Source organism: Mesorhizobium sp. WSM1386 (assembly GCF_055901595.1).
This window is the reverse complement of sequence record NZ_CM148373.1, coordinates 6,548,244-6,605,914: the sequence shown is the minus strand read 5'-3', so window position 1 is coordinate 6,605,914 and position 57,671 is coordinate 6,548,244. Positions and strand designations below refer to the sequence as shown.

Annotated in this window: 44 protein-coding genes and 5 pseudogenes (2 of these 49 cut by a window edge); 23 read left to right on the top strand and 26 right to left on the bottom strand. The window is 58.8% G+C overall.

What is annotated here, in order from left to right; genetic code table 11:
• Positions 1-860 carry the 3' portion of a nodulation protein NodZ gene (locus tag AC0NIH_RS32115; RefSeq protein ID WP_473469180.1) on the top strand. It extends 124 nt beyond the left edge of the window, so 860 of the gene's 984 nt are visible here — the last part of the coding sequence; its start codon lies beyond the left edge, outside the window; it ends in the stop codon at positions 858-860.
• 31 nt (positions 861-891) lie between these two features.
• On the opposite strand, the gene AC0NIH_RS32110 is transcribed toward AC0NIH_RS32115, so the two are convergent.
• Positions 892-1,071, bottom strand: coding sequence for a hypothetical protein (locus tag AC0NIH_RS32110; RefSeq protein ID WP_473469182.1), 180 nt, complete (start codon positions 1,069-1,071; stop codon positions 892-894).
• A 556-nt stretch (positions 1,072-1,627) separates the two neighbouring features.
• Between AC0NIH_RS32110 and AC0NIH_RS32105 the strand changes: the two genes are divergently transcribed.
• The 3 genes from AC0NIH_RS32105 (at position 1,628) to AC0NIH_RS32095 (ending at position 5,206) form a co-directional block, all read left to right on the top strand.
• Positions 1,628-2,779, top strand: a complete 1,152-nt coding sequence (locus AC0NIH_RS32105; RefSeq protein WP_473469184.1) for a polysaccharide biosynthesis protein — start codon at positions 1,628-1,630, stop codon at positions 2,777-2,779.
• Positions 2,776-4,002, top strand: a complete 1,227-nt coding sequence (locus tag AC0NIH_RS32100; protein ID WP_473469186.1) for an NAD-dependent epimerase/dehydratase family protein — start codon at positions 2,776-2,778, stop codon at positions 4,000-4,002. The genes AC0NIH_RS32105 and AC0NIH_RS32100 overlap by 4 nt, the downstream gene beginning before the upstream one ends.
• A 451-nt stretch (positions 4,003-4,453) precedes the next feature.
• Positions 4,454-5,206 carry a carbonic anhydrase gene (locus tag AC0NIH_RS32095; RefSeq protein ID WP_473469188.1) on the top strand — a complete coding sequence of 251 codons (753 nt, stop codon included), beginning with the start codon at positions 4,454-4,456 and terminating at the stop codon, positions 5,204-5,206.
• 333 nt (positions 5,207-5,539) lie between these two features.
• Here AC0NIH_RS32095 and AC0NIH_RS32090 read toward each other — a convergent pair whose 3' ends face one another.
• From AC0NIH_RS32090 to nolL, 4 genes are all read right to left on the bottom strand, one after another.
• The gene (locus AC0NIH_RS32090) at positions 5,540-6,004 is read right to left on the bottom strand and encodes a Ros/MucR family transcriptional regulator (RefSeq protein WP_473469190.1); all 465 of its coding nucleotides are present in this window, start codon (positions 6,002-6,004) and stop codon (positions 5,540-5,542) included.
• A gap of 184 nt (positions 6,005-6,188) precedes the next feature.
• Complete coding sequence (locus AC0NIH_RS32085; protein ID WP_474025119.1) at positions 6,189-7,376, bottom strand: IS481 family transposase; 1,188 nt, start codon at positions 7,374-7,376, stop codon at positions 6,189-6,191.
• 781 nt (positions 7,377-8,157) lie between these two features.
• Positions 8,158-9,897, bottom strand: coding sequence for a nif-specific transcriptional activator NifA (gene nifA, locus AC0NIH_RS32080; protein WP_473467551.1), 1,740 nt, complete (start codon positions 9,895-9,897; stop codon positions 8,158-8,160).
• A gap of 797 nt (positions 9,898-10,694) precedes the next feature.
• On the bottom strand, positions 10,695-11,819 hold the full coding sequence (gene nolL, locus AC0NIH_RS32075; RefSeq protein ID WP_473467659.1) for a nodulation factor fucose acetyltransferase NolL: 1,125 nt from the start codon (positions 11,817-11,819) through the stop codon (positions 10,695-10,697).
• A gap of 307 nt (positions 11,820-12,126) precedes the next feature.
• On the opposite strand from nolL, the gene AC0NIH_RS32070 reads away from it, so the two are divergent.
• Entirely contained in the window at positions 12,127-13,068 is a 942-nt protein-coding gene (locus AC0NIH_RS32070; RefSeq protein WP_473467553.1) for a LysR family transcriptional regulator, read from the top strand.
• 270 nt (positions 13,069-13,338) lie between these two features.
• Positions 13,339-13,928, top strand: a pseudogene (locus AC0NIH_RS32065) (transposase family protein); the annotation flags it as partial.
• Positions 13,929-14,154: 226 nt separating this feature from the next.
• Here AC0NIH_RS32065 and AC0NIH_RS32060 read toward each other — a convergent pair.
• Positions 14,155-15,442: pseudogene (locus AC0NIH_RS32060) on the bottom strand (IS110 family RNA-guided transposase).
• 235 nt (positions 15,443-15,677) lie between these two features.
• On the opposite strand from AC0NIH_RS32060, the pseudogene AC0NIH_RS32055 reads away from it, so the two are divergent.
• The 3 genes and pseudogenes from AC0NIH_RS32055 to AC0NIH_RS32045 form a co-directional block, all read left to right on the top strand.
• A pseudogene (locus AC0NIH_RS32055) lies at positions 15,678-16,013 on the top strand (integrase core domain-containing protein); the annotation flags it as partial.
• 1,076 nt (positions 16,014-17,089) lie between these two features.
• Positions 17,090-18,955, top strand: a complete 1,866-nt coding sequence (locus AC0NIH_RS32050; RefSeq protein WP_473467555.1) for an ATP-binding protein — start codon at positions 17,090-17,092, stop codon at positions 18,953-18,955.
• Positions 18,952-20,346: a sigma-54-dependent transcriptional regulator gene (locus AC0NIH_RS32045; protein ID WP_473467558.1), complete on the top strand. Its 1,395-nt coding sequence runs from the start codon at positions 18,952-18,954 to the stop codon at positions 20,344-20,346. The genes AC0NIH_RS32050 and AC0NIH_RS32045 overlap by 4 nt, the downstream gene beginning before the upstream one ends.
• 877 nt (positions 20,347-21,223) lie before the next feature.
• On the opposite strand, the gene AC0NIH_RS32040 is transcribed toward AC0NIH_RS32045, so the two are convergent.
• Positions 21,224-22,162, bottom strand: a complete 939-nt coding sequence (locus AC0NIH_RS32040) for a LysR family transcriptional regulator (protein ID WP_473467560.1) — start codon at positions 22,160-22,162, stop codon at positions 21,224-21,226.
• Positions 22,163-22,307: 145 nt separating this feature from the next.
• Here AC0NIH_RS32040 and AC0NIH_RS32035 point away from each other — a divergent pair, with 145 nt between their 5' ends.
• The 4 genes from AC0NIH_RS32035 (at position 22,308) to AC0NIH_RS32020 (ending at position 26,324) form a co-directional block, all read left to right on the top strand.
• Entirely contained in the window at positions 22,308-22,895 is a 588-nt protein-coding gene (locus AC0NIH_RS32035) for a NodA family N-acyltransferase (protein WP_473467661.1), read from the top strand.
• Positions 22,896-23,142: 247 nt separating this feature from the next.
• Entirely contained in the window at positions 23,143-23,418 is a 276-nt protein-coding gene (locus AC0NIH_RS32030) for an acyl carrier protein (RefSeq protein WP_473467561.1), read from the top strand.
• On the top strand, positions 23,419-24,627 hold the full coding sequence (locus AC0NIH_RS32025) for a beta-ketoacyl-[acyl-carrier-protein] synthase family protein (RefSeq protein ID WP_473467563.1): 1,209 nt from the start codon (positions 23,419-23,421) through the stop codon (positions 24,625-24,627).
• 890 nt (positions 24,628-25,517) lie between these two features.
• Positions 25,518-26,324: a TIM barrel protein gene (locus AC0NIH_RS32020; protein WP_473467565.1), complete on the top strand. Its 807-nt coding sequence runs from the start codon at positions 25,518-25,520 to the stop codon at positions 26,322-26,324.
• Between the two features lie 256 nt (positions 26,325-26,580).
• Here the strand turns inward: AC0NIH_RS32020 and AC0NIH_RS32015 are convergent.
• Positions 26,581-26,837, bottom strand: a pseudogene (locus AC0NIH_RS32015) (transposase); the annotation flags it as partial.
• A gap of 481 nt (positions 26,838-27,318) precedes the next feature.
• Here AC0NIH_RS32015 and AC0NIH_RS32010 point away from each other — a divergent pair.
• The 3 genes from AC0NIH_RS32010 (at position 27,319) to AC0NIH_RS32000 (ending at position 30,244) form a co-directional block, all read left to right on the top strand.
• Entirely contained in the window at positions 27,319-28,350 is a 1,032-nt protein-coding gene (locus AC0NIH_RS32010) for a LacI family DNA-binding transcriptional regulator (protein ID WP_473467567.1), read from the top strand.
• Positions 28,351-29,311: 961 nt separating this feature from the next.
• Positions 29,312-29,806 carry a ChuX/HutX family heme-like substrate-binding protein gene (locus AC0NIH_RS32005; protein WP_473467569.1) on the top strand — a complete coding sequence of 165 codons (495 nt, stop codon included), beginning with the start codon at positions 29,312-29,314 and terminating at the stop codon, positions 29,804-29,806.
• Between the two features lie 138 nt (positions 29,807-29,944).
• Positions 29,945-30,244 (top strand): hypothetical protein, encoded by a 300-nt coding sequence (locus AC0NIH_RS32000; protein WP_473467571.1) that lies wholly within the window; start codon positions 29,945-29,947, stop codon positions 30,242-30,244.
• 457 nt (positions 30,245-30,701) lie between these two features.
• On the opposite strand, the gene AC0NIH_RS31995 is transcribed toward AC0NIH_RS32000, so the two are convergent.
• The 14 genes from AC0NIH_RS31995 to nifW all read right to left on the bottom strand — a co-directional run bounded on the left by AC0NIH_RS31995 (position 30,702) and on the right by nifW (position 45,441).
• Positions 30,702-31,001: a hypothetical protein gene (locus AC0NIH_RS31995; RefSeq protein WP_473467572.1), complete on the bottom strand. Its 300-nt coding sequence runs from the start codon at positions 30,999-31,001 to the stop codon at positions 30,702-30,704.
• 778 nt (positions 31,002-31,779) lie between these two features.
• Positions 31,780-33,684 carry an ABC transporter ATP-binding protein gene (locus AC0NIH_RS31990; protein WP_473467574.1) on the bottom strand — a complete coding sequence of 635 codons (1,905 nt, stop codon included), beginning with the start codon at positions 33,682-33,684 and terminating at the stop codon, positions 31,780-31,782.
• Entirely contained in the window at positions 33,684-35,531 is a 1,848-nt protein-coding gene (locus AC0NIH_RS31985) for an ABC transporter ATP-binding protein (protein WP_473467576.1), read from the bottom strand. The genes AC0NIH_RS31990 and AC0NIH_RS31985 overlap by 1 nt, the downstream gene beginning before the upstream one ends.
• A gap of 92 nt (positions 35,532-35,623) precedes the next feature.
• Positions 35,624-36,508 (bottom strand): SIR2 family NAD-dependent protein deacylase, encoded by an 885-nt coding sequence (locus AC0NIH_RS31980; protein WP_473467578.1) that lies wholly within the window; start codon positions 36,506-36,508, stop codon positions 35,624-35,626.
• Positions 36,509-36,545: 37 nt separating this feature from the next.
• Positions 36,546-36,758: a putative nitrogen fixation protein NifT gene (gene nifT, locus AC0NIH_RS31975; RefSeq protein ID WP_473467580.1), complete on the bottom strand. Its 213-nt coding sequence runs from the start codon at positions 36,756-36,758 to the stop codon at positions 36,546-36,548.
• Positions 36,755-37,075 carry a nitrogen fixation protein NifZ gene (locus AC0NIH_RS31970; protein ID WP_473467582.1) on the bottom strand — a complete coding sequence of 107 codons (321 nt, stop codon included), beginning with the start codon at positions 37,073-37,075 and terminating at the stop codon, positions 36,755-36,757. Before AC0NIH_RS31970 ends, nifT begins: the two co-directional genes overlap by 4 nt.
• Positions 37,076-37,165: 90 nt before the next feature.
• Complete coding sequence (locus AC0NIH_RS31965; protein ID WP_008878193.1) at positions 37,166-37,360, bottom strand: 4Fe-4S dicluster domain-containing protein; 195 nt, start codon at positions 37,358-37,360, stop codon at positions 37,166-37,168.
• Between the two features lie 31 nt (positions 37,361-37,391).
• Complete coding sequence (nifB, locus tag AC0NIH_RS31960; protein ID WP_473467584.1) at positions 37,392-38,873, bottom strand: nitrogenase cofactor biosynthesis protein NifB; 1,482 nt, start codon at positions 38,871-38,873, stop codon at positions 37,392-37,394.
• 496 nt (positions 38,874-39,369) lie between these two features.
• A complete protein-coding gene (gene nifA, locus AC0NIH_RS31955) occupies positions 39,370-41,118 on the bottom strand; it encodes a nif-specific transcriptional activator NifA (RefSeq protein ID WP_473467586.1) in 1,749 nt (582 codons plus the stop codon).
• A gap of 161 nt (positions 41,119-41,279) precedes the next feature.
• Positions 41,280-41,579 (bottom strand): ferredoxin family protein, encoded by a 300-nt coding sequence (locus AC0NIH_RS31950; protein ID WP_473467589.1) that lies wholly within the window; start codon positions 41,577-41,579, stop codon positions 41,280-41,282.
• A 12-nt stretch (positions 41,580-41,591) separates the two neighbouring features.
• Positions 41,592-42,899, bottom strand: coding sequence for an FAD-binding protein (locus tag AC0NIH_RS31945; protein WP_473467592.1), 1,308 nt, complete (start codon positions 42,897-42,899; stop codon positions 41,592-41,594).
• A 10-nt stretch (positions 42,900-42,909) separates the two neighbouring features.
• Positions 42,910-44,019, bottom strand: a complete 1,110-nt coding sequence (locus AC0NIH_RS31940) for an electron transfer flavoprotein subunit alpha/FixB family protein (RefSeq protein ID WP_473467594.1) — start codon at positions 44,017-44,019, stop codon at positions 42,910-42,912.
• 18 nt (positions 44,020-44,037) lie between these two features.
• Positions 44,038-44,886, bottom strand: a complete 849-nt coding sequence (locus tag AC0NIH_RS31935; RefSeq protein WP_473467596.1) for an electron transfer flavoprotein subunit beta/FixA family protein — start codon at positions 44,884-44,886, stop codon at positions 44,038-44,040.
• A 177-nt stretch (positions 44,887-45,063) separates the two neighbouring features.
• A complete protein-coding gene (gene nifW / locus AC0NIH_RS31930) occupies positions 45,064-45,441 on the bottom strand; it encodes a nitrogenase stabilizing/protective protein NifW (protein WP_473467598.1) in 378 nt (125 codons plus the stop codon).
• Between the two features lie 11 nt (positions 45,442-45,452).
• On the opposite strand from nifW, the gene AC0NIH_RS31925 reads away from it, so the two are divergent.
• The gene (locus AC0NIH_RS31925; protein WP_473467601.1) at positions 45,453-45,623 is read left to right on the top strand and encodes a hypothetical protein; all 171 of its coding nucleotides are present in this window, start codon (positions 45,453-45,455) and stop codon (positions 45,621-45,623) included.
• 445 nt (positions 45,624-46,068) lie between these two features.
• Here AC0NIH_RS31925 and nifS read toward each other — a convergent pair whose 3' ends face one another.
• Complete coding sequence (gene nifS, locus AC0NIH_RS31920; RefSeq protein WP_473467603.1) at positions 46,069-47,232, bottom strand: cysteine desulfurase NifS; 1,164 nt, start codon at positions 47,230-47,232, stop codon at positions 46,069-46,071.
• Positions 47,233-47,402: 170 nt separating this feature from the next.
• Complete coding sequence (locus AC0NIH_RS31915) at positions 47,403-47,723, bottom strand: HesB/IscA family protein (RefSeq protein ID WP_473467606.1); 321 nt, start codon at positions 47,721-47,723, stop codon at positions 47,403-47,405.
• Between the two features lie 300 nt (positions 47,724-48,023).
• On the opposite strand from AC0NIH_RS31915, the gene AC0NIH_RS31910 reads away from it, so the two are divergent.
• The 5 genes and pseudogenes from AC0NIH_RS31910 to AC0NIH_RS31890 all read left to right on the top strand — a co-directional run bounded on the left by AC0NIH_RS31910 (position 48,024) and on the right by AC0NIH_RS31890 (position 53,282).
• The gene (locus AC0NIH_RS31910; protein ID WP_473467608.1) at positions 48,024-49,085 is read left to right on the top strand and encodes a hemin-degrading factor; all 1,062 of its coding nucleotides are present in this window, start codon (positions 48,024-48,026) and stop codon (positions 49,083-49,085) included.
• Between the two features lie 1,005 nt (positions 49,086-50,090).
• Positions 50,091-51,308, top strand: a complete 1,218-nt coding sequence (locus AC0NIH_RS31905) for a cytochrome P450 (RefSeq protein WP_473467610.1) — start codon at positions 50,091-50,093, stop codon at positions 51,306-51,308.
• 31 nt (positions 51,309-51,339) lie between these two features.
• Positions 51,340-51,474, top strand: a pseudogene (locus AC0NIH_RS31900) (ferredoxin); the annotation flags it as partial.
• 174 nt (positions 51,475-51,648) lie between these two features.
• A complete protein-coding gene (locus AC0NIH_RS31895; RefSeq protein ID WP_473467663.1) occupies positions 51,649-52,218 on the top strand; it encodes a nuclear transport factor 2 family protein in 570 nt (189 codons plus the stop codon).
• Between the two features lie 422 nt (positions 52,219-52,640).
• Positions 52,641-53,282, top strand: a complete 642-nt coding sequence (locus AC0NIH_RS31890) for a nitrogen fixation protein NifQ (RefSeq protein ID WP_473467611.1) — start codon at positions 52,641-52,643, stop codon at positions 53,280-53,282.
• On the opposite strand, the gene rpoN is transcribed toward AC0NIH_RS31890, so the two are convergent.
• Both rpoN and AC0NIH_RS31880 read right to left on the bottom strand, forming a co-directional pair.
• Entirely contained in the window at positions 53,261-54,670 is a 1,410-nt protein-coding gene (rpoN, locus tag AC0NIH_RS31885) for an RNA polymerase factor sigma-54 (RefSeq protein WP_473467612.1), read from the bottom strand. The two genes, AC0NIH_RS31890 and rpoN, sit on opposite strands and share 22 nt — an antisense overlap.
• A 169-nt stretch (positions 54,671-54,839) precedes the next feature.
• Entirely contained in the window at positions 54,840-55,373 is a 534-nt protein-coding gene (locus AC0NIH_RS31880) for a redoxin family protein (protein WP_473467666.1), read from the bottom strand.
• Positions 55,374-57,028: 1,655 nt separating this feature from the next.
• On the opposite strand from AC0NIH_RS31880, the gene AC0NIH_RS31875 reads away from it, so the two are divergent.
• Positions 57,029-57,671 carry the 5' portion of a DUF418 domain-containing protein gene (locus tag AC0NIH_RS31875; RefSeq protein WP_473467614.1) on the top strand. The gene runs 470 nt beyond the window's last position, so 643 of the gene's 1,113 nt are visible here — the first part of the coding sequence; it begins with the start codon at positions 57,029-57,031; its stop codon lies beyond the right edge, outside the window.

Sequence of the window (57,671 nt, the reverse complement as noted above, 5' to 3'; positions counted from 1 at the left end):
TGATAGATTGGCGCGGCTCCTGCTACCTTGATGAACCTCTAAAGAATGCTTTTCCGGTTTTCTTCGAGCCAATTCAGGAGATCGCTGGCGTACGAGTCATCTGCGACGATCAGCTAAACGAGCTCTCATTTCCTTCGCCTTTCTTCCCCCAGTGGTGGAATAGGCCAGCGATGGACTGCGTTTACCGCCCAGATGAACAGATTTTACGGGAGCGGGAGGAGCTCCAGGAACTCTTCGAAGGGCAAAATGACAGTGACGCTAACACCGTAGTGTGCGATGCGTGCATGATGTGGCGCTGCGGGGAGGATGCCGAACGGAAGGTCTTTCAGACTATCAAGCCGAGGCCTGAGGTTCAGGCCCAGATTGAAGCTTTGTACCAGGAGTACTTCAAGGAGCACAGCATAATCGGGGTACACGTCCGGCACGGCAACGGTGAAGATATTATGGAGCACACGCCCTACTGGGCGGACACGGAACTGGCGTTGGGACAGGTATGTGCAGCGATTGAGAAGGCCAAAGTACTATCGTATTCGAAACCAGTGCGGGTGTTGCTGTGTACCGACAATGCGCAAGTAGTTGAATATCTGTCGGGCCGGTTTCCCGACCTGTTCACGATTCCAAAGCGCCTACTGCCGGATCGGGGCGGCGCCTTACATAGTGCAGCACTTGGGATTGAGGGTGGTTTTTCTGCTTTGGTCGAAATGTATCTGCTTGGACGATGTGACACCGTGGTCCGTTTCCCGCCCACTAGCGCCTTCTCGCGCTATGCCCGGCTCTTCGTGCCACGCGTAATTGAGTTCAAATTGAACGATCCGGCGCGTTTGATCTTGATTGATAAAACGCGCCAGACCATGTGCTAGTGTATGTGGGCGCGAGCGGTTGCTGTCGGGTCTAAGGGCTCGGCCAGAGGAGTTCGCTCTCGACCTGGGTCGCGGATGCCGTCTTTCGCTCCACATTTGAGACAGCTTTGAGGAATTCTGCGCCACGACCAGAATTGCGGTCGCAAGTGGGCTTGCCATCACGATTGCCGCCTTTCGATAGAATTTGCAGGAAAGGGCTGATTTTGGACATCCATAGGCCTCCTGTGGGAGCAAGACCAAGCAGGGCTCCGCTCAACTAGCCGGCAATCAGTCGCGCAGCTGCGATATAGATGGTTGTGAGTGGCGCCTCGGCCGGGACTGGAGGCCGGCTCCTGAACTCGCGCAAAGCTCGTCCGCTTGCGCTCGTTAAACGAGGGGCTCGATTGTGACACCGTGGAGTCCGCTTTAGGGCAAGTGTTACTTAATCTTGCCAGTGCTCCCGTGTGCCGGAGGGGCTTGCCGGAGAATTCCACAGCTGTGATGCTCAACATCCCTTGCCTGCGTAATCCTGCGGAGAGCGCAATCCCAACAGAAAGCCGCGTTGACTAGAGCGCGCCCGGTCCCTGCTTATCGTCCCTGCACACAATTGAAGCCCGGTTACGGCCGATATCCGGAGCTACCCTGGTGTCGACATATAGTCGGAGTATCCATCGTCTGGATGTGGGGCATCAGAACAATCGATTTTACGATGAATGAATGGCGTGAAAGAGATCGCTCGAGAGGGTCCCTCTGTGCCTATCGGCATGGAGCCTGTGAAGGTAGCGCTTATGAGCTTCAAACTGTCCGATCTAGGCCGAAACGATAGCGTCGCAAGTCGAAACATGGTCAGCAGATTTTATAATAACTCAGTGGTCGCAGTCACGGGGGGGGTCGGAAGTGTTGGTACCGAACTCGTGGCTCAACTGTTGGAGATGGACGTCGCCGAAGTAAGAGTGCTAGACCATAATGAGTCAGCGCTGTTTGAAGCCGAACAAAAGTACGCAAGGGAACCACGGTTCAAGGCCTTCCAAGGTGACATTACGAACGAATGGGAAACCCTCAGGGTTTTTTCGGGAGCAGACTATGTGTTCCATCTTGCGGCACTTAAGCATGTCCCCTCTTGCGAAAGAAATCCATTTAGCGCGATTGACACCAATATCAATGGTATCAAGTCCGTGATTCGATCGTCACAAAGCAACCACGTAAAAAAAGTGCTCTTCGCGTCATCTGACAAAGCTGTAAGCCCCACAAACGTGATGGGTGCATCCAAATTGTTGGGTGAACGCCTCGTCGGTGCTGCCAATCATATGGCTGTTGGTCCCAACAATGGCACAGTGTTTGCCAATACACGTTTTGGTAACGTGGCGGGCACCAGGGGCTCCGTAGTTCCTCTTTTTTGTACCCAGTTGCAGTGCGGAGGTCCGCTTACTCTGACCGATGAGCGGATGACTCGGTTCTTCATGAGCTTGAAAGAAGCCGCCGAACTGTTGGTCGAAAGCATGGTTCACGCGCAAGGCGGAGACACGTTCATAACAAAGATGCCGGCCTTGCGAATTGCTGACCTGGCTGAAGTTCTCGTCGATATGTTGGGTCCGGTATTCGGTTATGTGTCAGATGAAATCGACATCAAAATGGTCGGCGCGCGGCCGGGCGAAAAGCTTTGGGAGGAGTTAAGTACAGACGAAGAAAGTCGTCGGCTCCTGGAAGGAGGTCGCTACTTGTGTGTTCTGCCAGCTGATAAGATCGCAGGGGCCGGTATTGAAGGCACATACGAGGCGTTGAAATTGAAGCGGTCGGTCCGTGTCTACAACAGCCACACCGAGCCCAAATTGTCCAAGGCTGAAATCGTCGACTTCCTTCTGCTCGAAGGTGTTTTGCCGAGTGAAGTGCGAGCCGTGGTGCTCCCCAGGGTTCGACGTTCGCAGAGCGAGGCGGCATGAGAATTCTCGTTCTAGGCGGAGACGGTTACCTCGGGTGGCCAACGGCAATGCACCTATCTGAGCATGGCCATGAAGTGACAGTTGCGGACAACTATCTGAGGCGCCAGTTGAGTCGCCAAGAGGATTCGGAGCCACTGTTTGAAGTACCGAATCTCGATCGGCGAACGCAGCTTTGGAAGGCAAAGAGCGGCAGAGACATCAGGGTTGCCATAGGGGACCTTTGCGAGTGGGATTTCGTCGCCGAGCTTTTTTGCGTGCATCAGCCGCAAGCGGTGATCCACTTTGCTGAGCAGCCGTCAGCGCCCTATTCAATGAAAAATCGTAAGTCAGCCACTATAACATTCAAGAACAATCTCACAACAACATTTAATGTCATTCAAGCAGTTCATGAATTCACCCCCGAGTGCCATATCGTCAAGCTTGGAACAATGGGGGAATATGGTACGCCAAATATAGACATTGAAGAGGGTTGGCTAGAAGTAGAACATAAAGCTCGCAAACAAAAATTCCTATTCCCTCGGGCTGGCGGGAGTCTCTACCATACGACCAAAGTCCTGGATACCGATCTTCTTTGGTTTTACGTTAGAGCCTGGGGACTGCGGGTTACCGATCTCATGCAAGGTCCTGTCTACGGCCTGGAGACCGACGAGAACGCCGGATGCGAGGAACTGTATCCGTTCCTTAGCTACGACGAACTGTGGGGCACGGTGATCAATCGGTTTATGGTTCAGGCTGTGGCCGGTTGCCCACTGACCGTCTATGGGAAAGGCGGGCAAACACGCGGATATCTAAACATCAAAGACACCTTGCAATGCGTGCGTCTTTCTATTGAAAATCCAGCCTGCGCGGGTGAACTCCGTATCTTTAACCAGTTCGTCGAAACATTCTCGGTGAATCAGCTTGCCGGTATGGTGCAACAGTCAGGCAGCCGCATGGGTTTCGAAGTACAGATAAATACTGTGCCAAATCCGAGGATGGAGTTGGAGGAGCATTACTATAATCCTGCACATACTGGTTTGGTCGAATTGGGTCTGAAACCTCACTTTCTAACCGATGACGTGCTGGACCAGATAATGCGGCTCATTCTGAAGTTCCAAAAGCAGATTAGAACAAGTTGCATCTTCCGGGGCGTAAATTGGGATAGCAGTGGCCACTCCTCTACGACAACGCCCGACCCGAACAGCAGTAAGGCTGCTGCGGATCGGCTTTGCTCTAATTCGTAGACCTTGGCAAGTGGAACTCTGTTGAAGTCACGGCATGATAAGCTAAAAAATGCGCGATGTCTCAAGAGACAATCAACGCAGAACGGGCGAGCACATTTCGGAGCGACATCGTCTGCGTCACGCCGCATCAGTTCGGCCAGCAAAATTCGCTCTGGCAGGGGGAGAACATGCCGGAAAAGGCAGATTGGTTGCTGCCAGAGTCCTCATAATTTCGAATGTAGCTCAAGCGAAACGCGTGCGGCCGTGCCGATCGCTGAAACGCCTACATGACGCGCTGCCTATCGGGCCACTCACCTGCATACGTTTTGAACGGCACCCGCCTTCTGCCGGAGCAGCCCGCGGCTTCGAGCCGCGCCCGCCCCATCGCTCGCGGCTGGTTTGGGCGCACAGGGCACGGAACAAGCTCGGGAATTTCGCCTACCCGCACCTCGCATTAAGGAATCAAATCAATATGGACCGTCGCAACCTGATGAAAGGGTTAGTCACCCTCGGCACATGCCCGATTTGCGCTCAAGCCGCGCGTGCGGCAAGCATTCATTGGGGATACGCGGGTCCGAAAGGACCGGAGCACTGGGGTGAACAGGACAAGAAAAATTTCGTCTGTTCCGCGGGCGCGCAGCAATCACCGGTCGATATCAAGAGTCCGATCAGGGCGGACATTCCGCAGATTGGCATCGCTTGGCACAGGGGTGGTGGCAGGATGGTGAACAACGGCCACACCATTCAAGTGAATATGCCACAAGGCAGCACGTTGACCCGTGGGGATCGTGTGTACGAACTGATACAGTTTCATTTTCATGCGCCGAGCGAACACCACGTGGCGGGCAAGAAGTTTCCCATGGAAGTGCACTTCGTCCACAAAGACGCAGGCGGCGAGACTTTGGCTGTGCTCGGCGTCTTTCTGGCGCCAGGCGCGACAAACGCTAGCTTTGCTGGCTTTGCCGCAGCCTTTCCCAGGCGCCCAAGCGAGGAGACGGGCGTGGAGGACGTCGATCCCAATGGACTTCTGCCTCCCTCTCTTGCGTACTGGAGCTATGAAGGATCTTTGACAACCCCGCCCTGCACGGAAAACGTTGATTGGATGGTGGCCATGGAGCCGGTCGAGGTCGACCCAGCAGATATACAGCGTTTTACCGAACTCTACCCGTTGAACGCCAGGCCCATACGTTCACCCAATCGTCGCTTCATCCTAGGCTTCGGCTGAGGTCCAGCGACGTCCCGACTGAGCCGGCGCAAATCCGCAGGGAGCCTGCGGCCCACTGGAACCAATTGATTGTTGCGGGGCAGCAGGCCAAGCCTAAAATTCAGCGCCGTCGGGCCTACGTCAAGGCACTCTTGCCAATGTCGGGTTGATCTCATGGGCAGCACCAGATCAAACGTGCCACCATTTCCCATTCTGGATCGCACCCGAAAAGGCCGACAAATCGGCTGTATGTCCCATCCGATCTGGCATGTCAAAAACACGAACAGGACGGAAACGAATTTCCATCCTTTCCGATAAGGCTATGGCAGCTGCAGACGTGTCTAGGTCAATGACTCAAGCGCTGGCCTTCTTGCGGGATCGCTTCGACGGCGCCGGTGTTGCGGGCTCCGTCGGTTTGCGGCCAAGCCCCATCGTCTTGGCCAAGGCCGATCGCGCCGCTGCGTAGTTCGGTGCGACCATAGGATAATCCGCCGGCAGACCCCACTTGGATCGGTATTCATCCGGAGTCAGCCCATAATGAGTCCACAGATGGCGTTTTAGCGATTTGAATTTCTTTCCGTCCTCAAGGGAGACGATGTAGTCCGGTGTCACCGACTTCCTGATCGGAACGGCAGGTTTTGTGGCGACAGATTCCTCTTCGGCGGTGCTTCCGGCGGTGCCTTTAAGGGCCGTATGCACCTGACTAATCAGGGTAGAGAGATCCCCCACGGGAACTGGATTGTTGGAGACATAGGCGGAGACGACCTCGGCGGTGAGCTCAATAAGCTCGTCGATGTTATTCTTAGTTTCTTCTATCATAAGAAATCTCCGGGCGCCCTGACACAAAGTCGGCGAAGGGTCGCTTCATAATACTGGTTGCCGCCGAAAGCAACAAAGTGTGCATGGGCTTGTCGCGATGCTGGTCCAGCGTCGCAGTCTACGGTGCGAATCCAGGCATTGTGACGTTGATCCACTGGTCCGTTCCGGACACATAGGTTACGGTTTATACCGGAGACATGGGTAACACTTTTGGCCCGAAAGGGTTTTGGAGTGGTTCGAGCCTGCATGTCTCATCGTCGAAATATCCCAAATCATAGTCCATGAAGGTAGCCAGCCAGATATGGTCCTCGACCTGTTTGATGCCGACGGTCTGGCCGGCGAAGACGAGACTGAGATTGATCTTCTTGCGATTGTAGCAGATGCGGCCGCAGGTGGTGACGGTGACAGCCTTGTCGTGAAACGGATAGTCGAGGTCCGGCAGGCCGGTGTAGGGGCGCGTTGAGGGCGTGTAGCGCTCTGCCGGACGGTCCATGCCGAGTGCCTGATGCGGGCGTTCTGAGTTGAACTCGTCGATGAAGTCATCGAACCTGGCCTGCTGCTGAAGGAAATTGGCGCCTGCCGGTTTGGTGGCTTCCCTCTTCAGGGTGAGGTGCATGCGTTCATGGCGCCCGTTCTGCTGCGGGCAGCCCGGCTTGATGCGCTCGATGTCGATGCCCAGGCGCAGCCACCAGACCGACAGCTTGCTGAGGTTGAACAGCGCGTTGGGGCTGGCGAAGGGAACGCCATTGTCGGTCCTGATCGCGCTGGGCAGGCCGAACTCTTTGAAAACGCTTTCGAACACGGTGAAGGCAAAGGCTTCCTTGGTGGTCGACAGCGCCTCGCAGGCGATGAGATAGCGGCTGGCGAAGTCGGTGATGGTCAGGGGATAGCAATAACGTCGGTCGGCGAGCATGAACTCGCCCTTGTAGTCGGCACACCAAAGATCGTTGGGTCGATAGCCGTTTGAAAGCGGTGTCCCCGTCGCCCTGTTGCGCCTTCGCTTGCGGTGCTCGACCATGCCGTGCCGGTCGAGCACCGCATGCACTGTCGAGATCGCGGGCCGGTGCACATCGGGATACAGCCGGGCCAGCCGCTCGCGTATCTTCGGCGCCCCCCATGTCGGCTTATCTTGCTTCAGGCGCACAATCAGCTTCTCGATTTGAAACGGAAGCTGATTGGCGTGGCGATAGGGCCGGCGCGATCGATCCGTCAGCCCTTCAAGGCCGCTGTCATTGTAGCGCGTGAGGATCTTGTAGCCGGTCTTGCGCGAGATATCGAACTCCCGGCAAAGCACCGCCATCTTCTCGCCGTCCAGCAACCGGGCGACGAACTTCAGCCGCTCTTCCATGACGTTACACTCCTTCCAAGGCACCTTGCTCTCCTTGCAAAGGGCCCAAAGTGTAACCCATCTATCCGGAATGAACTGTCACCCATCTCTCGGGAAGGGCAACTCGATCTTAGCGGCGCTGTGCTGCCGCTGCACGGCTTACAAAGCAGATCCTCCACGCAGATGCCGACCTTCAGGCGCTATCCAATTCGGAAAGCCAATGTCAAACGCTCGATACGGTATGCGAGGGCTGACTGGGCTCAAGAATGGTGGGGCGCTGGCAAGCTGAACGGCTCGCCCGCCATCGCGCGCGGGGCCGGCTGGAAAGTCCGCCAGTCGCAGCAATTATCAATTAGGCGGCCCCCAAATTATGCGATTGTGCGGTAATTATCAGAGTGCGTTCTACATATTCGCCACAAAGTATCGCCATACGATCGCCCCGGGGCAGGGGAGGTCCGGTAGAGTCGCTTCCGGCAGTCATGTAATCATTGGCACTCGGCTCTCTGAGGGCCGCTTGCCTCAGGCTGATGTTGTCGCCGCGGGACCGAGGTACTGACAGTTGGTCGCCGCAGCAGGTTGCTATTCGGCAGAAGGATCCGAAAGATCATTCGGTTTTCATGGCTGGGCCGGGCATCCGCGTTGAGCCCATGGACGATCGTAAGCGATCGGGCCACATCTGTTAGGCTCCGATTACCTTAGGAGCGCCGACGGTCGGAGGTTCGGGAAGCTCTCCTCGATCAGCTGGACGCCGATGCCGTGTCCGCGTGAAGGCGTCCGGCCAAGGCGCGGTCATCAACAACGCTGTTGTGTTTAGATATTCGTCCTTTCACAGACGCTTAATCTGGATCTCGTATTTCCTGAGAACGTAGCCAATCTGCCGCGGTGTCAATCCGAGCAGACGCGCTGCCTTTGCCTGCACCCAGCCGGATCTTTCCATGGCTTCAATGACACGGTCGACATCGGTCAGCCTAGTACCATTGACGTAAGGTGCGCCAGTAGGAAACAACGGTGCCTGCTCGCCGAGCCCAGACGGGAGTGCTGCGGCCGACGTGGTTGCCACAGGGGGTAGCCCAGGCGGCTGCGCGATCTTACCCGGTCCAATCTTCCACAGCGCGGCGGCACAGCACTTCCCGTAGCAGGCAAGATCACACCTGCCGATTGATGGGCCCGCCGCCAAGACGGCCGCCCGCTGAACGCAATTTTCGAGCTCTCTGATGTTGCCCGGAAAATCACAGTTCGTTAGGACGTCAATGGCACCCTGATCGAACGTCAACGCGCGACCGTTCTCTTCATTGAAATTCCTGAGAAACTGAGCGGCGAGCAGTGGAATATCACTGCGCCGTTCGCGCAACGCCGGGACCAGCAACGGGATCACGCTAAGGCGATAGTAAAGGTCAGCTCGGAACTCGTTTCTTACGACCGCCTCTTCTAAGTTCTTGTTGGTGGCAGCAATCACGCGCACATCGACCTTGAGTGTCTGGTTACTGCCGACGCGTTCGAATTCCTGCTCCTGCAGAACGCGCAGCAGTTTTGCCTGAAACGAGGCCGAGATCTCGCCGATCTCGTCCAAAAACAACGTTCCCTTGTCGGCGAGCTCAAAGCGTCCCTTGCGTGAGTTGAACGCGCTAGTGAAGGCACCTTTCTCATGTCCGAACAATTCGGATTCCAGAACTGTTTCAGGCAGCGCAGCGCAATTGAGTTTGATGAAAGGCCGCTTGGCGCGAGGCGACAGCTCGTGAAGCGCCTTGGCAACCAGCTCCTTCCCAGTACCCGATTCGCCTCGCAGCAGAACCGTCGTCTTCGTCTGGGCTACAACGGCGACCTTCTCAAGGAGGGAGTGGAAGGCTGGACTCTCGCCAACCATCCCCTTGACGACAATCTTTTTAGGCTCCCGCCCAGCCCGCCTTTGCAGCCCCTCCCTCTCTGACATCGGTGGCTTGTCGTCGCCTGCTGGCAAGCGATGTGACTTGACTATTTGTCCCACCAAGATGGCAGCGAGAGTGAGCAGTTCGACCTCGAAATCGAGTGCACACCTTGACATAGGGACGAGCATTCGGTCGAGGGTCAAGGTCCCGACCACGTTTGCATCGACGCGAATGGGAACGCCGATGAACGACACTCTTGCGGAGTCAGAAGCTCCGAGAACTTGCAGGTCGGCGGCACTGAACGCCGAATCCGCAGCTGCGTTTTCGGCTACGAGCGGGGTCCCTGTCGCCACGATCTGGTCGATTGCATGCCGCGGCAGGCGCTTCCGATAGCGCTCATCGCTGCTCTCGTCCCAGTCGCTGCCTACGGCGATGTCAAGTGCGCCGTCAGCGTCGAAGAGTGAGATGATGCCGTTGCGCATTGGCAATAAAGAGCCCAGGTGAGCGACAATTTTGGTGAATGCGACTTCTAGGCGATAAGAGGCGCTGACAACTTTGGATATCTCTAAGATGCCGCTAAGCGCGCGTTCGTGAGGCGGAACAGTAGAGAGCGCGCCTTCCGCCTCGGACTTGACAGGTGATGCGCCGTATGTTTTGGTCTGTTTGATGTTTCGGCCCAGCTTGCCAATGTTGTGGTGCATGTCATCCTCGATCCCGCGCCTAATTTAAATCCCGGCACGGCGTACCTGCGGTGTCTCAGAGAAGTGCGACAACCTCTGACTTAAAGTTGGAGCGGCGTATGGTCTAATGCCAAGCGGGCTGCTTGGCGAATGTCTTGGCTTCCCCCTCAACCGATCGATGGTTTTAGTCCTCTGCCCAAGCGCAGGGCAAGCCGGATTGAACAAATCGGAACAGGGGGGGGTAGTCAATCGAGGCAACCTTCCATCTATGAAAGGAAACTCGGCACCGCAGATGGTATTCCACCATTTTTCTGCGCCGGATGGCTTTCCAGGTCAAGCAATACCCCCTTCTAGGCGGCCGGCGCCGGCCCTCCGATCTAATCCGGCTTGAAGTTCGTTCTGCCCATCAGAGGACCAAGACAAACGAAGCCGTTCTCCGAGAGCCGATCATTGGAGTTCTGAAGTTAGCGCTTCGTCGGTGGGAACGAAGTTTGTCGACCGCATCGCGCAGATTAGGGCGAGGACCTCCTTGCCTCGCCTCGGACGGCGGGCCGGGATGGATATTGTGAACTCCTTGCGTCAGGCTGGCATGCTTGAAGCAATGACCCGATCCGATTCGCAAGGAGGAGCCGGCCGCCCGCCGTCCCTTACCCGGCGTGCGGCGCAGTCACCTCAGCGAACACTAGCTCACGCAGGCCGCTCCCGAACAGAACAGCGCTGCGGAACCGATGAGTTGTCTGATCGCAGAGTGTTAAACTCGGAAGTGTACCGTATTCACGCGTCAGGATATTTCTGTGAAGCTCGCAGGCTGTCCATGATCAGCGGCGTCGTCCGGGACTCGCTGTAATGAGCGACTGATCTGCCCGTGGCGCCGCTCCAACGATTGTCCGCGCCACGGACCCAAGGTCGTTCGCTGCGCTCCTAACCACAACCGCCGTCACAACCGTGACCGCGCCGAGCACGCCCGCGACCGCGATTCGGTTCGTGATACCCCAAAGCTGCCCGAATAATACCCAGTCCATGATGCGGAAAACGGCACCCTGCACTAGGTAAAGCAGAAGCGTGCCCTGACCAATTTCAACGGCCAAAAACCGAGCCATTCGAGATGAGCCAGTACGCCTCCATATCTCCAAGATAGCCGCCAGCGCCAGTGCGGAAGCTGCCGCGGATCCGGTAAACATGACAAGAACTTTTTTTGCTGAAGCCAAGTCATAGATCGAAACTGCATTATTGTATGCGTAAGTCTCCCGATCCCAAGCGATAAAGCACAACAACGTGACAATGCCGGTTAGAATTGTCCAGATGTGGTACTGTTCCGTCACGGCATGGCGCACCGAATCACCTTTCCATGCGAACAGAAATCCCACGCAGAAGAACGGATAAGTGTACCTCACCAGGGGGGCTATGGACGATGTGATTGGCAGCAACGCAAATATAAAGGCGGACCCTACAACGAGCCACGGCGAGAAACGGCCGAATGACATAAAGCCCTTGACGAGGGCAAAGGAAATAAATGCGGCCCATATGAACCAGTAGGTCCCAATGATTTCTTGCGACAAGAAGCCGATTAGGCCACCAGCCGCACTGCGCGAATTATGATTGGCGACGAGCCGAATTAGTACCACTACGCCACACCAAAATACCATCGGCGGCAACAATTGCATTGCACGGCTGACCACACCTCCGAAGAAAGGCTTCCGTAATATTGAGCTAGACGCTAAATATCCACTTATGGCCATGAACAACGGCATGTGAAACATATATATAGCTTTAAAGTATGGGACGTCCCAGAAGTGTGCATCGCCTCTATACACGATGCTTTGCAGAAGGTGGCCAACAATAACGAGAGCGATTAACACAAATTTTGCGAAATCGAGGAAATGATCCCGGACGTTTCCATGGTACGATAGACGTTTAGCTGGTTGGGTTTCTCGATGGGGCAAATCAGAACTCCAAATAATCACCGAGCGGCTCAGTTCCACGGGATACAAGAGACAGTACTGTTGTATATGTGCGCCAGCCTGTGTAGCCATTTGTCAAGGCAATACCATGGTAATAGTCTGTTGTCGCAAAAATTTGCATGAAAACACTACTGCAGTGCCGCGCCAAATCCAAATTCAGCATGGTCAAGACACGCGGACACCAGAGTACGGTGCTGCATCTGGACCTCCTCCCTGTGTAACGTTTCGCAAAGTCTGTAAAATCGATTGTGTCAATGACAGGCATTCAGGTTGCGGATATATACGACCCATGCGTTTCAAAGGCCTTGATCTGAACCTTCTCGTCGTGCTCGACGCACTGCTGACTGAGCGAAACCTCACAGTGGCGGCAACTCGCATCAATCTGAGTCAGCCGGCTATGAGCGCGGCAGTCGCCCGGCTTCGCCATTTTTTTAACGATGAACTGTTTGCGATGAGCGGCCGCGAACGGGTACTGACACCACGCGCGGAAACACTCGCCCCTGCCGTTCGGGATGCACTTCTGCACATCCAGTGCTCAATCATTTCTTGGGATCCGTTCACCCCCGCTCAATCCGATCGCTGCTTCAGGATCATTCTTTCCGATTTCGTCACGCTCGTGTTTTTGGAAAAGGTAGTGGAGCGTGTTGCACGTGAGGCACCCGCCATCAGCTTCGAGGTATCCCCACTGGAGGATGACCCTAACGAGCTACTCCGCCGTGGTGACGTCGACTTTCTTATCATTCCGGAATTGTTCATGTCGGAGGCTCATCCAAGAGCAGCCTTGTTCGAGGACACACTCGTGTGCGTGGGCTGCCCGACCAACAAGAAACTGCCGAGGCAGCTTACATTCGAGAGATACATGTCAATGAGACACGTTGCGGTCACGTTTGGCCGGACGTTCAAACCCTCGATTGAAGAACGGTTTCTCGTTGAGCATGGCCTAAAGAGACGTGTCGAGGTGGCTGTGCAGGGGTTTAGCATAATTCCGCCGATGGTCTCGGGCACCCCTAGAATAGGGACAATACCCTTTCGGCTGGTCGAGCATTTCAAAAAAAACTTCCCCTTGCGCATCGTAGAACTCCCGCTGCCGCTGCCCGTGTTCACCGAGGCCGTTCAATGGCCGTCACTTCACAATAGTGATCCGGCAAGTATTTGGATGAGACAGACATTGTTAGAAGAGGCCTCCCGGATGTCTCCCTGTGAGCCCTTAAGACGTCGCAGGCGCTTATAGACTGCTCGCAGGTGAGCCAGTGAGTCACGCTGACCGCAGCCATGACTATTCTCGATTCGGATCTGTCTATGCCTCATCATGGGCAATGGTGGGAGAGCCAGTCGAGCGGCCTTTCGGGTCCAATACAAAGAGTGGAGTAGTCGTTAGATGACATCATGAGACGTACGATTTCTTTATCGCAAAATCTTGATCGTGCCCGAAGAAATGATCTAAATGTTTGATCCCAGGCTTTGATGGTTCATCATTGTCGTCCGAATCAAAGGATGCGCTATGGGCCAGATTCTGCATGGGAGCGCCACAACGACAGAGGCGATCCGTCGAGCGATACAGCATAGTCAAGCGAGCCTGAGGACGCTTTCGAAGCGCTACGGCATCAATCCTAAGACGGTCGCTAAGTGGAAGAAGCGGAGTTCGACCGCCGATCTACCCACCGGCCCCAGGGAGCCGAGATCGACGGTTCTGTCTGTCGAGGAAGAGGCTGTCGTTGTGGCCTTCCGCCGGCACACGCTGCTGCCGCTCGATGATTGCCTCTACGCATTGCAGCCGACAATCCCGCATCTGACACGTTCTTCATTGCACCGCTGGCTGCAGCGCCACGGCATCGGCCGATTGCCGATGTCGACGGCGACAGGCCGGCGAAGAAGAAGTTCAAGGCCTATCCGATCGGCTTCTTCCACATTGATATCGCGGAGGTCCGAACCGAGCAGGGCAAGCTACACATGTTCGTCGCCATCGACCGGACCTCGAAATTTGCCTTGGTCGAACTGCACGAGAAGGCTCCGACAGCCATTTCCAAAGAGTTTCTGCTACGCCTGATCGCGGCCGTCCCCTACAGGATCCACACCGTTCTCACCGACAACGTCCTAAGCGCGGAAGGAAATGGGGCAGACAGTCCAAGTCTCTCTGTTCGCCAGCATGCTCTCGCCGCGTGACGCTCGTCAAGTTGGGTGATCGAACCAAGCGGCTTCCACTTATGAGGGAAAAGGTCTCGTCCATAGCAAACACAGGGTACGCGCAATGGCGGCCCTCACCGTCCTCAACACGAGCTTCTGATCCAGGTGGAAGACCCGAACATTATCTACAGGGTCATCGAAGCGATGCCCTCACGGCCCTAGCTGACAGAGGTCCTTCCACCTGGCACCCGCCCTTCGACGAAGGGCCGGTAGTCGGAACCACCTTTGACGACAGCGTGCACGACGCGGGCCATCTTGGCAGTAATTGCGGTCATCGCCTTGCGGCGCAGATCGGGATTGTCGCGATCCCTCGCGATGTAGCGTTCGAACTTGTGTCGAAAGCCATTCTCACGCTGACGGATGGCGACTTGTCCGGCGATCCACAGGGTTCGGCGCAGCCGAGCATTGCCGAATTTGGAAAGGCGGGTCTGGCCGCGATATTGGCCTGACTGCTGGGTTGAGAGATCCAGCCCGCAGAATTTGAGAAACTGGCGGTGATGATGGAAGCGGCGCAAATCTCCGGCTTCGGCAATGATCGTCAACGCGTTGATCGGCCCGATGCCCGGGATCTGTCGCAGGAGCTGGTAATCCTGGCTGTGCCGCAGCAGTTCGTCCGCCTGCGTTTCGATCTCATTGCGTTGCCGGATCAGGCTGCGTGCTTCGGCAATGACCATCCGGAACATACAAATGGCAGGGGCATCAAGCGGCAACGGCAATCCGATCGATGTGCGTGCCGTCTCGTAAATATCCATCAGAATCTGCGCCTTGCTGACCTTGCGGCCGACGACATCCCACGCGGCTGTCACAAACTCTTCCTTCGTCAGCGTCGTGATACTTGCCGGTGTCGGAAAGGCATCGAGGAAAGCGAAGAACCAATCGCTGCGGCTGTTTCCCCGGAAGCGATCGATCTCGGGGAAATATAGCGGCAGATAATGCGTCAGGATGCGGTGCTGTATCTCGGTCTTGGCCCTTGCGATCGCTTCATGGGTCTTCGACAGCTCCTGCACATCGTTGATGCCGGCGCGCAGTGGATCATGGTAGCGCTGGGTCGCCTGGATCTTGAGCATGTGCAGCATCACCTGCGCATCCTTGGGATCGTTCTTGTCCCAGCTGTTGTGCAAAGCCTCACGGGTTCGGGCGAGTGCCAGCGACGACACCAGCCGCACCTCGAAACCGGCTTCAGCCAAGCGCCATGCAATGGGCCGGTGATAGTTCCCGGTCGCCTCGAATGCGCAGATCACGGGTCTGCCATAGGCCTGAAGGATCTCGATCAGCCGGTCATGCTCTGCGCGAGTGTTTAGGACCTGCAGCCGGCGGCGACGTTTATGGCTTGGGTCTTCGATCAGAACTTCATTGCGAACCTTGGCAATGTCGATGGCTACCAACACCGCATCGGCGGGTATAATATGTGCGCTGGTCATGGTCGGTCTCTCCGAATGGGTTGTGAACACTCACATTCTAGAGAAACCTTGACTGGCCATGGCCGCCTTCAGCGGTGCGCGCTTGCAGCGAAAAGCTGCGCGCACCGCTGTCTCGGCTGCCTCCGCTCATTCCTTCCGTAGGTGCTACGGCATCCAGTTCACCACGCCAGGAGCTGGCGGTTCGGCCGTTCCACTGATCAAGGAAGCGATCGCAAATGGCGAGATATTCCGAGCCCATGCCTTCGAACTCACCTGCGCCAGGAACGATATCGAACATCGAACCACAAAGCCAAAGCATCCTTGGACCAACGGCCAGGTCGAGCGCATGAACCGCACCATCAAGGACGCTACGGTCAAGCGGTTCCACTAGGACGATCACGACCAACTGCGTCGGCACCTTGCCGACTTCGTCGCAGCCTACAACTTCGGCCGCAGGCTGAAGACCCTCAAAGGTCTCACCCCCTACGAGTTCATCTGCAAGGCATGGGCTTCCCAGCCCGAGCGCTTCACTCTCAATCCGCTCCAGCAAATACCGGGACTAAACATCCTAGCTGGCTGCGTTTGTAGCTAGCTCTTCGGTATGGCCGGGCGGCGTGCCACGGGGCTAGGCAGGCTTATAAGGGGATCACGCTCCTCTTATGTCCACTCTGGTGCAGCGGCCATTATCGTTTGCTCAAGCAGCAGCCCGCAGACGAGGCGGAGGATGGCGTTGTCGTTCGGAAGATGCCGACCACGTCGGCTCCGCGGTTGATCTCGCCATTGAGACATTCGATCAGGTCCGTGCTGTGTGGCGCGAAAGTTCATCGTGTCGTCGTCATCATGGGTTCTTCGATTGGGTTGAGGCAGCAACGCGATCTTACCGGCGAACTGTCTCCTGCTACCTCTGGCGCTCGGTCCCTACAGCGCTATCTCCATGGGCGCTCGAGAGGTTCCCATTCACGTGCGGAGTTAGTGTGCTGAGAGTTCTGCAAATTCGCTGAGAGGGTCATGGCAGGCTGATGATTGTTCACGTCACCTATTCCCTGGAAGGAACGCCACCATGACCAAGATAAAAAGGTAAATCGACCAGCGCCGCCGTCAAAGACATTCCGCTTTCGAATACGGATGGACAGCCCGAAGTGAATCGGTGCGGTGATGCAGGAGGTGCTCGAGGCCGAGATAGACGAGGCTTTGGGTGCCTTGAAGGGCGAGCGCATAACGGCGCGGTAGCACTGATCCCGTACGAGCAAACTTGATCGTTGTCATATGCGGGTCGGGATTGCGGGCTCCTGGAGCCTTGGAAGGTGATGCGGAGGATCGCGCCGGCGCATTTGATCGACCGCCGCGTCAGTCTGTGCCTTCGGTTAATAGATTTGGACGGCGGGATCAAAGCTCGCCCGGTTTACACCGGCTTCTGCCAACGGTCGGGCCATTTCGGCCGTGAACGCGCGTGCGTCGATCTCAACGGCTAACGTCGCCTTTGTCTCAATCTATGTCAACCCGTTTAGGCTTTCTGACGGCTTTTTCGCCATTTCAGCGGCCAGCTAGGCAACATCACGCCGAGCCTGCCGCGTCGGCCTGGGTAGGATAACCTTCCAGCAGGATGTCGGGTGCGACAATCCGCATGGGTCTAATTGTGCTTTGTGCGGAATTGTGCACATATGCGGCATGCTGCAACTCCCTGCCGCCGTCCTTGCCTCGACGCCCGAACTGGTTGCCGGACGGGCGCGGCGCGCTTGGTTGCTGTTCACGGCAGTGGCGCTTCTGATCGTGTTCGCAGCGCTCTATGGCGCGGGCCTTTATGGCCGTTCGACGGAGATCGAAGCTTTAGCCACGCAAGGACGCGCCGACGCCAAACTCAAGGTGGCGCTATTGCGCGCGGTGTTGGAAAATCCGCGCGCGCTGCCGCTGCTCCTGTCGGAAGATCAGCAGGTCAACGACGCGCTAACCGAGCGCAGCCCCGCCTCGATCGACGTCTTGAATCGCAAGCTTCAAGGCCTGGTTTCAGGCACAAAGGCCTCGGTGCTCTTTGTCACCGGCACCGACGGTGTCGCGATCGCCTCCAGCAACTGGCGCGAGCCGGTGAGTTTTGTGGGCAAGGACTACGGCTTTCGCGCTTATTTCTCCGGAGCTATGCGATCGGGCACCGCCGAATATTTTGCGCTCGGAAATATCAGCAAGCATCCCGGGCTCTACATTTCGCGCCGCGTCGGGAGCGCGGTGGCACCGGTTGGCGTCGTTGTGGTCAAGATGGAGTTCGATCAGCTCGAGGCCGACTGGCACGAGGCCAATCGTCCGGCCTATGTCAGCGAAGAGCATGGCGTGGTGCTGATCACCAGTGTGCCGTCCTGGCGTTTCATGACGACGGCGCCGCTTGGCCGGCCGGCGCTTGCCGATATCCGCACCAGCCAGCAGTTCGGCGAGGCGCCGCTGGTGTCCTTGCCTCTCGCCCGTCCGCAGGCATTGAGCGCCGATGTCGCGCTTGTTCACGCGATTACGCCGGGTAGTGGCGATGCGGTATATCTAAGGGTGTCGACCGCCGTGCCCTCGACTCCGTGGCGGCTCGACTATCTCGTCCCGGCGGAGGCGCCTATCGCCTCGGCTCAGCTCGAAATGAGGCTCCTGGCGCTCGGCGTGCTCGTTCCGCTTCTTGCTTTAGCCGCCTATCTGCTGTGGCGCCGGCAGTCCGCCCAGATGCGGATCGCCGCCGAGCAGGCCGCGCGCGCCGAGCTTGCGCGCCGGGTCGTCGAACGCACGCAGGACCTCAGCCTTGCGCGTGACCGGCTGCAGGCCGAGATCGCCGACCATCGCAGCACCGAGGCGAAGCTGCAGGTCATGCAGCAGGAGCTGGTGCAGGCCAACCGCCTTGCGACGCTCGGTCAGGTCGCCGCCGGCGTCGCGCATGAGATCAATCAGCCAGTGGCGACGATCCGCGCCTATGCCGACAATGCGCGTGTTTTCCTGCAGCGCAAGCAGAACTCCTCAGCCGAGGAGAATCTCGGCGCGATCGCCGCGCTGACCGAGCGCATCGGCTCCATCACCGAAGAGCTGAAAGCCTTCGCCCGAAAGGGCCGCACAGCCGCTGGGCCGGTCGAGTTCCGCGGTGTGATCGAGGGCGCCGTCGTGCTGCTCAGGAGCCGCTTCGCCGGCCGGCTGGACGCGCTCGCAATCACGCTGCCGCCGCCGGCGCTGAAGGTGATGGGCAACCGGCTGCGGCTGGAGCAGGTGCTGATCAATCTGTTCCAGAATGCGCTGGAGGCGCTTGAGGGCCGCGACGACGCGCGGGTCGAAGTCTCCGCCACCGAAACCGCCGGAGACGTGTCGCTGATCGTTTCCGATAACGGTCCGGGCATCCCTCCGGCTATCTTGAAATCCCTGTTCACGCCTTTCAACACCTCGAAGGAAAAGGGCCTGGGACTTGGCCTCGTAATCTCCAAGGACATCGTCGCCGACTTTGGCGGGCGCATCGAGGTGGCGAGCAGCGAGAGCGGCACGCGCTTCACCATCCACCTGTCGAAAGCCGGCGCGGCATGACGAAGAACGATCCCGCACAGGTGATCCTGATCGATGACGACAGCGACCTGCTCAAGGCGACAAGGCAGACGCTTGAGCTCGCCGGCTTTGCCGTGTCGGCCTACTCGGTGGCAAAGGAAGCGCTGGCGGCGCTCGACAGGAATTGTGCCGGCGTCGTTGTGTCGGACATCCGCATGCCCGAGATAGACGGGCTGCAACTTTTCGACCGCGTGTTGCGGCTCGATCCGGACATTCCCGTCATCCTCGTCACGGGGCATGGCGACATCGCCATGGCGGTCAAGGCGATCAAGGACGGCGCCTACGACTTCATCACCAAGCCTTTTGCCGCCGACCGGCTGGCGCAGAGCGTCACCCGTGCCGCCGAAAAACGCCGGCTGGTGATGGAGAACCGCGCTTTGCGCGAGGCGGCCGAGCAGGCGCAGGAAGGGCTGCCGCTGATTGGCCAGACACCAGCCATGGAGCGGCTGCGCCGCACGCTGCGGCAGATCGCCGACACTGATGTCGACGTGCTGGTAACCGGTGAGACCGGCTCCGGCAAGGAGGTGGTGGCGAGCCTGCTGCATCGCTGGAGCCGGCGCGCCAAGAGCAATTTCGTGGCGCTGAATTGCGGCACGCTGCCGGACACGGTGATCGAAAGCGAATTGTTCGGCCACGAGGCCGGCGCCTTCACCGGCGCACACAAGAGGCGCATCGGCCGCATCGAGCATTCAAGCGGCGGCACGCTGTTCCTCGACGAGATCGAAAGCATGCCGGCTTCAACCCAGGTGCAGATGCTCAGGGTGCTGGAAATGCGCGAGGTGACGCCGCTCGGCACCAACGAAGTCCGCCCAGTGGATCTGCGCGTCGTCGCCGCCGCCAAGGTCGATCTCGGCGATCCTGGCCAGCGCGGCGCCTTTCGCGAGGATCTCTACTACCGGCTCAATGTAGTGACGATCTCGATCCCGCCGCTGCGTGAACGCCGTGACGACGTCGCCCCGCTGTTCTTCTACTTCGCCGAGCGCGCCGCCGCCCGTTTCCGCCGTCAAATGCCGGCCGTTCCGGCTTCGGTGCATCGCTATCTCAGCCAGCATGACTGGCCGGGCAATGTGCGCGAACTCGCACATTTCGCCGAGCGTTTCGTGCTCGGGCTGGAGGAAGTTGGTCAGGTGCCACCTTCCGCATCGGCGCAAACGGAAGACGCCGGTTCGCTGCCGGAACGGCTGGAGCGCTATGAGGCCGATGTAATCCGCGAGACACTTGGCCGCAATGATGGCGATGTCCGGCGCACGATCGAGGCACTCGGTATCCCGCGCAAGACCTTCTACGACAAGCTGCAGCGGCACGGCATCGTACGCAGCGATTTTTCCAAAGGGTTAAAGCCTATGGCGCCCGATGCAAATCCGGACCGTTAAGACTATCCAGACCACTGTCCCAATTGACCCGCCGCGACAGGTACTCGGCGCCTTACTCATCCGACCTCGAAGACTCGAGTGGGCTTTCCCACATGGATCAGTCGATGCGCCTGGACCAAAAAGCGCCACTGCTACGAGGCTTCGCGCGCACATACAGAACCTTAATCTTGCAAGGAATTACCACCTGGTGCAAGCCCTGAACTGTAGTCCAGCGCCAGGCAAAATTCCCCACCCCTGCGCGCTTCGTCAATCTCCGCCTCACGGACTTCCTGCATCCATTCGGACGAATTCGCGCTACCGGTCGAGCTTTGGAGCACATCTTTTGACGACGGCCTATTTATCTTCTGTCTTGGGCGCGATCACGTGACATTGAGCATCACCAACCGGTCATGATCGCGCTTTGTGGCTTTGCAGAAAACACGACCGTGATCCCGGGATGGGAACCACTCTGTGTTCCGCCTCGTGCACGAGCCATTCCACCACACCTTTGCCGGGAGGTGTTATTCTTTCTGACGGCCTGGAGCACATTTCTGTCGTGGGCGGTCTCAATCGCAGGCACTCGACCGCGCAATGGATTGTCGGGCCACAGATGTCAGCGCGTTCGCAGATGAACGTGAGTCGTCGGCATTGTGGATGCAGAACTGGCCAGAGAGGCGATCCGCGGTGCCGATCATCGCCCGTCCCCACGCGGAATCGCTTTCGTCGTGACCTTCCCACGAGAACTCGGCCTAGGAGCCGTCTCGCGCGCCGTAGCGGAGAAGTTGATCTCGCCGTCCGCCACGCCTTTGAACATCAGATGCGCTTCTTCAACGAAGTCCAGGAATCCATGTCTCAGATACCATTTCGACCGTTCGCCACTGGTCACCTCGTCTGGCAGCTAGGAGCGTCGACCGCCCGGTTTGTGCGGAGGGGCCATGAGAGAGGCTTCCTCCAACATTATTTCCCGCATCCAGATACTCGCTGGATCGCCACTGTGAACGGCCGGCCACTGGACGACCTCAGTGAATGCGGGAAGTGGCAGCGGAAGTTCGACGATCTGCAGAGGGAACCGTGTTTCGAAATGCTGGACCAGCCGGAAGGGCATCGTCGCTATGCGAGCTGTGCCTGATACCATTGGCGGGATCATGCTATAGGCCTGTACGAAGACCTCCACACGTCGCTTGAGACCATGCTCAAGCAAAAACCACTCCTCGAGGGAGGGCCTCAGCGTCCGCCCGACCCTGGCCGCGACGTGCTTCATCGACAGATATCGTTCGAATGAAAGCTGGGCCGGCAGCTGCTTGTTCGTAGGGCAGCCCACGCACACGAGCGTGTCATCGAACAGCGCCACTTTTGGGTGGGCACTCGACATTAACGATTCCGGAATGATTAGAAAATCGATGTCACCGCGCCGGAGAAGCTCATCGGGGGCATCGTCGAGAGGGAGCAATTCAAAGCTAACGGCGGGTGCTTCGCGTGAAACACGCTCTACGACCTTTTCCAGAAACACGAGCGTGACGAAATCGGAAAGAAAAATCCTGAATCGGCGCTCGGATTGAGCTGGGTTGAACGGATCCGAAGAAATGATTGAGCACTCGATGTGCAAGAGAGCCTCGCGGACTGCGGGGGCGAGTGCTTCCGCTCGCGGCGTTAGAGCACGTTCGCGGCCGCTCATCGTAAACAGTTCATCGTGGAAATAATGGCGCAATCGGGCGACGGCCGCACTCATGGCTGGCTGACTCAGATTAATGCGGTCTGCCGCTGCCGTGAGGTTGCGCTCGCTCAACAGTGCGTCAAGCACGACGAGAAGGTTTAGATCAAGACCTCTGAAACGCATATCTTCTAATATCCATGGAGTGAATGCGCTACATGCAAGAAATCAATTTTACCGATTTCCCAGAATCTCGCAATGGACGAGTCTGACGTGCACAGATCGCTTCTACCGCGTGAAGAGTGCCTTAATAAGAGCTCGAAAGAAGGAAATCTCTCAATTGCGCTGGAGGTTATGTTGGGAAAATGAGTTGGAGCTGGCCGACCATGTCGAACTCGCTGACTTTTTCCGAAACACGTATCAGCCGACCGGGTCCTCGAACGGAAAGCTATTCCAAGGCGCTCGTAGTTGGGCTCGGGCAAGGCCCGAACTGCGGGCAATCGGCTACGACTCCCAGGGGGTAGCGGCCCACATCGGATTGTTGCGCCGCTTCATCAGGATTGGTGAAGCCGATCTCCTGGTCGGCGAACTCGGACTGTACGGCGTGCGCCAGGATCTTGAGGGACTCGGTATCAGCTTTTCGTTGCGGGCCATGCACCCAGTACTGCGCCAACTTGACGTTCCATTCGCGTTCGGCACGGTTCGGCACGCGATGCGGAACCATTTTGACAGGCTCTGCCGAGGCGGCCTTGCGACCATAATGCCAGGGGTTCACGTACGTTCGACCCAGCCTGAAGTATATCTCGACCTGCCGCCCACGCGCGTTGAGGACGTCCTCGTCGTGGTCATGCCGATCTCACGGCCCATCAGCGAGTGGCCATCCGGAACCCTGATAGACCGGAATGGCCCGGAGCTATGAAATATCTCGACCACGTTAGCGAACTGCAGGCACCCTACGGTTATGGGACGGGCAGTCCGAGGTCTATTTGACGTCCCAAGCCTTTTTACACTTCGCAAATTCTCGATCTGCTGGTCCGCGTCGGCTGCTGTAGGGCTGTGCCCACTCGGCTGACCGGCGGCGATTCATCCGTATCTATCATCGTGTGGTTGCAAGGCGAGAGGTACTGGCCACCCGCTACGTCGAATGCAAGCTGGAAAGGAACAAAATGACAGATCAACTCACAGCCGAAATCATCGCGATGATCAAAAAACGGGCCGCATCGGAGGGGATCACGCCCACGCCAGGGGGCAAGGAGATGACGAGTGCCACGTTGCTGACTTCGCTTGGCCTTGATTCACTGGCAATGGCTGACATGCTCTGGGACTTAGAACAAGCCTACGGTATCAAAATCGAAATGAACACGGCCGATGCCTGGGCAGATCTACAGAGTGTGGGAGACGTGGTGAAAGCTGTCCGTGGCTTGCTGCCGGGGGAGGCTTGAATGGACGGCCGTGTCGTCATCACCGGAATGGGCGGACTGTGCGGACTGGGATCCGACGTTGCCGCCATTTGGACGGGAATGCGTGAAGGTCGCTCCGCCATCGGCCCGGTCCTAAAATCTGAGCTTCATGAACTGAAGGGGGTCATAGGCGCCGAAATAAAAGCGCTGCCGGAACACGACATCAACCCTAGGCAGCTCATATCCATGGACCGCTTCAGCCTGCTGGCCGTGTTAGCAGCGCGCGAAGCCATGAGACAGGCCGGACTTTCCTGCGAGGCAGGAAATGCCTTTCGCTTCGGGGCGGCAGTGGGAGTCGGCGTATGCGGATGGGATGCGATCGAGGAAAACTACCGCGCCTTCTTTCTGAGCAATGCGTCCCGCGCTGAAACATTAACAGCGGTAAAGGTAATGCCAAGCGCAGCTGCCGCCCATGTCAGCATGAGTCTCGGCCTGAAAGGGCCGGTCTTTGGCGTCACCTCAGCTTGTGCTTCCGCAAATCACGCGATTGCCTCCGCGGTGGATCAAATCAAGCTCGGTCGCGCCGACGTGATGCTTGCCGGCGGCGCGGAAGCGCCATTGATCTGGGGCGTCCTGAAGGGTTGGGAGGCGCTGCGCGTGCTTGCGTCGGACACCTGTCGGCCCTTCTCCGCCGACAGGAAAGGTCTGGTGCTGGGAGAGGGTGCGGGCATAGCCGTTCTGGAACGCTATGAGCACGCGAGGGCGCGCGGTGCGACCATACTCGCCGAGATCGTCGGTATCGGCCTTTCTGCCGACGCCTTCCACATCGCTGCGCCATCTGTAGAAGGACCTGAGATGGCGATGCGCGCCTGCCTTGCCGATGCCAAACTGAACGCCGAGGACGTCGACTACCTCAACGCGCATGGCACCGGGACCAATGCAAACGACCTCGTCGAGACGGCGGCGATCAAGCGCGTCTTCGGCGAGCATGCACGTACGCTCTCCATTTCCTCGACCAAGTCCATGCACGGGCATTGCCTCGGCGCAGCGAGCGCGATTGAAATGATCGCTTGTGTGATGGCGATCTGCGAGAGTGTCGTGCCGCCGACGGCGAATTATCGCGAGCCAGATCCTGATTGCGATCTCGACATCACCCCCAACGTGGCACGCGAGCGCAAGGTGCGCACGGCTCTCAGCAACGCCTTCGCAATGGGAGGCACGAACGCAGTTCTGGCGTTCGGGCAGATATAGTCATGAGACAGTTGGTTCACCTGATGAGCGGTCGGCAGCCTCACTCATCCTGGCGAGCGCGTGCCGTTCACTTCTGCGGGATGTGAAGCAGCCACTGTGGGTCCGATCATCCCATTGGACTCATCGGAGCCAGCCGTCGTAAACCTGCCGTTATGGGCCATCCCTGAGGTATCTAGGCTAACTCGAATGAGCAAACCGAATGGTTGCTCTACCGTCGGCCCGCACGCTTTATCTGGGATCTGAGAGTGGTCGATTCAACAGTCTCAAGGGCATCGGCATAGCTGGAGTATCGAGCAAACTTGGGCTACTGCGAGGCGGCGTTGCGGGCGGTTCAGCTGCTCCGACGGTGAGCTGGATAGCGGGCATGAGCATGGCCGGACACCCACTTGGCTAGCCAGCCCAGACCCGTCCCGGCTCCCCTGTTGATCTGCTCTTCAGTCGTGATTTCCGGGGACCATGCCCTTTTTCGATGCTGGACCACATAAATCGCTCTAAACTGGCTGTTTGCAGCAAGCCAGACCGCCAGTATGTGACTTGCAACGCAAGGAGTTCCTAATATTCGGCGGCGCGGTCGCGCTCGGCGTGGGCCTCGCCCTATCCTAGCGCCCTGCTACATAATGATCGGCCCGTGGGCAGCTCCCATCGAGGCCCGTTTATCTGTGGGAAGCTGGCAGCGTTAAGCCCTGCGCCGGTGCTATCATGTTTCAGCCGGCGCCACGGCCCCGTTAGCCTAAGCTTCTGATAAATGGACGAAAAATAGTGTGAACAGAACCGGGGCAAGTTCAATTGACTTGCCCCGGCATGCCGATCATTTCGGCTCATGAATGAACCCACAGAACAAGCCTGTCAGTCGGAACGACGGCCGGACTTCATAGAAGGAAAGCGACGCCATGCGCCAGGCACCACTCAGCTTTGCACTCGACCAAATGGCGGCGCCCGGACTGGGCGTCATGTCGTTCTTCGCGCTCGCCCGCGAGCTCGGTTTGACCGAGGTTCAAATCCGGCGTGATCTCTGCACCAACGCAAGTGCTCGCGGCATGTCGACAGCCGAGATCAGCTCTGCCGCCATCGAAGCGGGCGTTACGATTATCTCCGTCAATGCCTTACAGCGCTTCAATGACTGGACTCCCGCCCGCAAGACCGAGGCGTGCAAACTGGCCGATTATGCGGCGGCCTGTGGAGCCAAGGCGCTCATGCTAATGCCGGTCAACGACGGCTCGTGCCCTGCCAACGATAAGCGCCAGGACAATCTTCGCGCCGCCTTGAAGGCGCTCAAGCCGATCCTTGAGGCGCGGGGTCTGATCGGACTCATCGAACCGCTGGGCTTCCAGACTTCCTCGCTTCGATCGAAGCAAGAAGCGGCCAAGGCCATTGCCGCTGTTGATTCCCGGTCTGTTTTCCGCATCGTGCACAACACGTTTCACCACACGCTGGCCGGGGAGACATTCTTCTTCTCCGACCTGACAGGTCTGGTGCACATATCAGCGGTAAACGATCCGACGTTCTGGATCTACCCGGATCGCCTCCTAGGAGGTTTTGATAATGGCAGTCAAATCCAGGCCCTGCTTGACGGCGGCTATTCAGGACCCTTCTCAGTTGAGCTTGTCGAAGAAGTCCATGCGCTTGATGACTTCGCAGGTCCATTTGCCGCCAGCCTCGATCTGATCCGACATGGCATATTGAGGCGCACTATCTAAGGCGAGCGTTTTCAACATGTGAGGGTGCCGCCTTTTCCCACGCCGGCTCGGCAATGGTGTGAGCTGCTTTGTAATGGCAGCGTAGAGGTGAACCTCGGCAAATTGGCTGCTATCGTTCAACCGGAAATCATCCGACCTGGCAATTTCGGCCAGCTGCGCGACCGAGCTCCGGAATGTTCGACCCCGGAACACCAGATCCTACATGCTGTTAAGACCAGAGTGGTGCCACACCCCGTGCACATCTGGAGGGCATCTGTGCGTTAATGCCTTCATGGGTAGCGGAGACACAGCTTGACGTCGCGCAGGCCGCGACGTGTTGCCCAGGAGCTCCGTCCAGATCAGCTCGGCCTCGGACGTACCAATCCCATACCAGCGCCTCGCACCGGTCCGTCCGCGTTCACGCCGACAGCGACGAACCATCCCAACGCCGCGCCCGCGGCATCGGTCGGTCCACAGATATTGCCGGTAGCCCTCAATTGGGCCTCCAAGCAACCTTTTAAGCCCGCCGTCAATCTATCCGAACAGCCGGCTGACCTGCCGCTCTTAAACATGGGCTTTTGACCAGATCGCCGACGCCTCCGTCCACCTGGAGGATCGGTGCGGCTTTCATCAGAATGGCATCGAGCTTGAAAACCGAGTTGTGAACATCCATTGTTGGAGCAGTCGTGCATTAACGGATTCTCTATTTTCTTCCTCCGCTACTCACGCGAGAGCTGCTACTGGTGTTGGGGATGTGCTCCGACAGCCCTGGCTCGTCCATTAAAACATAGAGCCGGCGCCAAGCAGATCCGCTGTGCGCCGGCTAATTCAACGGGAAATTTTCATCGGGCATTTCAACAATCAAGCTCCAAAGAACATTCCGCAGCCTGAGAATCAGAGGCCTAACTTCTCGGGGGTGAAACGCAGCAGGCGCGCTGTTCGCGTATTCGCTCTCGTGCAGCGCAGGCCCTGCAGCGCTGGGCAAGCATCTACTCTGTGAAGATAGAATTGGAACATGGAAAAGCGTCCCACAATTGCCGATCTCGCCCGAGAAGCCAGAGTGAGTGTGACTACAGTCGATCGGGTTCTCAATGCTCGCCAGCCGGTCCGGGAGGAAACTGCGCGTCGCGTTTACGACGCGGCCCTCGCCATCGGGTATCATGGCACCGGTCTGATCAAACAACGCCTCCAACATCATCTGCCGCAATATCGGCTGGGGTTCGTTTTGAGAAAACCCAACCACCTCTTCTATCAAGATTTCGCGCGCGAAGTCGAATCGGCGGTCAGTTTGGCCCAGTCCTTCCATGGCCTTGCACGCATCGAATATACCTCGTCGAACATGCCAGAAGAAACCGTCAGTCTCTTGAAGGACTTTGGCGGACGCTGCCATGCTCTCGCCATGGTTGCGCCGGACCACCCGAAAATAACAGCGGCGGTCGAGGAGCTCAAGGCGAGGGGCATCCCGGTTTTCTCGCTACTTTCCGACTTTGCGGCCGGCGTGCGCGAGGGCTACGTCGGCCTCAACAATCGCAAAGTCGGGCGAACGGCTGCTTGGATATTGTCCAGGGCCGCAAAGCGACCTGGCAAAGTGGCGGTAATGGTCGGCAGCCACCGGTTCCTGGGGCAGAAGCGCCGCGAACTCGGCTTTCGCTCCTATTTTCGTGAGAATGCTCCCGGGTTCGAGGTGCTCGAAACACTTGTAAATCTCGACAAGCGGGAGATCACATACGAGAAGACGCTGAACCTAGTGCAGCGGCAACCTGAGCTCGTTGGCTTGTATGTAGCCGGCGGTGGTATGGAAGGCGCCATCTTGGCGCTCCGCGAGGAGGGCACAGACCAGAACCTCGTGGCCATTGTTAATGAAATCACACATGAATCAAGGGCGGCGCTCAAAGACAACATCATAACGATGGCGGTTGGTACACCACTGCGCCGGCTTTGTGAGGAGCTGGTGACGTTGATGGCCAGGGCGATCGAGACTGGAGCTTCGAATACACCCGGACAGACAATACTGCCGTTTGACATCTACCTGCCGGAGAACATATGAACTCATAGGCTTCCATCAGCCAGCCCATTTCCCTTCCACAAAGCGCTCGCTCGTTGAGTGCCGCGGCACCGGATTCCGGCCTGTAAGGAAAGCCAGCCGACCCCAACAGCATTGCTGCTCATCGGTGTGGTCTCAGGCCAAGAATGCGCTAGCTACAGCTCACCATCAAAGCCACGACATTTTAGCACAGGCCAGCATCCGCTTTGCCGGTCTGTGAGATGAGCAGGCCGCGGCTGCACCTACAGGAAAACCGTGGTTGCGTGACAAGGCTCGCGGAGGGTGAACGAGCATGAACCACCTGATGGTCGCTCAGGACAGTTTCGCCGAAAAGCGGCTCGCTCCTCTGAGGCTAGGGCTCGCCCCGAGACGTGATCCCCGGATCTACTTAGCCTAGGTTGCGCAGAGCCGTCCTGTCCCCACCCCACGAATCTTAATTGTCGAGTTTGACAACCGGCTCTTCAAAAACCTTACTGGGCTATATGCCGAAGAACCGGCACCCGGTGGTTAAGGCTCATGCGTCTGAAAGCTCTGGCGCGGCCCAGCACCTCGGGTTTCCCCTAAGCACCTTAAACACCGTCGCGTCAGGGGCGACGACATAACGAAGTCTCCGTATGCGCGTTCCAGCGTAGCATGCATCCGTTAGGTGATCGCCGGATCGGCCAGACCGGCGAAATCGTCTTCCATCCATATACAGTGTGGCATCTCGCAATCGCTCTGACCTGGTAGCCGTTGCGTGAAGAACGTCGTGTTACCGACACGTCCTGTTAGATTTGTCAGATGAGCGACGCAAGGCGTTTTGGGCGAGTGCTTGCTTTGCCGCTGCAGACCTTGAATAGCCTGCTCAAGATGCTCTTTGCGATTGCTCGAGCTCGTCTGGCACGACTTTTGTTGCGTACCTTAGGCAGGAAAAGCAGCTGCCTGACACCCTGTCCAAATCGATGCCCCGAGGGAGCAAACCAACATGCCAAGTCCTAGCCAAATCGTTTTCCGTTATCAAAACAGAATGGCGAATACCGGGATCTCTAGCCGCGTGTCCACGTTTGTTGACCGCCTCGAAGCGGTAGGCGAGGCCATGGCGCAAACCCATAATGGCAATGCAGTGCACTGGAAAGTCGGCGTTTACGACAGGGTAGCGACAGCCAACCAGCGTGCCATGATGCTCGGCGACGGCATCGAATTGCGGATTTTCCCCAAGGTTTGGCTCAAGCAGAGCGAAAAGGAGAGTGGCAAGGATTGCCGTCCAAGCGGCCACGGTCGAGAACCTGCGCGAGCATCGGATTCGGCTGCGCGATCCTCATCCATTTTTCGACGTGTTCAAGATGTTGAACCCCCAAGCGCATCGGGCCTCGAACCAATGTGCTTGACCCGAACTTCCATCTGCATCTCAAGACAACACGACCGCGAGCTCTGGGCCGTGCGCAAACCAACGTCGGACGGCCCTGTGGGCGTCGTTTGAAGCGTATGGCCCCGACGAAGCATAATCATCCAGTTATTCAGTGCTCGCCGCGCAGGCTAAGGCGAGCGCAGCGACCGGCGTTTTTAACCGAGAGCCTGCCGCGTATCCCAATCCCCACAGCCGCATGAGGTAACGCCGATGCTCCCTGATTTTTATCTTCGCTCGTCGCTCGCGCCGGTGCTGTGCGTACTGCTCACCACAGCGCTGCCAGCCAAGGCCGGCGATGCCAAAGCTGTAATTTCGCCGACCACCGCCCCGCCTCCAGGCTTCGTTACCAAGCTCGCCGAGGCGCTTTGCGAGGGTTTGCGTTCAAGGGCGCGCTTCCCTGAGTTAAACCCCCAGCGGAGCGCAAATAACGGTCCGGCGCGGCAGCTGCCGTTGCAAGGGGCGTCCTCCAATGAATTCTCAATCACCCTGGAACTGAATGGCTGTGAGTAAAAAAAAGCGTGAAAACCGATTCTAGCCTTCATCAATGGAGAGAACGGCCGCCATATGTATCCGCGAAAAAGCCCTTCTCTAGGCTTGATATCCACCGGGACGGCCTCCTGAACCGCAACGAGCTCACTCGTAGTTTATAGTGCTCTGAGGGCTCGTCGGAGTTGACCCGATGTGAGTGAATGATTGAATGCAAGCTCAGGAGGAGAACGCAGGTCGCCATCACCAATGTGCCCTTGGCGACTTGGCGGTGAAGCAAGATGAGATTGATCCATATGTCCTGCCTGTGATCTCGCGCGTGCCCTGGAGGAGGTCGGGCCGCCGGCAGGCATTGCTGAGCTCGTTGCAGCGGCGTTTCGGCGATCGCATCACCATTGAAAGGGGAAGCTGGACTGCATCTCGTCATTTGGTTCAACGAATTGTCGAGATCAGGCGAAGCGGTGCTGGCTGAAACGGCTCGTCACGCCGGGCTGGGCGTGCATCCGATCTCGCCGCTATATTGCCTAACCTCGCGGGCAGACCGCCTGACCAATATCGGGCTTGTCATGGGAGTGGGCAACTCGCGAGAGCGACACAAGTCGATGTTTCTGTCTTCTAACTGCTGCGCGTTCCTGGTGGTGTTTGCCAGCTTGGCGATGACTTCGTGCAGCATCATCTCCACACCCTTGTCGATCTGCCGGATGCTCAAGGCGGAATAATCATGAGGCGGCTCATGGTCGGTAGCAATACGCGCCACGCGCGGGGCTTTTCTGAGGTTCATGGGGAGGGTGGTCTTGCGCTATCTCCGCTCACGCCCGCTGCCGGTGCAGGGGCTCTATTTCGCACCGCCACCGGCGCGGCGCAAGGCCGTCCGGAGCTCCGCACCTGAACGTCTGGTGTCGTGAACCATTGCACGTCGATCTGGGCTGTTTCTGGTCCTCGTGTCGCTGATCCAGATCACGTCGAATCGGTATGGGCGTCTTTGGTCGACTTGTCAGCGCTGCGAGATTGATGGGAGCTGGCCGACCCATCATGAGGCCTTCTTCCCGTCGACTCGCATCGGGTACAAGCGTAAAAAGCATTGGCACCCCCCGGCATGAAATGGAACAATTCGAGACGTTCTTGCTCGTCTGATGAGTGCATGTCGAAGAGTACCTACGAGTGCGGTCAACAAAGTGCGCCATATTCTATATTCGCTTTAGCGAGGACCCGCGATCGATGAACGGGCTGACGAGAGCCTCCAGGAGACGGAGGACTCCTGGGACCAGAACCTGTTGCACACGGCCCAGGGCAATTTTCTCGAACCGGGCCGGGTGGCCGAGGCGAGGCCAGCCCGTTCCGGTCTGGCCAGTGATGGTCAGGTTTCATGCGCCGTTCGGCTAAAGCGCAAAGGCTGTCCGCGAATTACTGGAAACACCGCGACGGGATGAGCCAAAAAAGTCTCTGATGCAGGCATCGAAGCAATGACATCGCCTGGTGAGAAATGCTTCGGTCTCGCTCGAGGCGCAGCTAGGTGCCCCTCAGACGAGTGGACGGCTGGATATGGCTCGCAAGGAGCATCAGGTACTAGAGGCGGTGTGTCCGGTAGGATCGACATCCTCTTCGGGAATGTCGTCGAACGACGAGTAGTTCAGATCGTAGAGTTTGGAATAGAGCCCGCCCCTCGCCATCAGCTTGCCATGGTTGCCGCTCTCGAGAAGCTGGCCATTCTGAAGCACGATGATGCGATCGGCACCACGGATTGTGGCGAGACGGTGGGCGATGACAAGTGCAGTCCGGCCTTCGAGGAGCTTTCGGAGAGCCTTTTGGATCACCATTTCCGTGTAGCTGTCGATGCTGGCGGTGGCCTCGTCTAGAACAAGGATCTTGGCGTCGGCGACGAGAGCGCGGGCGAAACTGACAAGCTGGCGCTGGCCGAGAGAAAGATTGCCGCCGCGTTCGCCGAGTTGAGTTTCATACCTGCCGGGAAGGCTCATGATGAAATCGTGGGCTCCGACTACCTTGGCCGCCTCGATCACTTTGTCCCGTGTAGCTTCCGTCTTGTGGTAGCGGATGTTCTCGAAGATCGTCCCGGTAAACAGAAACGGCTCCTGCAGCACCATGGCGATCTGGTTGCCGAGGGATTCCTGTGTGAGATCGCGCACATCATGTCCGCCGACCATCACTTGGCCTTGCTGAGCATCATAGAAACGGTGGACGAGGGCCATCGCGCTCGATTTGCCAGAGCCGGTCGGTCCGACTAATGCGACCGTCTCGCCGGGATTGACCCGGAAGGAGACGTTTTTCAGCACCGGATGGTTGGGCTCGTAGCCGAACGTAACGTTCCTGAACTCGACCGAGCAGTCAATTTCCGGCGAAAGGACCCTCGCATCTGGCTTGTCCTGGACTTCGACCTTGACGTCGAGCACATCGATCAGGCGCTTGCCGGAGGCCATCGCGCGCTGCATGACCGAATACTGCAGGGTAAGGGAGCGAATTGGATCAAAGAAGCGTTGAATATAGAATATGTATGCCACCAATACGCCTACACCGATGCGGCCATTCATAATCATGGAGCCGCCGACCACAATAACGACCGCCATGGCGAGACCGGTGAGGCCATCGACGATCGGGACCATGACCTGTGCATACCTGGCAGCAGTCAGGTGAGTCCTGAGGTCGGCACGTGCCTTTTCGTCATACAATACGAAGTTTACGCACTGGCGGTCCATGGACTGGACGGTGCGCACGCCCTGAATCGCTTCGGCCAATGCGCCGTTGACGACTGAATTGGTCTCCTGCGCAGCCATGAAGGCTTCGCGAGCACGCGGCAGCCACACGATTCGAATAATCAACAGGGCCGGCAAGACCGAAAGCGTCAGAAAGCCGAGGCTGAAGTTGACCGACAGCATTACGAAAATGATGCCGAAGAGAAGCGCAATGTCGCCTACGGAGTAGACCGAGTTTTCGAGAAATTCGTGGATAGAGTTGACGTCGCCCTGAAGGCGAGACATCAGGCGTCCTACCTCGGTCTTGTCCATGAAGGAGAGCGATACCTTCTGCAGATGGGCAAACATGGCGCGGCGGATGCCGAAAAGGACGTTCTCGGCCATTTTCCCTACCACGGTTTCCTGCGCGTACGCCGCGCCGAAATTAACCAGAATGGCAAGCGCAAACGCGACTGCGGCCTCAAGCAGGGCGGAGGCATCAGCGCCTGCCGGGGTTATGGCGTGGTCGATGGCGTAGCGGATGATCAGCGGGATGAGAAGCTGCGTGCCAGTGAAAATTAGCAATGCGGCAAGTGAGACGCCCGCCATGGTCCGGTAGGGATGAACGAAGGCCCATATGCGGCGAATGATGTTCTTGTCGAAAGCTCGGCCAAAGATCTCCTCCTCGATGCGAGGGGACCCGACGACCGCGCGCGGAGGACGCCTACCGCTATCATTCGGTTCGATTTTGAGCTCGTCGGCGTGCTGCTTGGCCATCAGGGCGCACCTCCAAACGTGGCCGCAAAGTCATGTCCAGGGCGCAACTGAAGTTCATAAAGGGCCCTATAGCGTCCTCGCTTGGCCAAAAGCTCTTGATGAGTGCCGCGTTCCACGATCTCGCCGTTGTCGACAAACAGGATCCGGCTGGCGTGCTTGAGGGAACTCAGCCGGTGCGCGATAATGATTGTCACCCTATCTTTGGCGAAATGCCCTATCGCCGCCCGGATGCGCTGCTCTGTGGCGGCGTCGATCGCGGCCGTTGAGTCGTCGAAAACGACGATTGAGGGGCGCAACATCATCGTGCGAGCTATGGTGAGACGCTGACGCTGCCCACCAGAGAGAGATCCACCACGTTCGCCAACGACCGTCTTGTAGCCCGCGGGCAGGCCAAGGATGTAATTGTGCAACTGGGCGGCTTCGCTGGCGTGTTCAATCCGCTGTTCGTTCGCCCAGGGGTCGCCATAAGCGATGTTGTTCTCGATCGTGGTGGTGAACAGGTATGCATCCTGCTGTACGATGGCGACCGCCTTGCGAAGCGTAGCCAAGGTCACCCCGCGGACGTCCTGCCCGTCAAGCATGATGGTGCCGCCAGTGACGTCATAAAAGCGAGGAATTAAGTGAGCGATTGTCGATTTTCCCGAACCCGGCGGACCCACTATCGCGATCGTCTCGCCCCTATGGGCGCTAAACGTGATGTTCTTCAGAATAACGCGGTTTTCGGCGCCGGGATATGCAAACGAGACATTGTCGAACTGCAGGGTGCCTTCGCCGATTTCGAGTGGTCTTGCACCGGAAGCATCCCTTATCGTGGTGTCCTGGTCGAGCAGACCGAAGACGCGCGAACCGCAAGTGTAAGCGCGGGCGAAGCCGTTCACCATCAGCCCGATCTGGCGGACGGGCATTTGCAGTATGGTCATGAACGTCAGGAACATCGTGAGAGTTCCAACGCTGATCTGGCCGGCGATGAGCTTGTTGCAACCGATCCAGAGGACCAACCCCATGGCGAAAAAGAAGGCCAGGGTCATTGCCGACGTATTGGTCACGTAAACGTTAACCTGCTCGTGGGCGAGTTTGAGCGCATTTTTCGAGGCGCGGTCGAACTTTACCATTTCATAGGCTTGCGCCGAAAACGCCCGGACAACGCGGATGCCTGCGAGATTTTCCTCCATCACGCGCCCCAAGACGGAAAGCCGCTCCTGCAGATCCAGCCAGATGGCACGTAGCTTGAGCTGTGTGACCGACGACCGCCAGGCCACGAAAGGCATGAAGCTCAGGGCGATGAGACCGAGCACCGGGTCGGTAGAAATCATCATGCAGGCGCCGATCCCGATCAGCATGATGAGCATAAGCAACCGAACCAGAGCGGTGGAAAAATACATGCGCACGCCGTCGAGATCGAGAATGCCGAGAGTGATCAGGTCGGCTGAATGCACCCGGTCGTGAAAGGAAAAGCTCAGGCGCTGGACTTTCTCATAACAAGCCAGTCGCAGTTCGTACGCGGCGTGATGCCCGACGGCTTCGGCAAAATAGTTTTGCGCCATCGTGAAAAGGCCGCGCAGCAAACTCGCTACCAGCAGCAGGAGAGCCAGAATCCAGAGCGTTTGTTCTGCAGCTTTCCCCGTGAGATCCCTCCCGATTGCCACCTGGGTCTGGTCGACAGCCCGGCCGAGAAGCCACGGAATTAGCAACTGCAGGACCACGGCTATGATGGTCGAACCGATAGCAAGTGCGACCTGCCACGGGTGCCTCAAATTGATGCGCGTAATGCGCAGTAGTATGTTTAAGCCCCGACCCCACCCGGCCGCTTTCACATGCGCGGAAGATTTGAGAAGGGTAGTGCCCACAGAATGTCCCCGACTGAATTTTGTGCCTTCGGAACCGAGCCGGTCGACTCACACCAAAGACGCCTTCCAAGGTGATCCTGGCGGCCGTCGGCTCAAGACGCTGATCCGGCGAGTTGTGCGACGGCTTCGCTCGCTGGCATGTCGATCACCGTGATTCCGCTTGCCGCCAGGAAACGGGCTTCGTTTCTTGTCAGCGTTTGACCATCCATGATCGCGTAACGGGGGCCTCCCGAGCGCTTCATGATCTGCCTGGCGTAAGTGCGCAGCATTTGATCGTTGAAGCGGCAGCCAACGAAGAAAAACCCTCGGTGGACACGTCGTTCCTTGACCACGTGAGGAATGGGCGTCTGGATATCGATCTCAGTCAGGGCTTCGACATAATCGGAATCGGCGATGAGGAAATTTCCGGCCGGCCTGATACTGCCGTGAGGCGCATAGAGAACCGTCTCTGTCGCTGCTCCGGCCTCAAGCTCCCTTCCGAACAAGTCGTAGGTTCTGGTCCAGACGTCGCGAACTTCGTTCGCCCGCGTGACGCCTTGTATCTCGGCGACGTCGGTTCGCCCGGCCTCAGCCAGCGCCGCCCTCATGGCGCCTTCGTACCAGCTGTCGATGATGAGGGAGAGCGGGAGCTTTGCGAGCCAGTTGTGGAGGAGGGTCGGCGTCGCCGGCCCCGCGAATATATCTGTCATCCAGGCTTGAAGTGTGCGGCGATGCCGGCGCTGCTCGATGAATTGCGCGACGGACCACATGTTGGTGCGGATCTTCGAGGGGGCCGGCGCCCGCGTATTGAGTGCGGCGGCGACGGCCTCCGGGGTACACGGTACAGGCGACTCCCCTGAGCTTAGCCGGAGGAGACCCGGACCGAGATATGGGATTACCTGATCCGAGACGAGCGCTTGTCTAGCCAGCTCAAGCAGCTTTCGGGCGAAACTGTCCCGCACGACGACGAGGTGGCCGGAGGTCGGGATCGTGTTCATGCTCTTTTCCTCTTGATCCTCTCATCGAGGGGTAGCATCAGTCCTCGCCGGGAAGCTTCCTTGCCTCGACGGTGATTGGCAGGCGCGTATGTGGCGGAAGATCGGGTAGGAGGAGCCGCCACCCGTTCCTGAGCGTTACGACCCCGCCCCAGAGGCCTTGGTTCTCGAATTTGATGATCGGCTCTTCGAGGTCCTTTTTGGGGACATACGCCGACAATCCCGAATCGGTCCTGCGGATCATTACTTTCATCCGGCCGTTCCTTGTTTGGCGTTTTCTTCGGCGTTGAAGAGAGGGTCGGGTTTGTCGAGGCTCATCAATTCACGCGCTCGCATGCCCACGACCGTCCCGCGGTCGATCCATTCGACTGCGTAGATGAAGAACTGCTGGAGAAAAGTGCCGACGTCGCGCACATAACCCTCTTCGCCCTTGCGCACGAGATTTTCGCCGATCTCCCTGCCAGGATAGGTGCCGTCATTCCTAACGTGACGAGTCGCACGAACCCGCTCTCCCGGCTGAAATTGAGGAGGTCTGCGGACTTCCACCTCCTGTTCGCGTGCGAGCCACATGGCGGATCCTTGGTTCTCTTTGGCTACTGTCATTGATGAGGCGCGCAGGCATTGCCCCGGAGCAGCCAGTTGTGCGGGTAACCAGTGGACTCAGGCAGGAACGCAGGTCTTCGGCACAGGACACACCGAAGCACATTGCTGCGTGTCGAAAGCTCCCTCGCATTCGGTGCACTTCTGCAGCTCGACCACGTAGCTCTCGCCTTTGAACTTGATCGCACCCGAGGGACACTCGAATTCGCAGGCGCCGCATTGTGTGCATTGGGATGCGATGATCTTGAAAGCCATTTTGACTCCTGATTCGAGTAGATGAGATAGGTCAGGCCGTTGCCGCGCGTGCCGGGACGCCGAACTCGGCGGCGTAAATCACGCCGATTGCCGTTTCGATGTAGTCATGGCCGTAAGCGTCGGTTGCTCGGATACCGGCGGCCGCGAGCTGATCCTTGGGGCAGTCTCCGATTTTGACGCAAAGCACGAAGTCTACGCCTTTCAGCGCGGCGATGACCCCGTCGAGAGTGGCGTTCTCGCCCCAACCCCCGAGGCAATACTGCTCAACCTTGCGGTGACCGACAAAGTTGATCCCCCGCGCCGAGGCTTCATACATCTGGAATTCCTTGGCATGGCCGAAGTGTTCGTTGACGCGACCGCCGCCCTTAGTCGCCACCCCGATGAGAAGGGACTTTCCGGAACTCGATGTCTTCACCACTCCGATCGCTTCGCTCCTGGCCGCCAGGTGATCGCGGCGCTCGTCCGCGACCAACCCACGGTAGGCTTCGCGTTTGCTGGCATCGTAGGTGAGCTCACCGGGGATGTGGTCGAGCGTGAATTCCTGGCCACGATCCTCACCCAGCAGGCCGACGGCATCTGCCCGGCACTGCCGGCAGTGGCGCATCAACTTGGCGCCGCCTTCGAGACGATCCTGAAGAGCCTTCATCTCCATTGCATTTGGGCCACGCTGCCCAGTCAACCCATAGTGGGTGCCGTGCGCCGGGTCCGAGATCAGAGGCATGATGTTATGGAGGAACGCGCCGCGCTGCTTGACCCACTTGTTCACCTCAATCAGGTGCTGGTCATTCACTCCGGGTATCATGACCGAATTGATTTTGGTGAGGATGCCGCGTGCGCTGAGCATCTCCAACCCGAGCATCTGCCGCTCGTGCAGGATTCTGGCGCCTTCGACGCCGCAATAGCGGCGGTGACCGTAAAAGATCCAGGGATAGATTTTCGCACCGATTTCCGGATCGACCATGTTGATTGTGATCGTCACGTGATCGACATTCATGTCGGCAAGCTCGTCGACATGGTCCGGCAGCGCGAGCCCGTTCGTGGAGACGCAAAGCCTGAGGTCGGGGATTTCCCTGACTACGCGTTCGAACGTGGCCTTCGTCTTCTCCCAGTCGTAGCAGGCATCACCCGGCCCGGCGATGCCAAGCACCGAAAGCTGCGGCACCTCATTGGCGACCGCGATCGCCTTGTGGACTGCCTGATCGGGCGTCAGTCTTTCCGAGACAACCCCGGGCCGGCTTTCGTTGGCGCAGTCATATTTGCGATTGCAGTAGTTACACTGGACATTGCAGGCCGGAGCGACAGCGACGTGCATACGCGCGAAATAGTGGTGCGCCTCTTCTGAAAAGCACGGGTGGTCCTTGATCTTGCCCCAGATGGCGGGATCGACATCGTCCAGCCCTGTCGACGCTCCGCAGGAGGAAGATGCGCAGCCACCCGACTTGGCGCTCACCAGCAACTGGTCCGAGACCCTCGCGCCGGTCAGGCTCTCAACTGAAGTAGCCGGTGCGGCCATTGAACGGCTCCGTTACTGGTTAATGTCGCCGTTCGAAGCGCAAGAGCGATGCCAACTGAAAAGGTGGCGCTAGCTCACCCAATTGGCTTCGCCGTCGGATATCATGGAGTTGCTCCGACATAGCTTGTCGGACTTCTAACAGGGGCACACTTAGAACGTGAGGAAGACGACTGCGGCCGGACAATCAGTTCAAGAAAGACAACATCCTCGTCGGAAGACGGTCGGCAGCTGTGCCTAGGGCGATCACGCGCGTCGACCGCTCAGCCGGCCCTCGGCCAGGCGCATTCGTCCGTGGTGAAGTTGGCACTGCTCAACTGGGTCTGAAGGGTTCCGATTCAGGAGGGTGGGGAACTCCTTTCTGCGATCGGCAAGACGCCGGAAAAGGCAGATGATGAAGGGGGTGTGACAGCATCACACGCTCGCGCAACTTCGGCCTGGGCTCCGACACAGTTCGCGCAGCTGTCGCAGTGTTCTCGTTCGTCACGTCATGAGAATGCTAAAATTTCTTCACCTCGATGCCGTGTCGGCGCAAAGCGTATCCGACTTGTCGCGGCGTGACGCCGAGGACACGGGCGGCCTTGGCCTGAACCCAGCCGACCTTCTCCATCGCGTCGATCAGCCGGTCGCGTTCCGTCAGGCGCGGGCCTATTGGGGGGAGAGCGGAATCCTCCTTTGCAGGGTCGGCAGTATGGGGTCGCACGTTGTCCTGCGGGGCGCCGAAACGCCCGCCCGGCAACGCCAATCCGCCGGGCATCATAGTGCTTCGAAAGCGCTGGTTGCCGAGATTGCCGCTGTGCAAAGGATCAGCTCTTTTCCAAAGGAGCCAAGACAGGCATTGGTTATTGTTGCAGGCAAAATCCGATGCAGTGATTGTCCTCGAGGGCGCTAAAGTGGCCGTCCTTTGTACGCAGTTCTCCAATTCGCGGACGTTACCAGGGAAGTAGCATTGCGAGATAAACTCGAGCGCCGACGGCGCGAGGGCGAGTTCGAGATGGTTCTCCTTGTTGAATCGTTTGAGGAAGGCGTTCGCAAGGCGAGGAATGTCCCCCGGTCGCTCCCTGAGCGGAGGCAGGATGATTGGCACCACATTGATGCGAAAATAGAGGTCGGCCCTGAAATCCCCGTTTACGACAGCCGACTCGAGATCCCTGTTGGTGGCGCATATGAGTCGCACGTCGACCTGCAGCGTCTTGCTACCGCCGACACGCTCCAGTTCGCCTTCCTGCAAGACGCGCAACAGCTTGGCTTGGAAGGCAGGCGAGATCTCGCCGATTTCGTCCAGCAGCAGCGTTCCCCCGTTTGCCAGTTCAAAACGGCCGGCGCGCTGGGAAATTGCCCCTGTGAAGGCACCTTTTTCATGTCCGAAAAGCTCCGACTCCAGAACGCTTTCCGACAGTGCGGCGCAGTTCAACTTGACGAAAGACTTCGTCCGCCGGCGCGAGAGCTTGTGAATGGCTTGCGCAAAAAACTCCTTGCCGGTGCCGCTTTCGCCTCTCAGAAGCACGGTGGAATTCGTCCTTGCTACAATGGAGACGGTTTTGAGCACCTGCTTGAGTGCGGGGCTCTCCCCGATGATCCCATCCATCTTGACAGCCGCGTGCGCGACGGGGTCGGTCCGGTCCTCGTTGGACGAATTCTCCGCAGGCCAGTGCTCATCGACGCGCCGCTCACGATCGGCAGTCAAGGCGCGATGCAGGCGAATAGCCCGGCCAACGAGGTCGGCAACCATCGTCAGGAAGCAGATGTCCTCATCGTAGCGGGACCCGTAGTCGTTGTCTCTTACGATCGACAACGTCCCAAGGACCCTGTCCTCGGCCTTAACCGGGACGCCGATAAAGGCCATCGGGAGGGGATTGACGCCAGGACGAGTTTGAAGGTCGCTCTGAAAAAACTCGGACGTCCTGAGGTCCGCGATGACGAGCCGCGTGCCCGTTGCGAGGATTTGATTTATTGCGGCCTTTGGTATGATGGGGTGAGTGCCTGCGCTGTCTGCACTCGCAGCGATCTCCGGCTCACCTTCAGAGCCGAGGACAAAGATTGCTCCATAACGCAGTTGGAGGAAGGACGGGAGAGTGCTCACCACGTTGGTGAGCGTAACCTCCAGCCGAGCGGGAGCCATCAGCGCCTTCGAGACCTCATAGATTCCCCTGTGCCAGTCATCTGCTTCGTTCCCCTCACTGGCGGGTTTGCGGAAGGTGTCTCGACGTCGTGCTTCGTTGACCCGATCCGGGGATATGTGAGCCATGGAAAGACCTCAGCGGTTGTGGTCAGGGTGCTCCTCCCAAGCGCCTTTTCATCAGTTCAGGACGTTCACTCCCTCCGCACTGGGCGCGATGGTGCCGGCAAGATTGCGCTTTGTCATAACTTCGGGACTGCACAGTTGCACTGAGCCGGTGCCAAGGCCGATCATCCGAACTTGAAGAGCACGCCAAAGCCACCACGCGGATAGTTCCATTCGATCTCGCCGCCGGCCTCGCACAAAACGCGGCAGGTGCCGCACTCCATGCAGCCATCCGCGGTTATTTCGACCTGACCTTTGTCGTTCAGCTCATAGCATTTCGCGGGACAGACGTGGGTCAGTGCGAGCAGACTTGCGCTCGGTTGCTCGTGCGGTCGCACCTTTATATGCGGACGGCCGGGGTCCACTAAATAACGGTTCTGGTAAAGCTTGTCTTCGACACGTAATTTCGTCACCGGGTTCGTCATGTCGTCAGTGCCTCACCGCCACGCCAATGCCAAGCGAACCGCGTCGCTGATCAGCCCCCAGCGCGAGCGCGCCTTGATGAAAGCTGCCGTGGTCGCCTTTTCCTTCTCGATCTTTGGCGTGCCGTCGACACGCATGAAATTCTGCGCAGCTTGCGACATCAACCCGGGGTATGTCGTGAAGAAATTGGAGGCGTTCGTGTGGAGCAAAGCCGGCATGTCTTTGTATTTCCGCAGGTCTTTGATCACGAATGATTTGTCCAGCATTGCCTTGTAAAGGGCGAGGTTGCGCTTGGTCATAGGATCGTTGCGTCTCTTGACCTGGATGATAGCCTCCGCCGCCATGCGGCCCGAGGTCATGGCAAGGTTGGAGCCCTCGCGGTGAACGGCGTTGTTCAATTGCGCGGCATCGCCGACAACCACCCAGCCGTCGCCAAAGAGCTGCGGAATAGCCTTGTAGCCGCCTTCGGGAATGAGATGCGCCGCATATTCTTTCACCTCCGAACCGGCAATCAGCGGCCGGACCGAAGGGTGGTTTTTGAATGCGTCGAGAAGGTCGTACGGGCTCTCCCTCTTGGCGGCGAAATCCGAGACGAGGCAGCCGATGCCCAGTGAGATCGATTCCTTGTTGGTGTAGAGGAACCCGAGCCCGGCCATGCCGTGGGATATCGTGCCGACTGCCTCAATCACACAGCCTTCACCCCCTTTCACGCCGAACCGCTGCTCAATGACCTCTTCGGGCAGGAAATGCATTTCCTTGACTGCGAGCGCAACGGATTGCGGCTTCAGCATCTTGCGCAGGCCGCCCCGTGTGCCAAGCAGACCGCAGACACCCTCTGCAAGAACAACCACGTCCGCGTAGATCACTCCGCCAGCCCGATCCGTGCGGACGCCGATCACCTTGCCCTTGATGTCACGCACGAGGTCCGTCACCGTGGTCTCGCACAAAACGGTCGCACCGGCCTCCCGCACCCTGCGCGAAAACCATTTATCAAACTGGGCACGGATGATCGTATAGCGATTGGGCTTCACCTCGTTAAAATCGTCAGACCGGTAGTGAATTCCGGTGTGGGAGGTGTCGTCCATAACCCATAGCCGCTGTTCAACCAGGTGCCGCTCGAGAGGTGCATCATCGCGGAAATCGGGAATGATCTTCTCCAACATGTTCGCGTACATGATAGCACCCTGGACATTCTTAGAACCCGGATATTCACCTCGCTCCAACTGGAGCACATTCAAGCCGTTGCTTGCCATAGTGTAGGCGGCTGCGTTCCCGGCCATTCCGGCGCCGATGACAATGGCGTCGAACTCTTCCTTGATCATCTGCATCGCCTTAGCTCGCAAGCTTGTCGCGACTGTGCGGTGACAGCCGCCGGGTGAAGGCCTCGATTAAAGCCGGCAGGAAGCGCACCGCGTCGGTGACGATCCCGAGGTGAGCGAAATCGAAAATCGGCGCGTTCGGGTCGGTGTTGATGGCCACGATAAGATCGGCTCCCTCAACTCCAACGCGGTGCTGGATGGCGCCGGAAATGCCGGCCGCTATGTAAAGCTTTGGCCGGATTGTCTTGCCTGTTTGGCCGATCTGCCGATCGGCCGACATCCAGCCCTTTTGAACCAGCGGCCGCGAACAGCCGAATTCGGCGCCTATCACGCGCGCGAGACTCTTTATAAGCTGCAAGTTCTCCGCTCCGCCGAGACCTAGCCCTCCCGCAACAACCACGTCCGCATAGGCGAGATTGGCGATGCCCGACTGGCTATCCGGAAGGAATCCCAGCACCTTGGTGACGATGTCGTCCTCGGCGAGCGACAGCTTGTGCGGGATGACACGCCCGATCGCTCTGTCGGTCCGCTGCGGCATGGGCATGACCCTCGGTCGCACCGTCGCCATCTGCGGCCTGTAATTGAGCGTGTAGATCGTGCATAGCAAGGAACCGCCAAAAGTCGGGCGGGTCGCGGCGAGCGAACCGTCAGCATCCACGTCGAGTTCGGTGCAGTCGGCGGTTAGCCCTGTCAGCAAGGTGGTTGCGACGGACCCGGCGAGATCCCTGCCGAGCGTGGTTGCGCCCAGAAGCAGGATCTCGGGTTTGTAAGTATCAACCAGATCCGTCATCGCCTTGGTGAAAGGCTCATTGCGATAGTCGGCGAGCAGCGGCGCCTCAACGAGGTAGACGAGATCGGCGCCATAGGCGAAGGCCTCGGCGACTGCCTTCTGGGTGGGATCTCCCGGGGGTCCGAGCACAGCACCCGCGAGCTGGACGCCAAGTTCGTCCGCCAGCTTGCGGCCCTCGCCCAGCAGCTCGAAGGATACGGGGTGGACATGGCCGCGTTCGAGCTCGATGAAAACCCAGACATGCCGATAGTCCCTGAAGCGCTCGGGAAGCTCTTTCTTCATCCCGGCACGGCCGGGGGGCTGGCGAGGGGCGTCTGAGTTCGTGCTCGACATATGGTCTGCTCCTTGCCGTCACGCGCCCTCGAAGGCGAGTTCCGGTTCCAGCGCCGGCTGGCGGGTGAAGATTGCACCGATCAGTTCGTCGGCGACATTGCGCAGCGTCTTCTCCGCGGTCTCAATTTGCGCGGCCTTTTCCGACCGGGCGCTAGGGGCAAAAACGCGTTTGACGACCGTCGGCGAGCCACGCAAGCCGCATTTGGTGAGATCTTCAATGCCGGCCTCGGCCGCGCTCCATTTCACAATCTGGCTGCGCGCGGCGCAAAGCGCGTCTTCGATCGAGCCCCGGCGCATCTCGTTTGTGCCTTCCAGCATGGTGATGAGGCATGGCAGCCTGCTCTTCAGCTTCTGGGTGCCGCCCTCGCAGCGGCGCTCGACCGTGATCTCGCCTGCAGCAAGATCAATGGAGGCGATTTTCGCGACATAGGTGAGTTGGAGCAGATCGAGACGCTTGGCGATGCCGGGTCCGACTTGGGCGGTGTCGCCGTCGATCGTCTGTTTGCCCGTGAAGACCACGTCCGGCGTGCCGAACGTCTCCCCGATCTTCGCGATTGCCTGGGAAAGAGCAAAGGAGGTGGCCAGCGTGTCGGAACCGGCAAAGTAGCGGTCGGTCAAAAGCACCGCGCGATCGGCGCCATAGCCGAGCGCCTTGCGCAGGGAGTCCTCGGCCATAGGTGGACCCATGGTCAGCACGGTGACCTCCCCACCATAGGCGTCGCGTAGCCTGAGTGCTTCTTCAAGGGCGAACAGATCGTAAGGGTTGATGATGGTCGGCACACCCTGGCGCATGATGGTGTTCGTCACCGGATGGACCCGTATCTGTGCTGAGTCCGGCACCTGCTTGATGCTGACGACGATATGCATTGGCGTTCTCTGCGTTATCCCGATGCGGGCTGGCGGTGCGCGTTCTTGTTTGCATCATTCGTGCCAGGCGTTTTGCGGGCGCCCGTGCCTTGTAATTCCATTGATCATTTCTGAAGCCTCCGGTTTCGACGTCCGAATTGTCGGCTTGTCGACATTGTCGCGTCGCAACTATGTGGCTTATTCGCCGAACCGCTTCAGGACCGAGTCGAACGGAACGAATGTGCGGCCTGGCGTGTGAGGTTTGTCCGGATCATGGTCTTTGAGCACCTTAAAAACCCGCTGCGCGAGCGGCGAGGAAGCCGCGAACTCCTCGTAGGCGCGTTGCAGCATGGCGCGCACGCGCGCGGCAATCACCTGGTCGGGCAGGCCGGAGAAGTCTTCATCGGCAAGGTATTGGCCCACACGCTTGAGGATATGCAGCCGTGAGACATTGAGCACCATCGGATCATACGTGACGCCAAGGACAGCGAAGAACTCCTCGGCGGATGACAAGCCTTTCAGGCGCTCGAGGATGTTGGTGACGTCGATGGGACTGTTGTCAGCGGAACAATTCATTGCATTCTCCCTTGTCCGAAACGGTGGTTCTGGTGCGTTCGTCGCACGTTGGACATGAAGCCCCGAAGAAAGCCCCGTATCCGCAGTTTGATGACGAACGCGCTGGCAATCGCCTCGTCGACTCGACTGTTATCCGGCGCCTGGCGCTCGGCTCGACCGAGGTCTGGCGCGAGCACCAGTGACAGGAGAGGCCGGACCCTTGAGAGCCGCTGGCGGCCGCGCGCCCGACCATCTGCTCGATGAGCTGTAGCGCTGCTTCCCTGAGCCCGCCTGGTGGGCAGCTGCACATATCCGATGGACGACAAATTGAAAGCCGCAGACGCCGCTCTCGAACGACACATGGAGATCGTGCGGAGGTCATCTGACACGATGCCCTGGGCCGCACCGAGACACTCCGTGCGACCACGGCGCAAATTGCTTCGAACCTGTCAGTCCCCATGATCGCGTGCCGATCTCCATCCAGGCAAGCCGGCTGCCGCAAGCAGGGCGGTTGCAAGCTTTCCGCCAACCTCGAGGCAACGCGGTGCCTGCTCGACCCCGCGCAGGGTGGCATCCTTGAGAACACCCGGCTGCTCACGAATGGACGCCGGTTCTTCTGCCGCTGAGACCTGGAACGCATTGGAGAGCCTATGCGCGGCTTCTATTCGACCCGGAACTGTGGGCGTGGCGCAGCTTCTCCACGATCGAAGGCAAGACCTCGAGCACCCGGTCCACGTCTTCTTGTCCGTTCTCACGCGCGAAAGAGAAGCGGACCGCCCCATGTGGCATTTCCATTGCCCCCAGGACATGGCTGGACTCCGCACAGCCCGATGTGCAGGCGGACCCCGAGGAACAGATGATACCCTCGCGGTCCAGGAGATGCAGGATTCCCTGGCCTTCAATACGTTCGAAGGCGATGTTTGCGGTGTTCGGCAAACGCTCCAGGGGATCGCCGTTGACGAAGCTGTTTGGGACACGCTGGAGAAGCCCGGTCTCCAGTCGGTCGCGGAGCCATTTTATCCGCGGGGTCTCGTCATCCATGAATTTCAAGGCAAGTTCGGCGGCCATGCCGAGCCCGATTATGCCGGGCGCATTTTCGGTGCCCGCACGCCGGTCGCTCTCTTGGTGACCGCCCTTGATCAGAGCGTGGAACGGCACGCCGCGCTTGACGAAAAGTGCGCCTATCCCTTTTGGCCCATGAAATTTGTGGCCGGAGAGCGACAGCATGTCGATAGCGGTTGACTTCAGGTCGATCGGGAGCTTGCCGACTGCCTGCACGGCATCAGTGTGGAAAAGAGCGCCGACTTCCTTGGCCAATTCGGCGAACTTGGCGACGGGGAAGATCGTACCACTCTCGTTGTTGGCCCACATGATCGAGACGACCGCCACGTTTGGGGTAAGCGCGGCCCGGTAAGCGTCGACGTTCAGCCGGCCATGGCGGTCCACCGGGATCCTGTGCACCTTAGCGCGCCGCGTCTCCTCAAGATGAGCGCACAGGGTCAGCACAGCCGGATGTTCGACAGCGGAAGTCACGATCTCGGTTCGGTCCGGCATCACCTCGAGCGCCGAAAGAATGGCCGCATTGTCGCTTTCCGTTCCACCCGAGGTGAAGGTGATCTCATCATCGAACTGCGCGCCGATCAGCGCCTGCAACTGACGGCGCGCCTTTGCCAACGCAGCGCCGGCAAATGCGCCAAAACGGTGCGCCGACGAAGGGTTGCCGAATTGATCGGTAAGGAACGGCAACATCGCTTCAACGACCGCGGGATCGACCCGGGTCGTTGCGTTGTTGTCGAGATAGACAACTGTCATCGGTGGTCTCCAATCGAGCGGAATGCCGTTAAACGCGGCCTGGTCGCATCGAGCCTGCGCCGTTGAGAGTGCGATCCAGAGTCTGCGCAAGTCTCCACAGATTGAACGCAGGCCCGGGACCAGGGCCACCGCCAAGCTCACCGAAGGCGCCCTCTCTCCTTCTTCGACGATCAGCCGAATGACTTGCCGCAGGAGCACTTTTCCCGAGCGTTAGGATTGTCGAAAACAAAGCCGGAGGATTCGAGACCCGTGATGAAGTCGACGGCCATGCCAGCGACATGCGGTTGGGAGTCGGCGTCAACAAACACCTTGATCCCATCTGTCTCGACAATGGCGTCGCCCTCGCGCGGGACGCTCTCAAGGCCCAATGAATATTTGAAGCCGGAGCAGCCGCCGGCCTCAACCATGATGCGAAAGCCGTCTGCGGGCTCGCTAGCGGCGGACAGAGCGGTCTTGACGGCGGCAACGGCCTTGTCGGTGAGCGTGATCATGGCTCGTTTCTCCTCGATGCGGACGAATTGCGGATTACCGTGCATGGACCGTGCCAATGGGAAAAGCCGTTTTCGAACAGCGGACATCCCCAACACGCCCAGGAGTCCGCTTTCGGAATTGCCGCATATACGTCGAGCATCGACGCGTATTGTCGGATTTGTCGGTTCCGCCACACCTGCATGGACCCGAGTTCCTCGTCGAACTGCATGCAGGCGAGGTTTCCGGGATGATTCCAGGAATTGGTACGCCTTTTGAGAAGTCTCTCAACACCGACACTATGCGCAACGCAGGGTTAAAACATGCACCAGCGCCAGAAACCTTCGCCGGAGACAATCCGGCGTGCACGCAAAGACTGTCCCACCATCCGCGGCCGCGATCTCGCCGGCAAACTGGGCATTTCGGAAGCGGAGCTCTACGCGGCACATTGCGGTTTTGGCGCGCTGCGTATCGAGCCGCGCGTCAATGATGTGCTTACCGGTCTCGAGGCGGTCGGCGAGGTGATGGCGCTGACTCGCAATGACAGTGCCATGCACGAGAAGATAGGCATCTACGACAAGGTGTTCACCGGCAACCATCGCGCGATGGTGCTCGGCAATGACATTGATTTGCGCATCTTCCCGAAGGTGTGGACGCATAGCTTTGCCGTGGAGACACGCGAAGCCGAGGAAGTCCGCCGCGGGCTGCTGTTCTTCGACGCGGCAGGCGAGGCAGTGCACAAGGTATATCTGAGACCGTCCTCAAACCTCCATGCCTATCGAAAACTGATAGACGAGCTCCAATCCTCCAACCAGGAGCCGATCATCTCGGTTGAAACGTGGTCGGCCGACAACGACGCAAAGATTCCGAACCCAGCCGCTACGGTCGATGACCTGCGCGAGCACTGGAGTCAGCTGACCGACGTGCACCAGTTCTTTGGCATGCTGAAGGCGCTCAATCTCAGCCGCCGCCAGGCGGTGCGCATGGTCGGCGAGGACTACGCCTGGCTGCTCGACCATGCTGCGCTTGGCTCCATGTTCCATCGTGCGGCCGAAGACGAGATGCCCATCATGTGCTTCGTCGGCAATCGTGGCTGCATCCAGATCCATTCCGGCCCAATCAAGACGATCAAGCAGATCGGGTCGTGGATCAATGTGCTCGACAAGACCTTCCGCCTGCATCTCAGGACCCACCACATCCGCGAGGTTTGGGCCGTGCGCAAGCCGACCCGGGATGGCCACCTCACGTCACTTGAGGCCTATGGCGCTGACGGCAAGATGATCATCCAGTTCTTTGGGATGCGCGAGGAAGGCGCACCCGAGCGCGACGACTGGAGGTTACTAGCCGAGAACCTCCCGCGCATTCCCCGTTCGACCGCTGCTTGAGGCAACACCGATGCGTCTTGATTTCCGTTCTCGCGCGGTGTGCGGGCCGCTACTTTGGACTTTGCTGCCATCGCTGTGCCGCGAACGCCAACCAGGGCACAGCTGCGATTGGGGTCCGCCGCGGATCGCCTCGAGGCACAGGCTCCATTCCCACGAGCGTTTCCGCGTTTGGCGAGAATCGCCGCCATCGCTGCCGTTGCGGTGAGCCCCAACCCGAACCCCGCGGTAAAGCTGCTCAATGCAGGCAAACGTGTCCGCTGGCCGCCGGCGGGTATGTGTCAGTCAATTTTTCGGGTGCCCGTCATGTACGGCAGCGGCGGCAGGAATTGGTCCAGGTGAAGTCGATTGGCGGCTGAGTCAAATTTCCAGAGGACGGCCTCCACAAAGGCATCCTCGAATTTTCTATCAGCAGCAGGGGGCCCGGCGGCTGATGCCGAACTCGAACAGCTAGTCTTAGTCTAGCGTCCGGATGCTTATGCGCGGCCCGACCGCTGTAGCTGGGAAATAGCGTCGCGAGCCTGACGGGCTGCCCTATTGATTTGACCTCAGCCAGCAATGTGCGTCTCGAGGTCGGTCCTCGAGCCTCCCTCGGATTGGTCTCAGCAATCCGAGTTATCGAGCAAGTGTCGACGACGACGCAAAGCCGCTCGCTCGCTACGGCGCTTGTGGGGGGCGCGCGGCGAGCGGCTTTTCTGCCGCCGAGCTGCGTCCGGAGTGGCAGGTGACCTCGATCGACTGGGCCCGGTCACTAGGCTCCCCGTCGATCTTCATGCGCCATCCTGTCGTGTCTGGAACGGACAAGAATGTCTGATGCCCACCAAATGGTAGCCTCATAGGACCTCCGCAACGCAGAATGAGTGGGGTGCCGATGGTGCGCCTGCTCGGCACGCAACTTGCTCGATTTTGTCATCGGAGGCGTGTCGGGCGGTGCGTTGCGGAGCCCAGCGATGGCGAACAGCCTTGCGATCTCAACCGAGCGTAAACGCCTGAACTCAGGAGAACCAAATGGCGACCAACCCAGTTCCAGATCATGTCCCGCCGGAAATGGTAGGCGACTTCAGCCTCTTTTCCTCGCCAGGCATGTCTCCGGAGCCCAACGGCGACCCGCACGCAGCGATCGCTTGCGTGCATGCCGGACCGCGAATCTTTTATTCGCCCTGGAACACGCGTACCGGGCACGGTGCTTGGGTCATCACTCGCGCCGCAGATCAGCGCCGGGTGCTGCAGGAGACCGAAAACTTTTCCAGTCATCGCAACGTCTTCGCATCCGCACTGGGCGAAGATTGGCCGACGATCCCGCTCGAACTCGATCCCCCTTCCCATGCAGTCTTTCGCTCTTTGCTCAATCCGCTCTTTTCGCCTAAGCGTGTAACGGAACTGGAGCCCGCCATCCGCGACCGAGCGATAGCTCTTATCACGAGGAGCGCCTCGTCGGGCACAAGCTGCGATGTCATGAAGGATTTCGCCTTTCCTTTCGCGGTCAGCATCTTCCTTCGCTTCATCGGACTGCCGGAGCACCGTCTTGAGACGTTCGTTGCCTGGGCGAGAGATCTGCTCCACGGCGATGATGTGAGAAGGCCGGCGGCGGCGAGGACGATTGTAGCGTTCATAGACGAGCTGGCGGCGATGCGCCGCAAAAAGCCCGTGGACGATTTCATGAGCTTCATTGTGCAGGCGCAGGTCGAGGGCCGCGGGCTGACAGACCAGGAGGTCCGTGGCATTGGCGTGCTGGTTTTGGTGGCCGGGCTCGACACGGTCGCTACAGCCATAGGCTTTGACTTGGCCTATCTCGCGCGAAATGTGGAAGATCAGGAATTGCTCCGAAAAGAACCGGACCGGATCGTGCGCGCAGCCGAAGAACTGCTGCGCGCCTTTCCGACCGTCCATCTAATCCGCGTGGCACGAAGAGATATCGACTTCGAAGGCGCGCCGATCCGCAAGGGGGACTTTGTTTCCTGTGCCACCATGATTGCAAATCGTGACCCGGCCGAATTCGAATCTCCCAACACCATTGATCTGACCCGAGAAGGCATCCGCCACGCCGCCTTTGGCTATGGTCCCCACCGTTGCCTTGGCTCACATCTTGCCCGCCGCGAGATTGTCATTGGCCTGGAGGAGTGGCTGGCGCGCCTGCCGCCCTTTCGGATCAAGGAGGGAACAGCACCCATCACCCATGGCGGCCAACTGTTCGGGATTGAAAATCTGATCCTGGAGTGGGGCTAAACATAGCCCGGCCTGAGACGGGGCACAGACGTTGGAGGTCGCCTTGCGCATCATCGTTCACCAAGCCAGATGTCAGGGTCATGCGCAATGCGCGGCGCGAGCGCCGGCAGTCTTCAAGCTGGACGAGGCGGGTTACATCCTGCCCGGTGACATTGAAGTTGCGGACGCGGAGCAACTGCTTGCGTCGCATGGGGTGCGATCCTGCCCCGAACTTGCGCTGGAAATCGACGATCAATCCGCTGCGCGAATCGCTTCGGAGGCTACCCTCAAACCGAAGACAGAGGTCCCGGAACACGTCGGAACCGCCGAATCTGCGACAGACCCGTCGGGCCAAGCAAGAATCGTCGAACTGCTCGACCGTGAGGCGATCCGCGACTGCCTCTATCGGTATTGCCGCGGGACAGACCGTGCCGATGAGGCGGTGCTGCGCAGCGCGTACTGGCCCGACGCCCATGACTGCCACGGACAGTATCGGGGTCCGGCCGAGGGCTTCATCCGTTTTGCGCTCGATGTCTTCAAGACCCGACCCCGCAACATCCATCAGATCACGAACATCCTGATCGAATTCATCGACGCGGCGGAGGCCAAGGTCGAGAGCTATTTCACCGCGCTGCAACGCGGACCGGACAAAGACGGAGAAGTGCGTCAGATGTTTCTATGCGGGCGCTACTGCGATCTGTTTCAAAAGCGGGAAGGGGAGTGGCGGATTGCCGAACGGACCGTTGTCTATGACTGGCAAGAGGAGCAGATCCCATCCTTGGTCCTGGAGGCAGAACGCTTCGGCACGCGACAGCCGATTGGAGCACCGTATCCTGACGATCCGGTCTATGCGCTCGGGAAGCGTCGCATTGCTTCTCATGACAAAGCGTTCACAACCTCGGAACCGGATCAGTATGACTGCGGACTGTGAAACTTCCAACGCCACCGCGACACCTGCAAGGGAAAGATGGGCCGGCAGGAACCCCGGCGTGAGAGCGGCAACGCTCTGGTGTGGAACCGTGAGCGCACCGAGGACGCCGTGGTATTTGCTGGAGCTCGGCAGAGCCCCTCATCGATCCTGAACCGGCCCAATCGCTTTACGGACCCAGTTGAGAGATTTCGACCAGGGACAATGCTGCCAGACCGAACTGGGGGAGACCGGATTATCCCCCATCAACAACGCTATGGGTCATGGTCTAGCGCGGTGATTTCGAAGGGCAGCTCGAGGCCTGGTCATGCGGTCGACCCGAAACCCGCTGTATTGGGGTTGAGCCCGCGCCGACGTGTGCCCGGTAGCCCATGTGCTCTCGGCAGGGCCGCTGCATCGCGAAAACAAACCAGGAGAACGGGACCATGTCCGCCCAGAAAGACGCACGTGTCGGCGCCGTCCAATGCCCCACCATCGAGCCGGAGAGGGGGTTCGACGAGCATGTTCTTGCCTGCGTTCTCTCGGGTGCGCTCAAGGAGGTCGAGGCTGGCGAAGCGACTGCGACGGAGTCGACAGGCTTGTCCCTCGCCGAGCTGCGCCAGGTCCTGCACGGGGTTTTGTCCGCAACCCCTATGGCAGCCTTGGCCTTGGAAGACGTCAGCGATCCTGAGCCGGGCATGGAGGAAGAACTTCTGCGCGACCTGCTGCTGGCGCACGCCCGGTCGAGCGACCCGGCGAGCGCGCGCTTTGCCAAGATCGTCGCCCGGCGTGCCATGCACGATAACCATCTGTGGCAGGATCTTGGACTACTCAATCGGGCCGAGCTCAACCGCCTGCTTGCCACGCATTTTCCGATGCTCGCGGCCGGCAACACGCGAAACATGAAATGGAAGAAGTACTTTTACCGCAAACTCTGTGAGGCCGAAGGGCTCTCGCTATGTACTGCGCCCAATTGCCGGGAATGCCGCGATTTCGACAGTTGCTTCGGCCCGGAGGAGGACGAACGCGAAGAGCGCATCACATTTGATTTAGGGGCCACTCGTGGTCACGAGGCCTTGAGGCCTTGATCGCCGTCGCGCCACAAGCGCTTTTCCCGGCGCCGCTGTATCGAGGAGGGGATGTTCATCGCCTCGCGATATTTGGCGACCGTGCGGCGAGCGAGATCTATGCCGCATTCCTTGAGCCGGTCAGCGATGTCGTCGTCAGAGAGCATGTTATCAAGCGATTCTTCGGCGACCATCGCTCTGATCCGATGGCGGACAGCTTCAGCGGAGTGCGCGTCACCGCCTTCGCAGGAGGCGATCGCGACAGTGAAGAAATATTTGAGCTCGAACACACCGCGTGGGGTAACCATGTACTTGTTCGAAGTCACTCGGCTGACAGTCGACTCGTGCATGTTGATCGCCTCAGCGACCGTCCTGAGGTTGAGCGGCCGCAGGTGGGCGACGCCATATTCCAGAAAAGCATCCTGCTGGCGCACGATTTCGGTGGCGACCTTAAGGATCGTCTTGGCGCGCTGATCGAGGCTGCGGATCAACCAGTTCGCGTTTTGCAAGCATTCATTGAGAAATGTCATGTCCTTCGATTTTTTGGCGGCTCGGCAGGAGACCTCCGCGACATAGTTTTGGTTGATCAGCACCTTGGGCAGCGTGTTCGGATCAAGTTCGATCAGCCATCCACCTCCGGGCGCGCGCAGGACCCATACGTCCGGTATGACGCATTCCGGCGTTCCAGACTGGAATGTGTTTCCAGGCTTGGGGTCAAGCGCGCGGATTTCCTGCAGCATGTCGAGAAGATCTTCTTCATCGACGCCGCAGCGCTGCTTCAATGTCTGGAAATCGCGTCGCGCAAGCAGCTCAAGGTTGGCAACCAAAACCGCCATCGCCGGGTCGAAGCGGTTTTTCTCGCGCAACTGTATCTCGAGACATTCGCTGAGCGATCGTGCGAAGATTCCCGGAGGATCGAGGCCCTGCAAGACGCCCAGCACCCGTTCCACTTGAGCCAGCCTGACGTTTAGGGTCACAGCCAGATCCGAAGGACTCACCCGAAGATAGCCAGTGTCATCCAGATGACCGGCGAGCTGATGAGCTATCACCCGCTCGTGCGGTGTGAAGGCGGTTAGGGAGATCAGACCAGCGACATGGTCGTGCAACGTTTCGGCTAGGGCGACAAACTCCTCGTAGGCAGGACGTTCGCCCGGCGTGGCGTTTGTCGCGTTCGGCTGGGATTTCCCTTGCCTGGGCAGGTCCGTGGACCCTGCCCAGGTCGGGCCTTCAACCTCGCCGGTCAGCCTTTCGTCTTTTGGCGCATGCTCCAGCAGCGGATTTTTCTCAAGCTCCTGGTCCACGAACTGATGCAGTTCGGCATGCGTCAATTGCAGCAGACGAATCGACTCGATGAGTTGAGGCGATGCCGCAAGAGATTGTTTCTGAAGGAGGCTGAAGGACGATGTCATGGTCTGTCCGGTATTCCTGTCAAAGAAGCTCTCTTGGCCGTCTGATGGGTCTCTCGCAGCCCGACGCTTCTAAGCCGCCTGGCGTTTGAACGACCTCACGGGGGCCTACATCAGAGGTTCGCCCTTTGCGTCTTCCAAAGGCAGTTGGGGATGGTCGATTTGAACCAGCTCACGCAGCATCCTTCAACAATTGAAGGACGTTCTGCGGGGATGAGACGCCATAGGGGTCGGTCTCGCAGTTGTCGGAGAAACCCTCCTCCTCAAACCACTGCTCCACCACGCCATTGTTGAGCAGAGCCGCGTAGCGCCAGGAGCGCATTCCGAAACCCAGATTGTCCTTGGCAACCAGCATGCCCATTTTGCGCGTGAACTCGCCAGACCCATCCGGGATCAGCTCGACCTTCTGCAGCCCCAAGGACTTTCCCCATGCATTCATGACAAAGGCATCGTTGACCGAGAGGCAGTAGACCGCGTCGACCCCTTGTTTCTTGAAATCCTCGTAGAGATCCTCGAAATGGGGCAGTTGGTATGTCGAGCAGGTCGGGGTGAAAGCGCCAGGCAGCGAGAACAGGATGACACGCTTGCCGGCAAAGTAGTCGTCGGACGTTTTTTCTTCCCAACGGTACGGATTTGGCCCCTGGATGGAATCATCGCGAACGCGCGTGAGAAACGTGACGAAGGGGACCTTCTTCCGACCGGTCATCAACTTGCTCCTTTTGAAGAAACTGGCGCACTGGATTTTACTGAGGCTGGTGGATTGCCGCGCTGGGGTGCTGCCGGGGTGCGAGACGATGCCTACGCGGCTTCCCACTCTTTCCCCCGTCGGGTGTATGGGAAACGGCCCGGGTCCAGATGCTCGGATCTCCAAACCGGGCGATGCGCGGTCTTCAGCGAGGACAACCAAGGCCGCCTGTGCCGATCGTTTAGAGCTTCGCGTGCCAGCCATGGTTCGTTGTCCGTTTTCATCTTGTTGATGGGCTCTGACCATGAGGAGCAAGCGGCATGCCATTGCAATGAAGCTGCTCCGCACCAACGCTTCGCTCTCAGGACGACGTCGCTCGCCAAGCCGATGCGTGCCATAGTCGTCACGTGTAAAGCCCGGATATTTACGCTCCGCGCCGGCTTGCAAACGACGCAGGCACAGCGCAAGCCCATGCCGAGGGCGCAGGCTCGGGCACCGCAGCGAGGGCAAAGTGTGCGCCCCCAGGGTGTTTTTGTGTGCGCAGAGGCATGACTGACGCGAACGCACGCCTGGCAGCAATCCATGGCGGCCACACGTCGGCAATCGCCATGGTCAGAGTCGATGAAATCGAATTCGGCTCGGCAACGATGATGACATGCTTGGCGTCCCAACGATCTCGCCGCGCGCGCCCCTCAAACCCTCTGTGTCGCAAACCGGACTGGAATTGTCGAAAGGCCGACAGACAGGTCGCCAAGCCGCCGCTGGTTAGGGGGAGGCGCGGAACGCAAACGGGTCGCCAACTGGGCACGCAAATTGCGGTCGCGGATATGTCGGTGGGACGTCCGCAATTCGAGCGAGAGCCTCGGCTGAGCCCATGACTCGGCATTTGCCGATGATTGGCGGTCTCGCCGGCTCGCGCCGAACTGTGCTGCACGTACGCTTCCTGACTTTCAAACGATCATTGAAGAGCAGAAGACGCCCTATCTCCTAAGCTCGTCGGCTCCTCCCCTGGGACGAGTTCGATGCTGTGAAGCTGTCGGCGATGGCAATTGCGACGATGAAGTCCTTGCGCTGACACCTTGCAGCATCAGGACATCGATATAGGTGCGGCCCTTCAGGCGTCCTCCGGCAAGTCTCCCTCGCAATTCCCTTGTCGAGCACCACGCTTCCATCTGGGCGTAGCCCATGCCAACTGAGGTGGGACCGGCCCGGTGAGCCGATGGGCTCAATTGCGGCCAGCTGTGCTTGCCTCGGTCGCACCAGGCGCAAGCGCTTCCGCCGCCGGCTCCTCAGGTCCAGGAGGCGCCGAACCCGATCCGCTGCTGTTCGGCGAATCTTGAAGGTCGTCTGGCGACCGTGGGTAGGGCCAGCGGTTCATCAAACGGCTGAAGCTGGCCGCGATCACTAAGGCCCGGCAGCGTGCTGGCCGGATAATCCGTCTTCAGTGATCTCTCGGACCGCTCATCCGTGCAAAACGTCGGCTCCGTGACACTTGTGCCGGTTGTCGAGTCCCCGCCACAGGCTAGGCGGACCCAAGTCCGTGATTTGCGGGCGGGCTATAGGCTTGATCCACCATTGGCACGAGCTTTGCGCCCGGGGCGAGAGGGCGGCAGCAGCCGACAGGCCCTTCACACCGCGGGGTCCCGCGATGGACACAACCAACAAAGGAACCCACCATGGCACTGCCGCACCGCATCTTGGAGAGCGGGTCAGGAGATCGGTGGCCTGCGGCTCGGCTGATCGGCATCGACCTTGCTCGCGGCTTCGCTGTCTTCGGCATGTATGCCGTCCATGTCGGTCCCCTCGACAGCGAAGGCCTGGTTGGGCGTGTGATGGATTTCTCCTTTGGGCGCTCGTCCGTTTTGTTTGCCCTATTAACGGGTTTTTCGCTCATCCTGATTACCGGCCGCAACCCGCCGAAATCGGCGCTAGCCAGTAGACAGGCCATTGCCAAGGTAGCAATTCGCGCCCTTATCCTGCTCGCCCTTGGCGAAATCCTGACCTATGTCCAGGCGCCGGTCGACGTCATCCTGGCATACTACGGGGTCTGCTTCCTGTTGGTCCTGCCGCTATATGGGCTCAGCGCACAGCGGCTCGGTTTGCTCGCGGCAGGGACAGCATTGGTTCTCCCGCAGGTGCGTTTCCTCCTTCTCAAAATGTTTGGCTCCCAGAGCTCGAACCCGGAGGTGTTCAACCTCCTGGTCAGCGGTACTTATCCCGCCTTGACCTGGGTTCCTTTTTTGATCGCAGGCATGGCCATTGCGCGCTTTGAACTTCGCACGCGCGCAATGCATTTGTGCCTTGGTATAGCCGGCGTCG

Coding starts and splice junctions, on each gene's coding strand:
- AC0NIH_RS32005 (WP_473467569.1), top strand. CDS start 29,312: ATGCCAAGTCCTAGCCAAATCGTTTTCCGTTATCAAAACAGAATGGCG.
- AC0NIH_RS31965 (WP_008878193.1), bottom strand. CDS start 37,360: ATGGCTTTCAAGATCATCGCATCCCAATGCACACAATGCGGCGCCTGC.
- AC0NIH_RS31990 (WP_473467574.1), bottom strand. CDS start 33,684: ATGGCCAAGCAGCACGCCGACGAGCTCAAAATCGAACCGAATGATAGC.
- nifA (WP_473467586.1), bottom strand. CDS start 41,118: ATGGCTCACATATCCCCGGATCGGGTCAACGAAGCACGACGTCGAGAC.
- AC0NIH_RS32105 (WP_473469184.1), top strand. CDS start 1,628: ATGAGCTTCAAACTGTCCGATCTAGGCCGAAACGATAGCGTCGCAAGT.
- AC0NIH_RS32025 (WP_473467563.1), top strand. CDS start 23,419: ATGGACGGCCGTGTCGTCATCACCGGAATGGGCGGACTGTGCGGACTG.
- AC0NIH_RS31905 (WP_473467610.1), top strand. CDS start 50,091: ATGGCGACCAACCCAGTTCCAGATCATGTCCCGCCGGAAATGGTAGGC.
- nifW (WP_473467598.1), bottom strand. CDS start 45,441: ATGAATTGTTCCGCTGACAACAGTCCCATCGACGTCACCAACATCCTC.
- rpoN (WP_473467612.1), bottom strand. CDS start 54,670: ATGACATCGTCCTTCAGCCTCCTTCAGAAACAATCTCTTGCGGCATCG.
- AC0NIH_RS31915 (WP_473467606.1), bottom strand. CDS start 47,723: ATGATCACGCTCACCGACAAGGCCGTTGCCGCCGTCAAGACCGCTCTG.
- AC0NIH_RS32050 (WP_473467555.1), top strand. CDS start 17,090: ATGCTGCAACTCCCTGCCGCCGTCCTTGCCTCGACGCCCGAACTGGTT.
- AC0NIH_RS31950 (WP_473467589.1), bottom strand. CDS start 41,579: ATGACGAACCCGGTGACGAAATTACGTGTCGAAGACAAGCTTTACCAG.
- AC0NIH_RS32070 (WP_473467553.1), top strand. CDS start 12,127: ATGCGTTTCAAAGGCCTTGATCTGAACCTTCTCGTCGTGCTCGACGCA.
- AC0NIH_RS32110 (WP_473469182.1), bottom strand. CDS start 1,071: ATGTCCAAAATCAGCCCTTTCCTGCAAATTCTATCGAAAGGCGGCAAT.
- AC0NIH_RS31945 (WP_473467592.1), bottom strand. CDS start 42,899: ATGATCAAGGAAGAGTTCGACGCCATTGTCATCGGCGCCGGAATGGCC.
- AC0NIH_RS31980 (WP_473467578.1), bottom strand. CDS start 36,508: ATGAACACGATCCCGACCTCCGGCCACCTCGTCGTCGTGCGGGACAGT.
- AC0NIH_RS32010 (WP_473467567.1), top strand. CDS start 27,319: ATGGAAAAGCGTCCCACAATTGCCGATCTCGCCCGAGAAGCCAGAGTG.
- AC0NIH_RS32020 (WP_473467565.1), top strand. CDS start 25,518: ATGCGCCAGGCACCACTCAGCTTTGCACTCGACCAAATGGCGGCGCCC.
- AC0NIH_RS32095 (WP_473469188.1), top strand. CDS start 4,454: ATGGACCGTCGCAACCTGATGAAAGGGTTAGTCACCCTCGGCACATGC.
- AC0NIH_RS31940 (WP_473467594.1), bottom strand. CDS start 44,019: ATGTCGAGCACGAACTCAGACGCCCCTCGCCAGCCCCCCGGCCGTGCC.
- AC0NIH_RS31995 (WP_473467572.1), bottom strand. CDS start 31,001: ATGAACCTCAGAAAAGCCCCGCGCGTGGCGCGTATTGCTACCGACCAT.
- nifA (WP_473467551.1), bottom strand. CDS start 9,897: ATGCACCACAACATTGGCAAGCTGGGCCGAAACATCAAACAGACCAAA.
- AC0NIH_RS32030 (WP_473467561.1), top strand. CDS start 23,143: ATGACAGATCAACTCACAGCCGAAATCATCGCGATGATCAAAAAACGG.
- AC0NIH_RS31890 (WP_473467611.1), top strand. CDS start 52,641: ATGTCCGCCCAGAAAGACGCACGTGTCGGCGCCGTCCAATGCCCCACC.
- AC0NIH_RS32100 (WP_473469186.1), top strand. CDS start 2,776: ATGAGAATTCTCGTTCTAGGCGGAGACGGTTACCTCGGGTGGCCAACG.
- AC0NIH_RS31880 (WP_473467666.1), bottom strand. CDS start 55,373: ATGACCGGTCGGAAGAAGGTCCCCTTCGTCACGTTTCTCACGCGCGTT.
- nifB (WP_473467584.1), bottom strand. CDS start 38,873: ATGGCCGCACCGGCTACTTCAGTTGAGAGCCTGACCGGCGCGAGGGTC.
- nifS (WP_473467603.1), bottom strand. CDS start 47,232: ATGACAGTTGTCTATCTCGACAACAACGCAACGACCCGGGTCGATCCC.
- nifT (WP_473467580.1), bottom strand. CDS start 36,758: ATGAAAGTAATGATCCGCAGGACCGATTCGGGATTGTCGGCGTATGTC.
- AC0NIH_RS32045 (WP_473467558.1), top strand. CDS start 18,952: ATGACGAAGAACGATCCCGCACAGGTGATCCTGATCGATGACGACAGC.
- AC0NIH_RS32090 (WP_473469190.1), bottom strand. CDS start 6,004: ATGATAGAAGAAACTAAGAATAACATCGACGAGCTTATTGAGCTCACC.
- AC0NIH_RS32000 (WP_473467571.1), top strand. CDS start 29,945: ATGCTCCCTGATTTTTATCTTCGCTCGTCGCTCGCGCCGGTGCTGTGC.
- AC0NIH_RS31970 (WP_473467582.1), bottom strand. CDS start 37,075: ATGTGGCTCGCACGCGAACAGGAGGTGGAAGTCCGCAGACCTCCTCAA.
- AC0NIH_RS31935 (WP_473467596.1), bottom strand. CDS start 44,886: ATGCATATCGTCGTCAGCATCAAGCAGGTGCCGGACTCAGCACAGATA.
- AC0NIH_RS32040 (WP_473467560.1), bottom strand. CDS start 22,162: ATGCGTTTCAGAGGTCTTGATCTAAACCTTCTCGTCGTGCTTGACGCA.
- AC0NIH_RS31910 (WP_473467608.1), top strand. CDS start 48,024: ATGCACCAGCGCCAGAAACCTTCGCCGGAGACAATCCGGCGTGCACGC.